This window comes from Flavonifractor sp. An9, assembly GCF_002161245.1.
GTDB classification, from domain to species: Bacteria; Bacillota; Clostridia; order Oscillospirales; family Oscillospiraceae; genus Flavonifractor; species Flavonifractor avicola.
In genome coordinates, this window is sequence record NZ_NFHC01000025.1 from 1 (window position 1) to 51069 (window position 51069).

Annotated in this window: 44 protein-coding genes and 1 pseudogene; 24 read left to right on the forward strand and 21 right to left on the reverse strand. The window is 61.7% G+C overall.

The annotated features are described in order from the left end of the window. Positions 1-141 precede the first annotated feature (141 nt). From B5G40_RS13760 to B5G40_RS13775, 4 genes are all read left to right on the forward strand, one after another. Positions 142-1305 carry a 6-phosphofructokinase gene (locus B5G40_RS13760; RefSeq protein ID WP_242959443.1) on the forward strand — a complete coding sequence of 388 codons (1164 nt, stop codon included), beginning with the start codon at positions 142-144 and terminating at the stop codon, positions 1303-1305. A gap of 6 nt (positions 1306-1311) precedes the next feature. Continuing rightward, a complete protein-coding gene (locus B5G40_RS13765; protein ID WP_087400091.1) occupies positions 1312-2091 on the forward strand; it encodes a sulfite exporter TauE/SafE family protein in 780 nt (259 codons plus the stop codon). Positions 2092-2303: 212 nt separating this feature from the next. Then, positions 2304-4688, forward strand: coding sequence for an S-layer homology domain-containing protein (locus B5G40_RS13770; RefSeq protein WP_158099549.1), 2385 nt, complete (start codon positions 2304-2306; stop codon positions 4686-4688). 51 nt (positions 4689-4739) lie between these two features. Further along, positions 4740-5060 (forward strand): hypothetical protein, encoded by a 321-nt coding sequence (locus B5G40_RS13775; protein ID WP_087268921.1) that lies wholly within the window; start codon positions 4740-4742, stop codon positions 5058-5060. Between the two features lie 45 nt (positions 5061-5105). On the opposite strand, the gene B5G40_RS13780 is transcribed toward B5G40_RS13775, so the two are convergent. The 3 genes from B5G40_RS13780 to B5G40_RS13790 are packed head-to-tail and all read right to left on the reverse strand — an operon-like array spanning position 5106 to position 7171. Continuing rightward, positions 5106-5525: a PaaI family thioesterase gene (locus B5G40_RS13780; RefSeq protein WP_087268924.1), complete on the reverse strand. Its 420-nt coding sequence runs from the start codon at positions 5523-5525 to the stop codon at positions 5106-5108. Beyond that, positions 5509-6432: a SufB/SufD family protein gene (locus B5G40_RS13785; protein ID WP_087268927.1), complete on the reverse strand. Its 924-nt coding sequence runs from the start codon at positions 6430-6432 to the stop codon at positions 5509-5511. The genes B5G40_RS13780 and B5G40_RS13785 overlap by 17 nt, the downstream gene beginning before the upstream one ends. A 1-nt stretch (position 6433) precedes the next feature. Continuing rightward, positions 6434-7171, reverse strand: coding sequence for an ABC transporter ATP-binding protein (locus tag B5G40_RS13790; RefSeq protein ID WP_087268930.1), 738 nt, complete (start codon positions 7169-7171; stop codon positions 6434-6436). A 144-nt stretch (positions 7172-7315) separates the two neighbouring features. On the opposite strand from B5G40_RS13790, the gene B5G40_RS13795 reads away from it, so the two are divergent. Continuing rightward, a complete protein-coding gene (locus tag B5G40_RS13795) occupies positions 7316-7909 on the forward strand; it encodes a rubrerythrin (protein ID WP_087400093.1) in 594 nt (197 codons plus the stop codon). A gap of 3 nt (positions 7910-7912) precedes the next feature. Here B5G40_RS13795 and B5G40_RS13800 read toward each other — a convergent pair whose 3' ends face one another. Together B5G40_RS13800 and B5G40_RS13805 are read right to left on the reverse strand one after the other, a co-directional pair. Continuing rightward, positions 7913-8740, reverse strand: a complete 828-nt coding sequence (locus tag B5G40_RS13800; RefSeq protein WP_087400095.1) for a putative RNA methyltransferase — start codon at positions 8738-8740, stop codon at positions 7913-7915. A gap of 93 nt (positions 8741-8833) precedes the next feature. Continuing rightward, positions 8834-9280, reverse strand: a complete 447-nt coding sequence (locus tag B5G40_RS13805; protein ID WP_087400097.1) for a hypothetical protein — start codon at positions 9278-9280, stop codon at positions 8834-8836. A gap of 173 nt (positions 9281-9453) precedes the next feature. Here B5G40_RS13805 and B5G40_RS13810 point away from each other — a divergent pair, with 173 nt between their 5' ends. Next, positions 9454-9834, forward strand: coding sequence for a helix-turn-helix domain-containing protein (locus B5G40_RS13810; RefSeq protein ID WP_242955455.1), 381 nt, complete (start codon positions 9454-9456; stop codon positions 9832-9834). Positions 9835-9882: 48 nt separating this feature from the next. Here B5G40_RS13810 and B5G40_RS13815 read toward each other — a convergent pair whose 3' ends face one another. Continuing rightward, entirely contained in the window at positions 9883-12048 is a 2166-nt protein-coding gene (locus B5G40_RS13815) for a bifunctional metallophosphatase/5'-nucleotidase (protein WP_087400099.1), read from the reverse strand. Positions 12049-12282: 234 nt separating this feature from the next. On the opposite strand from B5G40_RS13815, the gene B5G40_RS13820 reads away from it, so the two are divergent. Continuing rightward, on the forward strand, positions 12283-13881 hold the full coding sequence (locus B5G40_RS13820) for an ABC-F family ATP-binding cassette domain-containing protein (RefSeq protein ID WP_087188995.1): 1599 nt from the start codon (positions 12283-12285) through the stop codon (positions 13879-13881). 38 nt (positions 13882-13919) lie between these two features. On the opposite strand, the pseudogene B5G40_RS13825 reads toward B5G40_RS13820, so the two are convergent. Continuing rightward, positions 13920-14216: pseudogene (locus B5G40_RS13825) on the reverse strand (MATE family efflux transporter); the annotation flags it as partial. Between the two features lie 331 nt (positions 14217-14547). On the opposite strand from B5G40_RS13825, the gene B5G40_RS13830 reads away from it, so the two are divergent. From B5G40_RS13830 to B5G40_RS13840, 3 genes are all read left to right on the forward strand, one after another. Further along, positions 14548-15366, forward strand: a complete 819-nt coding sequence (locus B5G40_RS13830) for a hypothetical protein (RefSeq protein ID WP_087400101.1) — start codon at positions 14548-14550, stop codon at positions 15364-15366. Continuing rightward, positions 15359-17401 (forward strand): methionine--tRNA ligase, encoded by a 2043-nt coding sequence (gene metG, locus B5G40_RS13835; RefSeq protein WP_087400103.1) that lies wholly within the window; start codon positions 15359-15361, stop codon positions 17399-17401. The genes B5G40_RS13830 and metG overlap by 8 nt, the downstream gene beginning before the upstream one ends. Positions 17402-17568: 167 nt before the next feature. Continuing rightward, positions 17569-17925, forward strand: a complete 357-nt coding sequence (locus B5G40_RS13840; protein ID WP_087400105.1) for a hypothetical protein — start codon at positions 17569-17571, stop codon at positions 17923-17925. A 64-nt stretch (positions 17926-17989) separates the two neighbouring features. Here B5G40_RS13840 and B5G40_RS13845 read toward each other — a convergent pair whose 3' ends face one another. After that, positions 17990-19357 (reverse strand): citrate/2-methylcitrate synthase, encoded by a 1368-nt coding sequence (locus B5G40_RS13845; protein WP_087400107.1) that lies wholly within the window; start codon positions 19355-19357, stop codon positions 17990-17992. Positions 19358-19496: 139 nt separating this feature from the next. Between B5G40_RS13845 and spoIID the strand changes: the two genes are divergently transcribed. Continuing rightward, positions 19497-20504: a stage II sporulation protein D gene (gene spoIID, locus B5G40_RS13850; RefSeq protein WP_087400109.1), complete on the forward strand. Its 1008-nt coding sequence runs from the start codon at positions 19497-19499 to the stop codon at positions 20502-20504. Positions 20505-20525: 21 nt separating this feature from the next. Here the strand turns inward: spoIID and B5G40_RS13855 are convergent, their stop codons facing one another. Both B5G40_RS13855 and B5G40_RS13860 read right to left on the reverse strand, forming a co-directional pair. Next, the gene (locus B5G40_RS13855) at positions 20526-22619 is read right to left on the reverse strand and encodes a M56 family metallopeptidase (RefSeq protein ID WP_087400111.1); all 2094 of its coding nucleotides are present in this window, start codon (positions 22617-22619) and stop codon (positions 20526-20528) included. Further along, positions 22616-22990, reverse strand: coding sequence for a BlaI/MecI/CopY family transcriptional regulator (locus B5G40_RS13860; RefSeq protein ID WP_087189002.1), 375 nt, complete (start codon positions 22988-22990; stop codon positions 22616-22618). The genes B5G40_RS13855 and B5G40_RS13860 overlap by 4 nt, the downstream gene beginning before the upstream one ends. Positions 22991-23219: 229 nt before the next feature. On the opposite strand from B5G40_RS13860, the gene B5G40_RS13865 reads away from it, so the two are divergent. Further along, on the forward strand, positions 23220-24614 hold the full coding sequence (locus tag B5G40_RS13865; RefSeq protein ID WP_087268971.1) for an NAD(P)/FAD-dependent oxidoreductase: 1395 nt from the start codon (positions 23220-23222) through the stop codon (positions 24612-24614). 53 nt (positions 24615-24667) lie between these two features. On the opposite strand, the gene B5G40_RS13870 is transcribed toward B5G40_RS13865, so the two are convergent. Further along, positions 24668-25348 carry a YczE/YyaS/YitT family protein gene (locus tag B5G40_RS13870; RefSeq protein WP_087400113.1) on the reverse strand — a complete coding sequence of 227 codons (681 nt, stop codon included), beginning with the start codon at positions 25346-25348 and terminating at the stop codon, positions 24668-24670. Positions 25349-25530: 182 nt separating this feature from the next. After that, positions 25531-26892 (reverse strand): hemolysin family protein, encoded by a 1362-nt coding sequence (locus tag B5G40_RS13875; protein ID WP_242959444.1) that lies wholly within the window; start codon positions 26890-26892, stop codon positions 25531-25533. 193 nt (positions 26893-27085) lie between these two features. On the opposite strand from B5G40_RS13875, the gene B5G40_RS13880 reads away from it, so the two are divergent. From B5G40_RS13880 to pyk, 7 genes are all read left to right on the forward strand, one after another. After that, a complete protein-coding gene (locus B5G40_RS13880) occupies positions 27086-28384 on the forward strand; it encodes a chloride channel protein (protein WP_087400117.1) in 1299 nt (432 codons plus the stop codon). A gap of 30 nt (positions 28385-28414) precedes the next feature. Then, entirely contained in the window at positions 28415-28783 is a 369-nt protein-coding gene (locus tag B5G40_RS13885) for a VOC family protein (protein ID WP_087329104.1), read from the forward strand. Positions 28784-28787: 4 nt separating this feature from the next. Next, on the forward strand, positions 28788-29852 hold the full coding sequence (locus B5G40_RS13890) for an acyltransferase (protein WP_087400119.1): 1065 nt from the start codon (positions 28788-28790) through the stop codon (positions 29850-29852). 13 nt (positions 29853-29865) lie between these two features. Next, positions 29866-31272, forward strand: coding sequence for an MBOAT family O-acyltransferase (locus B5G40_RS13895; protein ID WP_087400121.1), 1407 nt, complete (start codon positions 29866-29868; stop codon positions 31270-31272). A gap of 14 nt (positions 31273-31286) precedes the next feature. After that, complete coding sequence (locus B5G40_RS13900; RefSeq protein ID WP_087400123.1) at positions 31287-32495, forward strand: DHHW family protein; 1209 nt, start codon at positions 31287-31289, stop codon at positions 32493-32495. 5 nt (positions 32496-32500) lie between these two features. Continuing rightward, on the forward strand, positions 32501-33718 hold the full coding sequence (locus B5G40_RS13905; RefSeq protein ID WP_242959445.1) for an MFS transporter: 1218 nt from the start codon (positions 32501-32503) through the stop codon (positions 33716-33718). A 234-nt stretch (positions 33719-33952) separates the two neighbouring features. Continuing rightward, positions 33953-35386, forward strand: a complete 1434-nt coding sequence (gene pyk, locus B5G40_RS13910) for a pyruvate kinase (protein WP_087189011.1) — start codon at positions 33953-33955, stop codon at positions 35384-35386. Between the two features lie 74 nt (positions 35387-35460). On the opposite strand, the gene B5G40_RS13915 is transcribed toward pyk, so the two are convergent. Next, positions 35461-36927 carry a M15 family metallopeptidase gene (locus B5G40_RS13915; protein WP_242959446.1) on the reverse strand — a complete coding sequence of 489 codons (1467 nt, stop codon included), beginning with the start codon at positions 36925-36927 and terminating at the stop codon, positions 35461-35463. Between the two features lie 345 nt (positions 36928-37272). Here B5G40_RS13915 and B5G40_RS13920 point away from each other — a divergent pair, with 345 nt between their 5' ends. From B5G40_RS13920 to hydF, 4 genes are all read left to right on the forward strand, one after another. After that, positions 37273-37530, forward strand: a complete 258-nt coding sequence (locus B5G40_RS13920; RefSeq protein WP_087189012.1) for a TM1266 family iron-only hydrogenase system putative regulator — start codon at positions 37273-37275, stop codon at positions 37528-37530. After that, positions 37523-38560: a [FeFe] hydrogenase H-cluster radical SAM maturase HydE gene (gene hydE, locus B5G40_RS13925; RefSeq protein WP_087400124.1), complete on the forward strand. Its 1038-nt coding sequence runs from the start codon at positions 37523-37525 to the stop codon at positions 38558-38560. Before B5G40_RS13920 ends, hydE begins: the two co-directional genes overlap by 8 nt. Positions 38561-38621: 61 nt before the next feature. After that, positions 38622-40040, forward strand: a complete 1419-nt coding sequence (gene hydG / locus B5G40_RS13930; protein WP_087400126.1) for a [FeFe] hydrogenase H-cluster radical SAM maturase HydG — start codon at positions 38622-38624, stop codon at positions 40038-40040. 76 nt (positions 40041-40116) lie between these two features. Next, on the forward strand, positions 40117-41310 hold the full coding sequence (gene hydF, locus B5G40_RS13935) for a [FeFe] hydrogenase H-cluster maturation GTPase HydF (protein ID WP_087400128.1): 1194 nt from the start codon (positions 40117-40119) through the stop codon (positions 41308-41310). A 40-nt stretch (positions 41311-41350) separates the two neighbouring features. Here hydF and B5G40_RS13940 read toward each other — a convergent pair whose 3' ends face one another. The 7 genes from B5G40_RS13940 to B5G40_RS13970 all read right to left on the reverse strand — a co-directional run bounded on the left by B5G40_RS13940 (position 41351) and on the right by B5G40_RS13970 (position 49368). Continuing rightward, positions 41351-43735, reverse strand: coding sequence for a homocysteine S-methyltransferase family protein (locus tag B5G40_RS13940; RefSeq protein WP_087400130.1), 2385 nt, complete (start codon positions 43733-43735; stop codon positions 41351-41353). Between the two features lie 4 nt (positions 43736-43739). Beyond that, the gene (locus B5G40_RS13945) at positions 43740-44375 is read right to left on the reverse strand and encodes a hypothetical protein (protein WP_087400132.1); all 636 of its coding nucleotides are present in this window, start codon (positions 44373-44375) and stop codon (positions 43740-43742) included. Next, positions 44372-45232: a methylenetetrahydrofolate reductase [NAD(P)H] gene (gene metF, locus B5G40_RS13950; protein ID WP_087400134.1), complete on the reverse strand. Its 861-nt coding sequence runs from the start codon at positions 45230-45232 to the stop codon at positions 44372-44374. Before metF ends, B5G40_RS13945 begins: the two co-directional genes overlap by 4 nt. Before the next feature lie 117 nt (positions 45233-45349). Then, complete coding sequence (locus tag B5G40_RS13955) at positions 45350-45655, reverse strand: cysteine-rich small domain-containing protein (RefSeq protein WP_087269020.1); 306 nt, start codon at positions 45653-45655, stop codon at positions 45350-45352. Positions 45656-45724: 69 nt separating this feature from the next. Beyond that, complete coding sequence (locus B5G40_RS13960) at positions 45725-48010, reverse strand: xanthine dehydrogenase family protein molybdopterin-binding subunit (RefSeq protein ID WP_242959447.1); 2286 nt, start codon at positions 48008-48010, stop codon at positions 45725-45727. A 5-nt stretch (positions 48011-48015) separates the two neighbouring features. After that, the gene (locus B5G40_RS13965; RefSeq protein ID WP_087329078.1) at positions 48016-48489 is read right to left on the reverse strand and encodes a (2Fe-2S)-binding protein; all 474 of its coding nucleotides are present in this window, start codon (positions 48487-48489) and stop codon (positions 48016-48018) included. Between the two features lie 18 nt (positions 48490-48507). Further along, the gene (locus tag B5G40_RS13970) at positions 48508-49368 is read right to left on the reverse strand and encodes an FAD binding domain-containing protein (RefSeq protein ID WP_087400138.1); all 861 of its coding nucleotides are present in this window, start codon (positions 49366-49368) and stop codon (positions 48508-48510) included. Between the two features lie 331 nt (positions 49369-49699). On the opposite strand from B5G40_RS13970, the gene B5G40_RS13975 reads away from it, so the two are divergent. Continuing rightward, positions 49700-50041 (forward strand): winged helix-turn-helix domain-containing protein, encoded by a 342-nt coding sequence (locus B5G40_RS13975; protein ID WP_087400140.1) that lies wholly within the window; start codon positions 49700-49702, stop codon positions 50039-50041. A 67-nt stretch (positions 50042-50108) separates the two neighbouring features. On the opposite strand, the gene B5G40_RS13980 is transcribed toward B5G40_RS13975, so the two are convergent. Next, positions 50109-50774, reverse strand: a complete 666-nt coding sequence (locus tag B5G40_RS13980; RefSeq protein WP_087400147.1) for a UDP-N-acetylglucosamine pyrophosphorylase — start codon at positions 50772-50774, stop codon at positions 50109-50111. Positions 50775-51069: the final 295 nt, after the last annotated feature.

Consider the following 51069-nt stretch of genomic DNA (forward strand, 5'->3'; position numbering starts at 1 on the left):
AGGAGGCCCTGGAGGACGCCAAGAAAAAGTTTGTGGGCCCCAACCCCAACATCCTGGCTCTGCCCCAGACCTTCAAGCTGAGCGCCGTCCATCTGTGCATGAAGGACGACGATCTGAGCAACGTGTAAGGAGGGCATTGTCATGCTGAAAGGAAATATGCTTATCGCCCACGGCGGCGGCCCCACCCCGGTCATCAACAGCTCTCTGCTGGGCGCTGTCCGGGAGGCCAAGCTCCACGGCGAGATCGAAACCATCTACGGCGCCCGCTTCGGCGCTGAGGGCATCCTGGCCGGGGACCTGATCGACCTGGGCAAGTTTGCCGACGAGGATCTGGCCCTGCTGGCCAAGACCCCCGCTTCCGCTCTGGGCTCCTGCCGCCGCAAGCTCACCGACGCCGACTATCCCGCCGTGCTGGAGTGCTTCAAGAAGTTCAACATCCGTTACTTCTTCTACAACGGCGGCAACGACTCCATGGACACCTGCAACAAGATCTATAACCTGTCTGTGGAGACCGGCTACGAGCTGCGGGTCATCGGCATCCCCAAGACCATCGACAACGATCTGGATGTCACCGACCACTGCCCCGGCTTCGGCTCCGCTGCCAAGTACGCCGCTGTCTCCGCTCTGGAGCTGGCGCAGGACGCCTCCGCTCTGCCCATCCACGTGGTGGTGATGGAGATGATGGGCCGCAACGCCGGCTGGATTACCGCCGCTTCCGCCCTGTATGCCGACCTGATGCCCTGCGAGCATCTGGTGTACCTGCCCGAGGTGGCCTTCGACAAGGAGAAATTCCTTGCCGCTGTCAAGGAGAAGTGGGCCAAGGGCCGCGGTCTTCTGGTGACCATCTCCGAGGGTATCCACTATGCCGACGGCTCCCCCGTGGCCGACTCCGGCGTGGTGGACGGCTTCGGCCACAAGGTGCCCGGCGGCGCCGCCCAGGCGCTCAGCGACATGATTATGCAGGAGACCGGCCTGAAGTCCCGGTCCGAGAAGCCCGGCCTGCTGGGCCGTGTGAGCGTGAGCCTCATGTCCGAGATCGACCAGAAGGAGGCCGAGGAGGCCGGCGCCTGCGCCGTCCGCTCCGCCGTGGAGGGCAAGACCGGCTTCATGGTGGGCTTTGAGACCACTCGGAACCCCTACTCCTCCAAGACCTGCCTGATCCCCCTGGAGAAGGTGGCCAACGCCGAGAAGAAGTTCCCCCTGGAATGGATCGGCGAGGACGGCGCCAGCATCAAGCCCGAGTTCAAGGCCTATTGCGAGCCCCTGCTGGGCGCTTACGACAGCCGGTTTATCTCCCTGCGGTAAGCCGCCATGCAGATCCTCTTTAACTTCCTGGTCTGTATCCTGGCAACTACCATTGGAGGCATCAGCGGGGTAGGAGGCGGCGTCATCATCAAGCCGGTGCTGGACGCTGTGTCCGGCCTGCCGGTGGCTACCATCAGCTTTCTGTCCGGCTGCACCGTGCTGGCCATGACCATCACCTCCATGCTGCGCAGCATCGGCGGCGAGGTGAAGGTGGAGCCCCGCCGGGGTACCCTGCTGGCCATCGGCGCCGCCGTGGGCGGTATCGTGGGCAAGCAGCTCTTCGACATCATCAAGGACGCCGGCGGCTCCGCCGTATCGGTGGCCCAGCAGGTGCTGATGATTATCCTCACCCTGGGTGTGCTGGCCTATACCCTGAACCGTCCCCGCATCCGCACCCTGGATGTGAAGAACGGAGCGGCCTGTGTGCTCATCGGCCTGGCCCTGGGTGTGCTGTCCTCCTTCCTGGGCATTGGCGGCGGCCCCATCAACCTGGCGGTGCTCTACTACTTCTTTTCCATGGATTCCAAGACGGCGGCCCTCAACTCCCTGTATGTCATTCTATTTTCCCAGGGAGCCAGCTTCCTCAACACCGTGATCGGTCAGAACGTGCCTGTCTTTGAGTGGCCCGTCCTCATCGCCATGGTGGTGGGCGGCGTGGTGGGCGGCACCATGGGCCGCAGCTTCAGCCGCCGTATGGACAACAAGGCCGTGGACAAGCTGTTCTTCTGGCTGCTGCTGGTCATCACCGGCATCAGCGTGTACAACCTGATCCGCTGCTTTGTGTGACTTCACGTTCTTCTCCTCTTTTCCTCAGGACCCGTTCCGGCAGTGATGCCGGGATGGGTCCCCTTTTTATGCCTGTATGGGTGGAAACATTTGGCCTGCCCCAATTCCTTGACACTGGAGCATGACATGGTATAATACCAAACCAGTATGGAATTTTTGCGGAGCAAATGCGCCATATTTTATCAATAACTGCAACTTGGAGGAATTTACCCATGCAAGCAAAGAAACCGCTGGCCCTGCTGCTGTCCCTGTCCATGGGGCTGTCCATGGGCACCCCCGCCCTGGCTGCCGCCAGAGAGACCAGCCTGCCCGACGTGGGCCAGAGCTGGGCGGCTGACTCCATTCACCGCTGGTTGGAGGCCGGCCTGGTGGAGGGAGACGACCAGGGCCTGTTCCGGCCCGCCGCCAACCTGACCCGCGGCGAGCTGGCCACCATTTTTGTGCGGCTGCTGGGCCTGAGCGAGAAGGTGCCCAACCGCTATGCCGACCTGAAGGGGGACGAGTGGTACGCCGACGCCATTCTGAAGTGTACTGCCGCCGGCATCATGGAGGGCGACGGCACCAACTGCAACGCCACCCAGACCATCACCCGGCAGGAGACCATGGTGATGTTTGCACGGGCTATGGGTATCCGGGAGGAGAAGGAGCCCAACCTGGGCCAGTTTGTGGACGGCACCGACGCCGCCGGCTGGGCCGCCGGGTATCTGGCTCCCCTGGCTCAGCTGGGCATCCTGTCCGGCGTGGAGGACGGTTCCCACCTGGCTCCCATGGCCAACATTGACCGGGCGTCCACCATGGCGCTGCTGGACAAGGCCGTCAGCGATTACATCACCGGCTCCGCCCAGGTGGAGGCGGAGGACGAGGGCCGCTTTGTGGTGATCAACACCGGTTCCGCTGCCCGCAGCGGCGCCCAGGTTGAGGTGTCCGGCCGGGCCGCCGGTCTGGTGGTGGCTCCCGGCAGCGCCGGGGCCAAGGTCACCGCTCAGGACCTGACCGCCGCCACCGTGAAGGTGGACGCTCCCGTGGAGCTGACCCTCTCCGGCAGCACTTCCGCCGACTACCTGAGCGTCAACGCCGAGGCCCAGCTGGCGGTGGAGAAGGATGCCTCCGTGGAGGAACTGTCCCTCAACGCCGCCGCCCAGGTGGACAACCAGGGCACCATCGGCAAGGCCGCCGTCAACGCCGACGGCGTGGTGCTGGACGGCAAGCTGCCCGGCAGCCTGGAGGTGACCGACGGCGTGGATCAGCCCACCGACAGCGAAGGCAACCAGGTGGGCGGCGACAATAACAACGGCGGCAGCAATGGCGGCGGCTCCGGCTCCGGCGGCTCCGGTGGTTCCGGCGGTGGCAACGGCGGCGGTTCCGGCGGCTCTGACGGTGACGGCGATGGTGACGGCGACGGCGGCCAGGTGCCTCCTGTCCAGGCCGGTCCTGCCGTGACTCAGGTGTCCGAGGAGGAGGGTAAGGTCACCATTCAGTTTGACCAGGCCCTGTACACCATGGAGGAGGACGTGCTGACCAAGATCGGCAGCTCCTCCACTCCCGAGGGTGACGTGGTGAACAACGAGGCCCTCCAGGCCGCGGGCTACGCCATCTCCGGCGACGTCCAGATCACCAACCTGTATGTGGACAACGAGACCGGGTTTGTCTGGACCTTCGACTTCAACAGCGCCAAGCTGGGCGACGGTATGCGCTACAACAAGGCCATCTACGACGCCGAGGGCAACAGCGCCGGCTACCTCACCGCCCGCCGCCATGTGGCCCTGAAGGACGACGAGGGCCGCACCCCCTACTACGTCTGGACCGTGGCCTTTGAGCAGGAGGCCGAGGCCGACATCACCGCCCCCGTGCTGGAGAAGGAGAGCGTCACCCTGCTGGGCGACGACGACACCCTGACCCTCACCGTACCCGTATCCGACCAGGGCGAGCTGGCCTATCTGGAGATCGACCACAGCCTGGAGGCCAGCTTCCCCGAGTTCACCGTGGAGGCCAAGAGCTATGACTTCCTGGACGAGGAGAGCGGCCTGGGCTACACCAGCGTGTACACCGACACCCAGGGCGAGCAGAAGTGGGAGATCACGCTGAATCCCGTGGCCACCGCCCTGCTGCGTCAGGCCGCCGACGGCAGCCCCATGACCTTTTACTTCTCCGTGAAGGACAAGGCGGGCAACCAGTTTGGTTCCATGTACTTTGTGGACGAGGAGATGACCGTCTCCGACGTGTCTGTGCCTCTGGACACCACCGCCCCCACCGTGGTGAGCTTTGCCATTGACGATCAGGTGGTGGAGGACGGCGATACCGTCAACTTTGACGAGGGCCAGGAGTTCACCAGCCTCACCGTCACCCTCAGCGAGGCGGTGGTTGCCGGGGATCAGACCCAGCACATCACCATTGACGGCCATGAGTTCGGCACCTTCGTCATTGACGAGGCCGATCCCACCAAGCTCCACATCACCGTTACCAACCACAACGGCAACAAGTATGTGGAGGGTACCTTCCAGTTCGATCTGGCCGCCGGCGCTCTGAAGGACGCCTCCGGCAACGAGAACGAGGAGCTGTCCTACACCATCCACTTTACCCAGAATCCCGGCGTGTAAGCGTCACAAAGCCCCCCTTTTACCGATAAACTGGTGAGAGGGGGGCTTTTTATGCAAAGTAAGGCGTTACAGGAACAGATCAAAACGGCTGACAAATCTCTGCTTTTTCTCAGTACCCTGCTGGGGTCCATCTGTCTGTCCTGGCTGGCCCTGGACAAACGGCGGCGGGGGCTGTGCTGCAACGGAAAGGCTCCCGATGTGACGGGGCTGCGGCAGGTCAGCTCTGTGTTGGTGGTGCTGGCACTGGGGTACTTCTTCTGCCTGGGTGTGAAGGGCAGGGAAGAGCAGGGAGGCCAGGTCAACTTCTGGGCCTCCCTGCTGGTGCTGCTGGCCGCCCTGCTGCGACTGGGGGAGCTGCTGAAGGATGGGTAAAGAAAAGCGGTGGTGCTGCCACAGGCAGCACCACCGCTTGGCGCGTTAAAAGGGGGCGTCCTCCACCCGGGTTTCCTTGGCGAAAAAGGTGTAGGTGCCGGTAGCCACTGTCTGGCCCTGGTCGTTGGTCAGAACGGCGTCGTAGACCAGAATGGTCTTGCCCAGCTTTTTGGGGGTGGCCAGGCAGTGGATCTGGCTGCCGGTACCGGGGGCCAGGTACTGCATGGTGCAGTCCAGGGTGACGCACACCTTGCCGCAGGTAAAGGCGGCACAGCCCGCCACCGTGTCCGCCAGGGCCACCAGGGCGCCGCCGTGGACGATGCCCATGGGGTTCAGGCTCTCGGGGCGGACCTCCAGAGTGCCCTCCGCCTCCCGGCCCTCGATGCGGGTGACGGTAATATGGTTGTAGGGAGCGAAGTGGCCCTCGCCGTTGACCACCCGCTGAATATCACTGAAGGAAGCCATCCAGAATCTTCTCCTCCGCTTCCTGCTCGGTCAGACCCAGGGTCATCAATTTCAGGATCTGGTCTCCGGCGATGCGCCCGATAGCGGCCTCGTGGATGAGCTGAGCGTCCACATGGTTGGCCACAATGGCGGGGATGGAGGAGATCTTGGCGTTGCCCATAATGATGGAGTCGCACTGAACATGGCCGAAGCACTTGGTATTGCCGGTCATTTTGGGGTAGAACACCTGGACCGAGTTGTCCTGGGCCACGGACCGGGAGATGACCCGTCCGGTGGCGTCCTCGCCGTCCAGAATGATTTCCATGTCGCTCTCGGCGGTCTGCTGACCGTGGGTGAGCAGCTTCTCGGTGATGACGGCCTCGGCGCCCTTGCCCACCACAATGCGGGTCTCCCGCTTGGTGGAGTCCACGCCCCGGATCTGGGTGGACTCCATGTTGATGGAGGCCCCCTCGTCCAGATAGACGATGGTCTGGGGATTCATAATCCGCTGGCCGGTGCCCTCGCCGTCGCCGTAGTGGCGCTCCACATAGCGGACCTTGGAGTTTTTGCCGATGTGGAAGGTGTGGACGCCGTCGTGCTGGCTGGTCTCGCAGCCGGTGTTGTGGATGCCGCAGCCGGCCACGATGTCCACGTCGCAGTCGTCGCCGATGAAGAAGTCGTTGTACACCATTTCACTCAGGCCGGTCTGGCTGATGATAACGGGGATGTGGACCGACTCGTGCTGGGTGCCGCTCTTGACGGTGATGTTGATGCCTGACTTGCCCGGCTCCTCCTTGGTGGTGATCTCAATATTGGCGGTGTTGTTCCGGGAATCCAGCTGTCCGTTGCGCCGGATGTTGTAGGCCCCCTGGGGGGTCTTCTCCAGGTCCGCGATCTCCTTGAGGAGCTTCCATTCCGCTTGATCCATCTTACTTCGCTCCTTCCGACAGATAACTGCAAGAGGTCCTGGTGTTGGCCAGGATCTGGGGGAAGATCTCATCCTTGGGGCCCTGCTTCTGCACCTTGCCATCGGCGATCATGACGATCTCATCGGCCAGGTCGATGATGCGCTCCTGGTGGGAGATGACGATAAGGGTGGCCTCCCGCTTCTGGTGGATGAGCTTGAAGGTCTCGGTGAGCTTGGCAAAGGACCACAGGTCGATGCCGGCCTCCGGCTCGTCAAAGATCATCAGGCCGGTCTTGCGGGCCAGGATGGTGGCGATCTCAATGCGCTTGACCTCGCCGCCGGACAGGGAGGCGTCCACCTCACGGTCGATATAGTCCCCGGCGCACAGGCCCACTTTGGTCAGGTACTGGCAGCCCTCTTCCCGGGTCAGCTTCTCGCTGCCGGCGGCCAGGGCCAGCAGGTCCTTCACCTTCAGACCCTTGAAGCGGGGGGGCTGCTGAAAGCCGTAGCTGATGCCCAGACGGGCACGGCCGGTGATGTCCAGATCGGTGATATCGGTGCCGTTCCAGCGGATGGAGCCGCCGGTGGGCTTGACCAGGCCCATGATGGCCTTGGCAAGGGTGGTCTTGCCGCCGCCGTTGGGGCCGGTGATGACCACAAACTGGTGGTCCTTGACAGAGAGGGAGACGTCGTTGAGGATGCCCAGCTCCTGGCCTTCCTCTCCCTCCACCTGATAGCTGAGATGGCTGATCTCCAGCATAATCGGTCTCTCCTTTGTAAATGGTTCATTCCATGAGCAATTATTTTATCACGAAAGGCAGGAAAATACAACCCTGAGCGGGGCAAATCTTGCCAGGACGGCATAGGATGGTGGGAATCTACACAGAATGGGGAGGCAATGCGTATGGAACAGGAGTTGCTGCCCGGCTGCGACCGGGAGGTTTTCGAGCGGGTATGGAAGCGGGTCATGCCCAACGAGCGGGGGGACTGCCCCTTTGAGGTGGTGGAGGCGGCGGCCCAACGGCCTCTGCCGGCGGTGGTGGTACACGACACGCCGGCGGCGGAAGAGGAGGAGACCGTCACCTGCCTTGGACCCGCCTCGGCAGTCCACGGACCTCAGATGCAACAGTACATAGACCAGGAACTGGCCGCCCACCGGTGCTGCCAGGCGCTGGCCCGTCGGGTGCCGGGGGCCGGGGGCAGGATGCTCTCCAACCTGGCCGCCGAAAAGCGGCGGCGGGCCAAGCGGCTGAGCACCGCCTATTTCCTCATCTCCGGGGTGCGCTACTGGCCCGCCGACCGGGGAGGGGCTCCCTCGCCCCAGCCGGTGCAGGCCGCCCTGCGGGAGCAGTTCCAGGCCCAGCAGCGGGGGGCGGCCTGCTACCGGGCAGCCGCCGCCGGTACCGCCGATCCCTGCCTGGAGGCCCTCTTCCATGAGTCGGCGGAGGAGGCTGAGGCCCACGCCTGGATTATCAGGAGTGTGCTGGAGCAGATGTAACTCTCAGTCCCGGCGGAATACATGGATGCGGAAGGAGGCCTGTACCTTCAGTCCGTCCAACGCCGCCAGCCGGGCGGCTCCCTCCTTGGGGGTCTTCCAGTAGTAGGGGGTCATCTGGAACAGGTTAGGCAGGTCCTCGCCTGCCACCTCCATGGTGGTATCCACCGGAATCACGCTGACATAGGAGAAGCCCTCATAGGGGATATCCTGCTCCTGGTTGGGGTAGGGCTTGTCGTAGAGCACCTGCTTGAGCTCCCACAGGTGTTTGGCGGCGGGAACCACATAGAGGAACAGACCTCCGGGGCGGAGCACCCGGCGGAACTCCTCCAGAGCCAGGGGGGAGAAGCAGTTGAGGAGCAGGTCCACGCGCTGATCCGCCACCGGCAGGTGGTAAGCCGAGGCCACGGCAAACTCCCCCTGGGGCAAGCGCTTGGCGGCCAACCGCACCGAGGGCTTGGATAGGTCGATGCCTGCCAGGGCCACCTGTCTGCCCGCCCCGGTGAGGGCGGCGTGGATGCCGGCGGTGTAGTAGCCCTCCCCGCAGCCCGAGTCCAGCACCGATACCTGCCCGCCGGTGTGCTCCAGTGCCAGGGCGCACAGAGCCTCCCGGAGGGGGGCGTAGTAGTCCCTGGACAGGAACTGGTTGCGGGCGGTCACCATGCCCTTGTCGTCCCCGGGGGATTTGGAGTGCTTTTGGTTGGCGGGGAGCAGGTGGACATAGCCCTCCTTGGCGATGTCAAAGCAGTGGCCGTTGGGGCAGGTGTAGCGGTGGGCCTCCCGGCCCAGGGGGGAGGCGCAGAGGGGACAGCGAAACAGGCTCAAAAGGGCCATCTCCTTCCAAAGTGTCTGAGGGTATCATACCAGTTTGGAGGACATAACACAAGGGCCGCGCCAATGGCGCAGCCCTTGTGTTGCACAGGCGTATTATTTGATTTTTTCAAAAATGGTATAGCTGCCACCATCATAATTGAATGTAATGGTGTCATCATCAACCGTTCCGGTCCAAGGGCTACCGGGGAAGGAGATGGTGATTTCATTCCCTTTTATTTCCCATGTGCCGGAACCGCTCTCAGTTCCCAATGAGGCAGTGCGCTTTAATATGGCAAGGTCTTGTGCGGACATTTGCTTTTCTGCTTCTGGGCTTATTGTCCGGGTAAACGTAAGCGTTGCGCTTCCGTCAGATTTTATTTCCAGTGCATTAGAAATTTCAAAAAGGCCGTTTTGTTCGGCATCATCCATGCTATATTCTCCGCTGGAATCACCCATCTTCGTGGCCTCATAGGTGCCCACAGGATCGCCTCCTCCTGAGCAGGCGGTCAGTGCGGCCATCATAGCAACGGCCAGAGCTAGTGACAGAATTGTTTTTCTCATAAAAATCTTCCTCTCTTGTCTTTTTGGTTAATAAAGCGGCTAGGGTGTAGGTTAAAACGAGATGTCCACTATTAGTATAACATGAGTATGCGCATATGTCTACTAATAGGGCAATATAAGTACACCAAAACAGGACGATTTTTTTATACACTGTGCCAAAGAGGTGATTTGTTGTGAATGCCGTCGGCGAAAGGATCAAGGAACTGCGAAAGGCCAGAAGGATGACGCAGAATGAGTTTGCAGAACGGATCAATGTGACAAAATCAACGGTTTCGGCATATGAAAATGGGAGCAGGCTGCCTTCTTACGACGTGCTGATCAGAATCGCCCGATTATTTAAAGTAAGTACGGATCATCTGCTTGGATACAGCGAAAAAACGGAAATCGATGTTACGGGTCTGACCAGAAAACAGATCAATGTGATCCAGGATATGATTGCAACTTATCAACGCCATAACCGTTTTTATCAAGCTATACAGGAGGATAACTGCATCAAGGACAGGCTGATTGCCGCAGGATTGCTCCATGAAGATGATGGAGAGTGGATGAAATAGACATGAAAAGGGCCGCGCCTATGGCGCGGCCCTTTGCTGCGGCGGGATTTACTTGGTGGTGATGTTGAGGGTGCCGTCGGTGACGGTGCAGGTGATGCCCAGGGCCTCCAGAGCGGAGGAGGCCACATAGTAGTTGCCGTTGGAGAGGACCGCGCTCATGCTCTGAGCGGCGCCGTCCACCTTTACGGTCAGGGTCTCGGCGGTAAGACCGGCGGGAGCCTGGGTGGGCATGGTCAGAGCGGGATCGGCATAGGTGGCGCCGGTGGTAATCTCCACACCGGCGTTCCACAGCACATTGAACTGCTTGCCGGTGCCGTTGAGGGCGGCGGCCAGATCACGCAGGCGGTAGTAGGTGTTGCCGGCGGCGTCGGTGGCGGTGGACACCACCTTGGGAGTACCGTCCACCAGCACGGCGGCGTTGGCCTTGGCCTGGGCCACCAGGGCGTCATAGTCGGCCAGGTTGTAGCTCTCGGCGTAGGGGGTGGGCAGCAGGCCGTCGTTGATGTAGCCGATGAGCTCGGCACGGCGGGCATCGTCCTCATTCAGGTCCACGCCCACGATCTTCCAGTTGTTGTCCACCTCGGGAGCCACGGGGGAGTGCTCGGCGAAGTAGGCCACGATCATGTCCCGGATGGAGTTGGAGGACTCCCACTCCTTGGTGCCGGAGATCAGGTTCTGGCCCTTCAGGGCGGAGGAGTAGCGGTAGTTGTTCACCGCCAAGGTGAGGGTCTGGTCGTCCTGGAGAGGCTCGCCCTTGAACATCACGTTCTTGATGCGCTCGCCCTTGGGCTGAGACAGGTCGATCTCATACTCCACACCGGCGAACATATCGTAGAGGTAGTCGGGGTACTCGGGATCGAAGGAGATATTGATGTCCCCTTCCTTCCACTGGTTGTAGCACTCGGCGGACCACTCCATGTAGGCCTTGAGCTCCGCGCCGGTGACCTTCACCCGGTAGAGGGTGTTGTCGAACTTGTAGATGTCGAAGATATTGCCGTAGTTGATGTCACCGGCGGGCAGGTCGCTGGTGTTCTTGAACAGGGCGGCGGCGGACACATCGGCGCCGGAGTTCTCCAGTTGGATCTTGTTGATGAGATCCATAACCGCGGTATCCTCCAGCTTGCCCTGGGGCAGGCCGGCGATCTCATTCTCCGGCTGGAACTTGGCGGTGGTGGAGCCCAGCGGGGGGAGAGGTTCGCCGCTCTCGTCGGTGCCGCCGGCAATGAAGTCGATGGTCTTCTGGTGAGCCTCGGCTACCAGAGGAATGGAGCGGATCTCCTGGCTGGGAGTCACGTCGGTCATGTCCACGATCTCCACGGAGGAGGCGGTGACGTTGTTGTCGGCATCCAGAGTCAGGTCAAAGCGGGCGATGTCCCGGCCGCCGTTGCGCACGCCGCCGATGACCACGTCGCCCTGCTTCTCATTGACCACCACATGGTTGTGGGCCACCTGGAGCACGTCGATCTCCGGGTTGTCGTCCAGGATCTTCTGGGCGGAGTCGGAGCCGCCTTCTTCGTCAAACTCGGCGTACATACCCATGTGGGCGGATACCACGATCACGTCGGCCTGGTCGCCGATCTCGTCGATGGCCTTGCCCACGGCCACGTTGGCGGCCTCATAGGTGGCATCCTCGATGCCCTCCTTGCCGCCGTCCCAGATGGGTACGTCGGGGGTGACCACGCCGATGATGGCCACATTCACGCCGTCCTTCTCCACGATGGTCCAGCCGGCGCCGGTGACGCTCTTGCCGTCGGTGCCGGTGACATTGGCGGCCAGTACGGGGAAGTCGGCCTGACCCAGGATGGTCTGCATGGTGGGGATGCCCCAGTTGAACTCGTGGTTGCCCAGGGTCATGGCGTCATAGCCCATGTAGTTCATGGCGGTGATGACGGGGTGGGGCTGGTCGGGGGTCTTGTTGTAGATATCGTCGGTCATGATAGTGCCCTGGATATCGTCGCCCGCGTCGATGAGGATGGTGTTGGGATTCTCAGCCCGGACCTGCTGGATGTAGGTGTACAGCCGGGCCATGCCGTTGTTGTCAGTCTCTTTGTTGTCCTCATAGGAGTAGCCCCAGATGTTGCCGTGCATATCCGAGGTGCCCAGAATGGTGATGTGCTTCTCATTGCCGGCGGCGAAGGCGGCGGGCATCAGAGATGTCAGCAACGCCCCGGTGGCCAGCAGAGAGAGCAGCCGGCGGGAACGGTGTTTCTTCATGTGTGATCCTTCCTTCCAACCCAAATTTTACCGAGCGGTTTACTCGGTTTTCGCCACCATAGTAGCACGGTGGGACAGGGAAGTCACCTCTTTTTTCAGCTTTTTTACAGAACATTTTCAGTAAGCAGGTTTTCTGTCTGTTTATGGTTTGTTTTTTTCTTTTTCTATGGTATACTGTACACTTGCGAAGATTTTCCCGGCCTAGGGCCGGGCTGAACAAAAAAGGAGTACGACATGATCACTGTTTCCGACCTGACCCTGGCCTACAGCGGCCAGCCCCTGTTTTCCCATGTGGACCTGCAGTTCACCAAGGGCAACTGCTACGGCATCATCGGCGCCAACGGCGCCGGCAAGTCCACCTTTCTGAAGATCCTCTCCGGCGATCTGGAGCCCACCTCCGGCGAGGTGTCCATCCTGCCCAAGACCCGTATGTCCGTTCTCAAGCAGGACCAGAACGCCTACAATGCCTACACCGTCATGGATACCGTCATCATGGGCAACAAGCGCCTGTATGACATCGGCAAGGAGAAGGACGCCCTTTACGAGAAGGAGGAAATGACCGAGGAGGACGGCATCCGTGCCTGCGAGCTGGAGGAGGAGTTTGCCGAGCTGGGCGGCTGGGAAGCCGAGAGCGACGCCTCCCGCATCCTTCAGGGTCTGGGTGTGGGCACCGAGTTCCACCAGACCTCCATGGAGACTCTGGACGCCCGTCTCAAGGTGAAGGTGCTGCTGGCTCAGGCCCTGTTCGGCAATCCCGACATCCTGCTGCTGGACGAGCCCACCAACAACCTGGACATCAACGCCGTCAACTGGCTGGAGGACTTCCTGCTGGACTTTGAGGGTACCGTCATCGTGGTCAGCCATGACCGCCACTTCCTCAACACCATCTGCACCCACATCGTGGACATCGACTACAACAAGATCAAGCTCTATGTGGGTAACTACGACTTCTGGTACGACGCTTCTCAGCTGATGCAGAACCTGATGAAGAACCAGAACAAGAAGAACGAGGAGAAGGCCCAGGAGCTGAAGGAGTTCATCTCCCGCTTCTCGGCCAACAAGTCCAAGTCCAAGCAGGCCACCGCCCGCCGGAAGCTGCTGGAAAAGATTACTCTGGAGGAGATCCCCGCCTCCTCCCGCCGCTACCCCTGGGTGGCCTTCTCCCCCGACCGGGAGGTGGGCAAGGACATCCTCTTCGTCACCGACGTATCCAAGACCATCGACGGGGTGAAGGTGCTGGACAAGGTGTCCTTCATCGTGGGCCACGGCGACAAGATCGCCTTCGTGGGCGACAACGAGAACGCCCAGACCGCCCTCTTCAAGATCCTTACCGGCGAGATGGAACCCGACGAGGGCACCGTGAAGTGGGGCCAGACTGCTACCTTCTCCTATTTCCCCAAGGACAACACCGAGTTCTTCAAGGACTGCGACGACAACCTGGTGGAGTGGCTGCGCCAGTGGTCCTCCGACCCCCACGAGGCCTACCTCCGGGGCTTCCTGGGCCGGATGCTCTTCTCCGGCGACGAGGTGTATAAGCCCGTCAAGGTCCTCTCCGGCGGTGAAAAGGTGCGCTGTATGCTCTCCCGCATGATGCTGTCCGGGGCTAACGTGCTGCTGCTGGACCAGCCCACCAACCACCTGGATCTGGAGTCCATCGCCGCCCTGAACAACGGCCTGGAGGCCGTCAAGTGCAACGTGTTGGTGGCCTCCCACGACCATCAGCTCATCCAGACCGTGTGTAACCGGGTGTTCGATTTCACCGCCGACGGTCAGCTCATCGACCGCAAGATGACCTACGACGAGTACCTGGAGAGCCAGAAGGCGGACGCATAACAAGCAAAACAGCGGGACGGCTTGCCGTCCCGCTGTTTTTATGGATTTCCGCCCCCTATAGGGCGGCGGAGATAGAAGAGCAGCCCCGCCAGATCGGCCAGTCCCCACCCGATGGGTACCGCCCACCAGATGCCCTTCAGGCCGATGGCCGGAATGGGAGCCAGAAGGTAGGCCAGAGCCACCCGGGTACCCAGGGAGACCACCGTCAACACCACCGATACCCCGGGCCGCCCCAGCCCCCGGAAGAGGCCGTAGAGCAGGAAGAGGATGCCGATGCCGCAGTAGCATAGCCCCTCGATACGCAGATACTCCACCCCGATGGCGATGCTCTCAGTGAGGCTTCTTCGACAAGCTGGGAAAATACAAGAGCGGCCTTGCCTTTTTATCGTAAAACCGGTAAGATAAAGACTGCTGAGCGGCGCAGGAAAGAAGAGACCGGGGTGTTTTTAAGCGGCCTGTGCCACATGAACGGCAGCTGGTGGAACTGCTGATCCGCAACGCCGGAATGTCCTGTTCCGATCTGGGGCAGGCGGTAGATCTGTCCCGGGCGGCGGCAAAGGTCCGCGCTCGTGAAAGGCCTGCGGCTGTGAGAAAATTCGTGCACTTTTTGCCGGACTGTGCTATACTATAGATTCAAACAAATTCCATCCGGAAAGGATGCTGACCATGCGAAAAGAGATCCTTTTGCCCGCCATCGCGGTGGTGGGCGGCGGGGCCGGCTTCGCCCTGCGGCGCTGGGAACTGGCCACCGCTTTTGAGGCGGACACCGGCCTTCCCATCTCCGGCGCTCCCGCCACCATGGCCCTCATCGCCCTGTCGGTGGTGGTGGCCGCCGTGCTGCTGATCCTCAGCTTTATGGGGAAGTATCCCCGCTTCAGCGGCTATGACCAGGCCTTTTCCGCCAAGAATAATACCCTGTATGCCATGGCGGGAATACTCTCCGGCTTTCTGCTTATTGGCGCGGGCGGCCTGATGGCCTATGATTTTGCCACCGGGGCCAATCCCATCTACACCCGCCTCATCGTGGCGGCGCTGGCGGTGGCCTCCGGCCTGTGCGTCATGTCCACGGTGCAGAACAATTTTAAGGGGGAGAACAAGGGCAAGTACAGCGTGCCTCTGCTCATCCCGGCCTTTGCCTTCTGCGTGTGGCTCATCGCCGCCTACCAGGTGCGGGCGGGGGACCCGGTGCAGCTGGACTATGTGTACGAGCTCTTCGCCATCATCGCCGGCCTGCTGGGGCTCTACTTCATCGCCGGTTTCTCCTTTGACAAGGGTAAGTGCGTCCCCGCGGTGTTCTTCTGCCTGATGGGTGTGTATTTCTCCCTGGTCACCCTGGCCGATGAGCACGACTGGGCCACCCTGGCGCTCTATGGCTTTACCATTCTCTATCTGCTGACTTCCAGCGCTTTGCTGCTGTACAATGCCGCCCGGCCTCTGCCAGAGGAGCCGGTCGAGAACGATACGGAGGGATCCTCTGATGTCTGAGAAAAAGAAATTCTATATTACCACCCCCATTTACTACCCCTCGGACAAGCTCCACATCGGCCATGCCTACTGCACTGTGGCCACCGATGCTATGGCCCGGTATAAGCGGCTGTGCGGCTATGATGTGATGTTCCTCACCGGCACCGACGAGCACGGCCAGAAGATCGAGGACAAGGCCAAGGCCGCCGGCGTCTCCCCCAAGGAGTATGTGGACAACATCGTGGAGGGCCCCCAGGGCGTCAAGGACCTGTGGAAGCTGATGAACATTTCCAACGACCGGTTCATCCGCACCACCGACGACTACCATGTGGCCGCCATCCAGAAGATCTTTAAGAAGATGTATGAGAAGGGCGACATCTACAAGGGCAAGTATGTGGGCAAGTACTGCAAGCCCTGCGAGTCCTTCTGGACCGAGAGCCAGCTGGTGGACGGCAAGTGCCCCGACTGCGGCCGTGAGGTCCAGGACGCCGAGGAGGAGGCCTACTTCTTCCGGCTGAGCAAGTACGCCGACCGCATCCAGGACCTGCTGGAGAACACCGACTTCCTGGAGCCCCGCAGCCGTGTCAACGAGATGGTGAACAACTTCATCAAGCCCGGCCTGGAGGACCTGTGCGTCTCCCGTACCTCCTTCCAGTGGGGCATTCCCGTGGACTTCGACCCCGGCCATGTAGTGTATGTGTGGATCGACGCCCTCTTCAACTACACCACCGCCCTGGGCTTCATGAACGACAAGTACGACGACTTTGAGAAGTACTGGCCTGCCGACGTCCACTTCATCGGCAAGGAGATCGTCCGCTTCCACTCCATCATCTGGCCCGCCATGCTCATGAGCATGGAGATGCCCCTGCCCAAGAAGGTGTTCGGCCACGGCTGGCTGCTGCTGGACGGCGGCAAGATGAGCAAGTCCAAGGGCAACGTGGTGGACCCCTATCTGCTGGCCCAGCGCTACGGCGTGGATTCCCTGCGCTACTTCCTGCTGCGGGAGTTCCCCTTCGGCACCGACGGCAACTTCTCCAACGAGACACTCATCAGCCGCATCAACACCGACCTGGCCAACGACCTGGGCAATCTGGTGAGCCGTACCACCGCCATGGTGGGCAAGTACTTCGGCGCGCACCTGCCTGCCGGCTGCGGTGCCACCGGAGACGAGGCGGATCTGGCCAATCTGGTGGCTCAGTCCATGGGCAATGTGGGCCTGTCCATGCAGTTCCCTGAGGACGATCCCCAGAAGTTCGACGTGGAACTCATCGCCATGGCCGCCCAGCTGCGCAACACCTATGAGGACAAGATGGAGCAGTATGCCTTCCAGGACGCCCTGATGGAGGTATTCAAGCTCATCGGCCGGGCCAACAAGTATATCGACGAGAACAAGCCCTGGGCTCTGGCCAAGGACGAGACCCAGCAGGACCGTCTGGCCCATGTGCTGTACAACCTGCTGGAATGCGTGCGCATTTCCGCCGTGCTTCTCACCCCCTTCATGCCCGAGACCTGCGCGAAGATCTTTGCCCAGATCGGCGCCGACGACAGCCAGTGCACCTGGGAGTCCGCCGGTGTGTGGGGCGCGCTGTCCGACCAGGCTCCCGTGAGCAAGGGTGAGAACCTCTTCCCCCGCATCGACGCTGCCAAGGAGCTGGAGGAGCTGGCCGCTCTGGAGGAGGCCGCCAAGGCGGAAGCCGCTGCCAAGGCTGAGCCCAAGTATATTACCATCGACGACTTCGCCAAGGTGAAGTTCGTTACCGCCAAGGTGCTTTCCTGCGAGGCGGTGAAGAAGAGCAAGAAGCTGCTCCGCTTCACCCTGGACTGCGGCGAGGGACAGCCCCGTCAGATTCTCTCCGGCATCCATGAGTATTACGAGCCCGAGGACCTGATCGGCAAGACCGTGGTGGCCTGCGTCAACCTGGCCCCCCGGAAGATGATGGGCCTGGAGTCCAACGGTATGCTCATCTCCGCCGTGAAGGAGGGGGCTGAGGGCCACGAGGAACTCCACCTGCTCATGCTGGACGACAAGGTGCCCGCCGGCTGCACCCTGGGTTAATTGAAAGAAAAAAAGGAGACGCTGCACAAGCAGCGTCTCCTTTTTTATAAACACTATGCAGCCAGCTCATTGTGCCGGTGGGAAGAATTCTTTATACTTTAAGAAACGGTTCAGGTTTTACAGGTCTGTTCAAGCCTGTGCCATTTCGAGAGGAAAGAAGGATCGCTATGAAAAAGGTTGTTTCCCTTGCGCTGGCCCTGGTCATGATGCTGGGCCTGTGTGCCTGCGGCGGCGGTTCCGCTGCGCCGGAAGAGGAGGACCACTCCGACGCCATCCGTCTGGCGGTACAGTCCGAGGCGGCTGTGGAGTGTATGTTCAGCTATGCCAACGTGAAGAACGTCCTGGCCTCTGTGACCAACACCGATGACAACGGCGACGGCACCTATGAGGTCAATGGCTACATCACCGTGATCGACGACTACGGCGACCACTACAAGGCCAAGTTTGATGCCACCGTCTCTGTGGACGAGGATGGCGACGCCGACTGCGACAGCTTCAGCATGGAGACCCCCACCCGGGAGTGATACTTCCAATCCCTTCAAAACAAAGACGTGCTGCTATGCAGCACGTCTTTGTTTTTTTGTTCTGTTATCGCTGGTCCAGGGGCACGAAGGGCCGCATGGGAGCCACCGCCTTGTAGGCGGGACGGATGATGCGGTTGCCCGGCTGGCAGACCTCCTCGATGCGGTGGGCGCACCAGCCCACGATGCGGGCCACGGCGAACAGGGGGGTGTACAGCTCCTGAGGAATGCCCATCATCTTGTACACCATGCCGGAGAACAGGTCTACGTTGGCGCACACCACCTTGTCCTCCCCCTTGACCGAGAGGAGTACCTCGGGGGTGAGACGCTCCACCGTCTCGTATAGTTCGAACTCGTCCAGCATCCCTTTGGTCTCAGCCAGTTTTTTGGCGAACTTTTTGAGAATGACGGCGCGGGGGTCGGAGATGGTGTAGATGGCGTGGCCCATGCCGTAGATCAGGCCGGACTTGTCACCGGCCTCCTTCCGCAGCAGCTTGCCCAGGAAGGCGCGCACTTCGTCCTCGTCCTTCCAGTCTTTCACCGCGTCCTCAATGTAGCCGAACATCTCCATGACCTTCTTGTTGGCGCCGCCGTGGCGGGGGCCCTTCAGAGAGCCCACGGCAGCGGCGATGGAGGAGTAGAAGTCGGTACCGGAGGAGGAGAGTACCCGGCAGGCGAAGGCGGAGTTGTTGCCGCCGCCGTGCTCGGCGTGGAGTACCAGGCACAGGTCCAGCAGCCGGGCCTCCTGCTCGGTGAACTGGTTGTCGTGGCGGACGGAGTAGAGAAAGTTCTCCGCCACGCTGAGTCCGGCCTGAGGCCGGTGGAGGTAGAGGGACTCGTCGTCATAGTAGTGGCGCTTCACGGCAAAGGCGTGGGCCACAATGACGGGCACCCGGGCGATGAGCTGGATGGCCTGCCGCAGCTGATTGGACAGGGACATATCGTCGGGGTTGTCGTCATAGGAGTACAGAGCCAGCACCGAGCGGGCCAGCTTGTTCATCACGTCGGGACTGGGGGCCTTGATGATCATGTCCTCGGTGAACATATGGGGCAGGGTGTGGTTGTCGGTGAGCATCTGCTGGAAGGCGGTGAGCTGCTCCCGGGTGGGCAGGGTGCCGAACAGCAGCAGATAGGCGGTCTCCTCAAAGCCGAACCGGCTCTCCCGCACGAAGCCGTCCACCAGCTCCTCCACATCGATGCCCCGGTAGATCAGCTTGCCGGGGGCGGGAAAGCGCTCGCCGTCCTGGAGGTAATAGCCCAGCACGTTGCCGATCTGGGTGACGCCTGCCATGACGCCGGTGCCGTCGGCGTTGCGGAGGCCCCGCTTGACCCGATAGCGCTCGTAATCTGCCGGGTCGATCTGGTTATGTTTGCGATATTCCTGACATAGACTCTCTATGAAGTCCATGGATGTTCCCTTCTCGGCGTTTTGCATTTCCAGCCTCTCCTTTGCCCAAATTCTTTTACACGGTATTGTACAACCATTTTGCGGCACAGTCAATATGGAAAGTAGACGAAGTAAAAATTGAAATGGAATGAATAATAACTTGCAAAATGAGAGGATGGTGTTTCCAATGAGACAGGTGGCGGCGGTTGCCCTGGCCCTGCTGCTGGCCCTTTTCCTGCTGCCGCTGCTGCTGGTGCCCCAGGGGGAGGGGGCTCTGCCGGTGGAGAGCGGCAGTCTGCCCATTGACCGCACGGTGGTCACGCCGGAGCCGGCCCTGGACAGCGCCCAGCAGGTAACGGTAAAGCGGTCCGACGGCACGGTGGAAACCATGGCCCTGGACGACTACCTGTGGGGGGTGGTGGCCGCCGAGATGCCTGCCGCCTTTGAAAGCGAAGCCCTGAAGGCCCAGGCGGTGGCCGCCCGCACTTATACCTATTCCAAAATGGAGCGGGAGACCTCCGGTCACCCGGAGGCCGACCTGTGTACCGACGTGAACTGCTGCCAGGCCTACCGCACCCGGGAGGATGCCGCCGCCAGCTGGGGAACCAACGCCCAGATGTACACCGACAAGATTGCCGCCGCCGTGGCGGACACCGACGGGGTGGCGGTACTCTATGAGGGCAAGCCCATCCAGGCCGTCTTTTTCTCCTCCGCCGATGGGCGGACGGTGGACGCGGTGGAGGTGTGGGGCAATTCCGTACCCTACCTCACCGGAGTGGACAGCCCCGAGGGGGAGGAGGTACCCAACTACCACTCCACCGTCACCCTGACGGCGGAGGAGTTCAAGACCGCCATTCTGGCCAAGTACCCCGGGGCGGACCTGTCGGGGGACCCCTCCGGGTGGTTTTCCAACACCGTGTCCAACTCCGCCGGAGGCGTGAGCAGCATGGACGTGGGGGGCGTCACCATCAGCGGACAGGACCTGCGTACCCTGTTCTCCCTGCGGTCCACCAGCTTCACCGTCTCCGCCGGGGCGGACGGGGTGACCTTTTCCGTCACCGGCTACGGACACGGGGTGGGCATGAGCCAGTACGGGGCCAACGCCCTGGCCCAGGAGGGCGAAAGCTATGAGGAAATTTTGAAGTGGTACTATACCGGCGTGGAGGTGGAACAGTATACGCCTGGACAACCCTGAAAGGGTTGTCCAGGCGTATTTCTATGCCGTCAGTTGTTGGATGTTGGTCTCGTTCAGCTCATACCATACCGCGTCCGCTTTTTGGTCCTGGGCCGAACAGGCGGCCTCATACTCGGTCTGGGAGACGGGCCGGCCATCCACTTCAAAGGCTTTGGGCTCCCAAGCCTCCATCTCACAGCGGATGTGCTTTTCTAGGGTAAGGCCGTCTTCCCCGAAGCGGGCGGAAGCAATGCCGTCCTCCGTGCCGGCGGTATAAGAGTAAGTAAACGTACCGTCGGTTTTCAGATACCAGAAGGTGCGCCAGTGGCTGGGATAGCCCATGATCTCGTCCCCCTCCTGGCGTAAGACCACGTAGCCGCCCATGTCATTGGCCACGTCGGTGACCCGGAGGACTACCTCCTGGCTTCCGTCACCGTCAAGGTCCAGAATGGCAAACTCCGTTACAGAGGCATAGGAGCTGTAGGGACTGAAGGCAAGTGGGATGTCGGGGAGAAGGGTGGGAACTTCCTGGCCGGAGCCGTCCACACAGAGGAAAGGTGCCTGTCCCAGCAGAACGTCCTGATAGGCACGCACCCCGCTGCCTGCAAAGGGGATGTAGGGGAGGGAGACGCCGGATTCCATCCAGCCTTCCCCAATGGCAATGGCCCCTTCGCCGTCCTCCGGCTGGGACACCTGATCCAGGGTCACCAAAAAGCCCTCCGCCGACGGGTCGAACCGGTATTGCTTCCACTCGGTCCGCCCCGCGCCGCTGGAGCCGCAGTGGCAGAGGATATTGTCCTCGCTCACTACATAGAGACTCCGTTCCCAGCCCTCCACCGCCAGGACGGGCTGGCCGTCCACCAGGGTGTAGATGGCAAAGACATAGCCCTGATCCAGATTCCAGAACTCGTTGCCCACCCAGCCCAGCAGCAGCTCCTCCGAGCTGTCTCCGTCCAGGTCCCGGCGGACATAGCCCAGCTGATGGTCCTGCCCCCAGTAGGGGGCGATGACAGCGGATACCAGATCGGGATAAGCGTCAGGCTGCTGTTGGAGAAAGGCCAGCTCATACTCAATCAGAAGGGGCTGATACGGGTCGGATTCCCCGGCAGCAGCCCTGGGCTGAGGATTCATATCGACTACTGTGCAGGCGCAGCAGGCCACCGCCAGCCCCAGAACCAGAGTGAGGCAGATTGCGGCCTTGCCGGGCCTGCGGTACCCTTTGATCCCCAGGAGGCGGGCTTTCAGCCGCTTCCCCTTCTGACAGAGGGGGGCGGCCATCCAGGGGGAGGGTCTTCCGGGCCGGGCGGCCAGCAGCAACAGCATATCCCCGTAGGCCATCCGCTGCTCCGGCTCCAGGGCGCGGAGTACCGCCTCATCGCAGGACAGCTCGCAGTCCAGTGCGATGCGCCGCCCCATCCAGTGGACCAGGGGATTGAACCAGTGGAGGCTGGCCACCAGCACTACCAGCCACTTGTAGCAGATGTCCCACCGCCGGGCATGGGTGAGCTCATGGCGGAGGGCGGCGGCCAGAGCCTGAGGAGGAAGGGACGGCCCGCCCTGGGGCAGGACGATCACTGGCCGAAAGACCCCCAGCAGCATGGGGGCGTCCACCTGGCCGCTTTGGGCCAGCCTCACCCGGCTGCCGTGGCCCAGCTCTTCAAACAGGGCCAGGGCCTCCGCCGTTGGCGGGGCGAGAGAGGTACGGACCCGGCGGGAAAAGCGGGCATAAGCGGCGATATGCCAGAAGAAGAAACCAGCCCCAACCGCCAGCCACAGGAAAACCAGCACGCCGGGGAGGGAAATTGCCGGGGCGGAGGGCTGGGTTATCTCCGGTTGCTCCACCGTGACCGGCTCCGACGGCGGAGTAATGGGAGCGGTCTGTGTGTCCGTCTGGTCCTGCCGTTCGGGAAGGATGGTTTCCTGCTGGACCATCTCCTGGGTAGGCTGAGGGAGCTGGGGCAGGGTGATGCCGTAGCCGAAGGGGATCAGAAAGCGGAGCAGCACCGCCAGCCAGAGATAATAGGAGACGGCCCTGGGCACCCTGTTTCCCGTCACGGGGCGCAGTAGCAGTACAAGCACACACAGCAGGGAACCGGACAGGGTGAGGGAGAGCAGGGTAAGCAGTACCTCTTTCATGTGGATTCCTCCTGATGGAACAGGGCGGACAGCTCGGCGATCTCTGCTTGGCTCAGCTGGCCGTCGGACAGCAGGGAGGCCACCAGCTTTTTGGCACTGCCGTTGAACACCTGGTCCACCAGGTGGCGGGCGGACCAGCGGCCATATTGGGCCTGGGTGATGACCGCCCGGTACATTCCCCGGCGCTCCAGCTGAACGGCCCCCTTTTCGCACAGACGGCGCAGCAGGGTCTTGACGGTGGAGTCCTCCCAGCCGCACCGGGCGGACAGAATGCGGCGCAGCTCCGACAGCGGCGCCGGCTGGGGCAGGCTCCACAGGGCCTTCATAACCTCCAGCTCGGCATCCTGGATCTTTTCAGCACCAATACACATAGCAGCCTCCTTAAAAGTTTACTATTGTAGCCTGAATAAAGATTACAACAGTAAACTTTATTTGTCAAGGCGTTTCCGAACTGTAGGGAAAAATTTGATGGGCTGCCTAAAAATTTTTCAGCCTGGATGGGTCAACGGCGTTGTCAAAAATAAGACCTTTTGGTATAATATCAAATTGGAAAGGTGGGTTACACCCCTTCCAAATATGACGTAAAGTGAGAGATCGCACATGAACACACGGTATGACGTTGCCATTCTGGGCTGCGGCGAAGCCGGTATTTTCGCCGGGTACGAGCTGATGCACCGCAACCCCGGCCTCAAGGTGGTGGCCCTGGATCAGGGGGCCGATATCTATACCCGCAGCTGCCCCATTGTGGCGGGCAAGGTGAAGGAGTGCGTCCACTGCAAGGTGTGCGGCACCATGTGCGGTTTTGGCGGCGCCGGCGCCTTTTCCGACGGCAAATATAACTTCACCACCGCGTTCGGCGGCTGGCTCACCGACTTCATGCCCAAGGAAGAGGTCATGAGCCTCATCGACTATGTGGACTCCATCAACATGAAGCACGGAGCCACCGACAAAGTGTTCTCCACCGATACCCCGGCGGCCCGTGCCCTGGAGAAGCGGGCCCTGGAGCACGACCTCCACCTGCTCCAGGCCCGGTGTAAGCACCTGGGCACCGAGAACAACCTGAAGATCCTGCAGAGCATCTATGAGGAGTGCCGCAAGGGTGTGGAGTTCCATTTCAACACCGCTGTCACCAAGATCATGGATCTGAAGGGGGAGGGCTACCGCCTCATCACCGAGAAGGGCGACGAGATCGACTGCACCTGGCTCATTGCCGGTCCCGGCCGCTCCGGTGCCGAGTGGTTCTCCAACCAGTGCAAGGACCTGGGCATCCAGCTCATCAACAACCAGGTGGACATCGGCGTGCGGGTGGAGCTGCCCGCCAAGGTCTTTGAGCACATCACCGACGTGGTGTACGAGTCCAAGCTGGTCTACCGCACCAAGCAGTATGGCGATCAGGTGCGTACCTTCTGCATGAATCCCTACGGCCATGTGGTGGCCGAGAGCGTGGAGGGCATCAACACCGTCAACGGCCATTCCTATTCCGACCCCGCCCTCCAGAGCGAGAACACCAACTTCGCCCTGCTGGTGTCCAACCGGTTCACCCAGCCCTTCAACGAGCCCTACCGCTACGGCAAACACATTGCCTCCCTGTCCAATATGCTGGCCGGCGGCGTGCTGGTCCAGCGCTTCGGCGATCTGGTCAGCGGCATCCGCACCAATGAGCACCGGATGAGCAAGTCCTTTGTCCGGCCCACCCTCACCGCTGCTGTCCCCGGCGATCTGTCCCTGGCCCTGCCCAAGCGGCAGCTGGACGATATCATCGAGATGATCTACCAGCTGGATAAGATTGCCCCCGGTACTGCAAACTATGACACCCTGCTCTATGGCGCTGAGGTGAAGTTCTACTCCGCCCGGCTGGCCCTGTCCGGCGAGCTGGAGACCTCTCTGCCCGGCTTCTTTGCCGTAGGCGACGGCGCGGGCGTCACCCGCGGCCTGGCTCAGGCAGGCGCCTCCGGCGTGAAGGCGGCCCAGGTGATTCTGAACCGGCTGAAATAAGCGGAACAAAAAAACAGCTGCAAGCCATTGGCTTGCAGCTGTTTTTTAATTTGTTATGCAGCAGAGACGCCGGTGTCGGGCAGATGGTTTTCCTCCGGCTTCTTTACCAGGAAGGCCAGCCGCTTACAGAAGAACCGGGAGATGTAGCCCACCGTCAGGGCGCACACTACGGTGCCCTCCCGCAGGCCGTACACAGCCCCCAGATCCAGCAGGGACAGCAGGGTGGCGGCGGCCACCATGGTCAGGTCGAAGCCGGTCTTGGTTTTGCCGAAGTCCCAGTGGAATTCCTGGCTGCACACCCGGACGAAACCCTCGCAGGGGAGGATGAGTACGTTGGGGATGACCTCCAGGGCCACACCCAGTCCCAGACAGGCGCAGCCCATCAGCAGTATCACCCAGTGGCTGGCGTAGGACTGGGGCACCAGACCGCCCAGCAGCCCCATCCACAGGTCGATGCAGCAGGAGAAGAGGAAAGTAAAGGGAACCTGGAGCAGCTGGATGGGCCGGAACTTTTTACGAAGAATGAGGATCTGGCCGCCCAGCATGACGCAGTTCACCACAAAGGTGAAGGTACCCAGAGAAATGCCGGGGAACACATAGGTGAGTACATAGGCCAGGCTGGATACCGCAGAGGTGCCCATTCCGGCCAGGGTGATCAGAGAGATGCCAAGGGCCGAGCACAGGACGCCTGCCAGAAAGATCAGATAGCGCCGGAGCAGACCGGAATGAGACATTGCACACGCCTCCAAAAAACTATTTTTTAGTACTAAAAATAGTTTATCACCATAGACGGCGGAGTTCAAGAGACATCCTTACTAAATAAAAAAGGAAATTTTTTGTGGAATTAACAAAAGGATAGCGCAAAACAGCAACAATAATTCAGGCGTGCCGCCCAAATCAGCGGCACGCCTGAATTTCAGGATTCTTTTTTGTGGCCGGTGTGTTCCTCTTCCTCCTCCGGCGGGGGAGAGAGTTTGGTCACGGTGGCCCACTCTACCCGGCGTTCTGACAGCTCCTCCACCCGGATGTGCAGGCCGTAGATGTTCACCTCAGGGTGGCTGCCGTCCTCGGGAATGACGGAGAGCTGGGCGTACACCAGCCCGCCCAGAGTTTCCGATTCCTCCTCTTCCGGCATTTCCATGCCCAGAGCGTCGAAGAGCTCTTCCAGCTCGGCGGAGCCGGCCACCCGCCAGCGGTCCTCCCCCAGGGGGATGATCTCCAGGTCCTCCTGAGGATCGAATTCGTCGTAGATGTTGCCCACGATTTCCTCCAGCAGGTCCTCCATGGTGACCAGTCCGGCGGTGCCGCCGTACTCGTCCACCACAATGGACAGGTGGACCTTTTTGCTCTGCATATCCCGGAACAGCAGGTCGGTACGCACCGACTGGGGCACGAAGTAGGGGCGGCGGAGCAGCTCCCGCAGAGGCTTGGGCTGGGGCTTGCGGGCGTTGATGAGCCACTCCCGGGTGGAGAGGATGCCGATGATGTCGTCGGCGTCCTCCTCGTAGACGGGGAAGCGGGACAGGCCGGATTCCTCAATGGTCTTTTCGATCTTCTCCGGGGTATCCTCCGCCCGCAGCATGACCATGTCGGTGCGGTGGACCATCACGTCGGCGGCGGTCATATTGTTAAACTCGAAAATATTTTCGATCATTTCCTTCTCTTCGGTCTCAATAGCACCCTTCTCCTCACTCAGGTCGATAAGTATACGCAGCCCCTCCTCGGATACCTCCTTATCCTCATCATTGGGATTGATGCGGAAGAGCCACAGGACGGCGTTGGTGGAGATGGTAAGCAGCCAGATCAGCGGGCGCATGACGGTGGCCAGCAGACTGACCACACCGCAGGAAAAACGGGCCACCGCTTCGCTCTTTTTCATGGCCACCCGCTTGGGTACCAGTTCGCCAAAGACCAGAGTAAAGAAGGAGAGGATCACAGTGACCACGATCACAGACAGGGTACGAACCGTGGCCACCACAGGCCCGGTCAGCGCGAACGTGGATACCGCCCACTGGGTAAGGGGTCCGGCCAGATTGTCGGCGGCAAAGGCAGACCCCAGGAAACCGGCCAGGGTGATGCCGATCTGGATGGTGGAGAGAAAGCCGGTGGGCATCTCTACGATCCGGAGCAGCTTGGCTGCCTTGCGGTCGCCGCCTTCGGCCTGCTTGCGGATAAGTGCCTCGTTTAATGAGATTACTGCGATCTCAGTGGCAGCAAAGTAGGCGTTGATGGCAATGAGTATGACCTGAAGAAGTAGTTGAGGCCATATGGATGACAAAATAAATTCCTCCTTAAATATATTGATCATGGAACCAGTATAACACACCTCTGAAAAAAATCCATAAGATTGCGGAAAAAAGTTGGTATCCATGTTATAATAATCACGTGTGTCGTACCTGGGGATAGGATAGTTCCTCAGCCCCAGAAAGAGCAAGGCCCCCTGTGCCGGGGACCGATGGAGTGTGAAAGAGATGGAGACAAAGAAGGTACCGGCCTGGCTGGAGCATCCGGCCGCCTTTGTAAAATGGCTGATCTTCGCGGGGATCAGCGGCCTGCTGTGCGGCGGGGTGGCCACCGCCTTTTACTATGCCTTTTCCTCGGTCACAGACCTGCGCCATGCCAATCCCTGGCTGATCTGGCTGCTGCCGGTGGGCGGTCTGGCGATTGTGCTGCTCTACCGGGTGTGCGGCATGGAGGGGGACCGGGGCACCAACTTCGTGCTGGCGGCGGTGCGGGAAAACCAGCCCCTCCGGCTGCGTACCGCCCCCCTGGTCTTTGTGTCCACCGTTATCACCCATTTGGTGGGTGGTTCCTCCGGCCGGGAGGGAGCCATCCTCCAGATTGGCGGATCTATCTCCTCCAAAGTAGGCCGGTGGATGCGCCTGGACGACAAGGACAGCCGTATCATCACCATGTGCGGAATGTCGGCGGCTTTTTCCGCCCTCTTCGGCACCCCTCTGACTGCCGCCATGTTTTCTATGGAGGTCACCAGTGTGGGGGTGCTCTATTATGCCGCCATCGTGCCCTGTGTTCTCTCCTCCATCATCGGCCTGTGGATGGCCCAGCATTTCGGTGTGCCTCCCACCGCCTTTACCCTGGAGGGCATCCCCAACCTGAGCGCCGTCACCCTGCTGCAGGTCATCGGTATGGGCATCCTCTTTGCCCTGCTGTCCATTTTCTTCTGCCGGCTGATGCACGCCGCCCCCAAAATCTATGACAGAGTTCTGCCCAACCATCTGGTGCGGGCGGCGGTGGGAGGCGCGCTGGTCATTGCCCTCACCTATGTGATCTGGATCTGGAACCCCGGTACTTATGATTACAACGGAGCGGGAGAGGCTATCATCCATGCCGCCATCGGGGGAAACGCCCGGCCGGAGGCCTTCTTCTTTAAAATGCTCTTTACCACCGTCACCCTGGGGGCGGGGTTCAAGGGGGGCGAGATCGTGCCGGTGTTCTTCACCGGAGCCACCTTCGGCTGCACCGTGGCCCCCTTCCTGGGGCTCCATCCCTCCTTCGGGGCGGGGCTGGGGATGGTGTGTGTATTCTGCGGCGTTACCAACTGCCCCATCACCTCCTTGCTGCTCTCTCTGGAGCTCTTTGCCGGGGACAGCCTGGGGATGTTTACCGGCCAGAGCCTGTGCCTGTTCGCGGTGTGTCTGGCGGTGTCCTATATGCTGTCCGGCTATTATGGGCTGTACAGCGAGCAAAAAATCGTTTATAGTAAACTGCGGCCCGAATTCATCGACAAAAAGGCAAACCAGGACCACTGAGTCCAGGGACCCATACAAAGGAGAAAACATATGCTGCGATTTGATCATTTTAATTTCAATGTTCTGGACCTGAACCGGTCCCTGGACTTTTACCGTGAGGCTCTGGAGCTGGCGCCGGTGGCGGAAAAGGATGCCGAGGACGGCTCCTTCAAGCTGGTCTACCTGGGGGACGGGGAGACCGGCTTCCGGCTGGAGCTGACCTGGCTGCGAGACCGGAGGTCGCCCTATGACCTGGGGGAGCAGGAGTTCCATCTGGCCTTTGTCACCGACCGCTTTGACGAGCTTCTGGAGCGCCACAAGGCTATGGGTTGCGTGTGCTTTGAAAACCCGGCCATGGGCATCTATTTCATTGAAGATCCCGACGGCTACTGGATCGAGATCGTTCCTGGAAAGGAATAAGGACATGAGCAAGACCGTAACGGGAGGCCGCCTGGCCTATGCCGATCTGCTGCGGGCTGTGGCCATGCTGGCGGTCATCGTGGTCCACCTGGCAGGCTCCCAGCTGGGCAACGTGCCGGTGGGCTCAGCGGAATTCCATGTGCTCAACGCCTACGACGGGCTGACCCACTGGTGTGTGCCCGTCTTTATCATGCTGTCCGGGATGTTCCTGCTGGACCCCAAGCACAGCCTCTCCCCCTCCAAGCTGTTTTTCGGCCATATTCTGCGGATGCTGGTGGCCCTGGCGGTGTGGGGGACGGCCTATGCCCTGGTGACCCAGGTGTCGGCGGCGGGGCTGAGCTGGGCCAGCATCAAGGCTGCCCTGTGGCAGGTGCTCCAGGGTAAGACCCACTTCCACCTGTGGTTTTTGTATATGATCGTGGGCCTGTACCTCATCACCCCCATTCTCCGCGCCTTTGTGCGGGGGGCCAGCCGGGCGGACTTCCACTGGTTCTTCCTGCTGTGCTTTGTGTTTGCCAACCTGCTGCCCACCCTGCTGCGGCTGCGGCCCAGTCAGACGGTGAGCCTGTGGGTGAACAACCTGAATCTCCACCTGGTGCTGGGCTATGTGGGTTACTATGTGCTGGGTTACTATCTGAAAACCTACACCCTCAGCCGGGCGGCGGAGTATCTCATCTACATCCTGGGCATCCTGGGGGCGGTGGTCACCGTGGGCGGTACCGCCTGGCTGTCCCAGCAGCGGGGCGTCTTTGCCCAGACCCTCTACAACTATGACAGCCCCAATATCGCGCTGATGAGCGTGGCTGTCTTTGTATTCTTCCGTTATGTACTGGGCGTCAGCGAGGAGCGCTCCCGTCGCCAGCGGATGAGTTCGGTGGCGCAGGTGTCCTTTGGGGTGTACCTGATCCATGTCTTTTTCCTCATCCTGCTGGACCGGCTGAACATCACCGTTCTCGCCATTCCGCCGGTGCTGGCGGTGCCCGCCCTGACGGCGGCGGTATTCCTGTGTTCCTTCGCCGTGGCCTGGCTCATCTCCAAGATCCCCCTGGTGGGGCGCTACCTGACTTAAAGGAGGCAACTGAGTGCTCTTTTCCAGTTCCGTATTTCTTTTTCTGTTCCTGCCCCTGGTGCTCATCATCTACTATGTGCCCCTGCGCCGGTTCCGGCAGGCACAGAATGTATTCCTGCTGTTGGTCTCCCTGGGCTTCTATGCCTGGGGCGAGCCCTGGTTTGTGCTGGTGATGATAGGCTCCATTGTGATTAACTACTTCTTCGGCCTGTGGGTAGATTACAACAAGCGGCGGGAAAGATCCTGCAGGGTCCCCATTTTGCTGGCCCTGCTGATCAACTTTGGTATTCTGTTTGTATTTAAATACCTGATGTTTACTCTGGGTATTCTAAATGGCCTGGGGGCCAGCTTTGTGATCCCGGTAATCGAACTGCCCATCGGCATTTCCTTCTTTACCTTCCAGGCCCTCAGCTATGTGCTGGACGTCCATCGGGACCGGGGAAAGGTGCAGCGTTCCCCTCTGAAGGTGGGACTGTACATCTCTTTCTTTCCCCAGCTTATTGCCGGCCCCATCGTCAAATATGAGACGGTGGCCGACCAGATCGACAACCGGAAGGAGAGCTGGGAGGACTTCTCCGCCGGCTGCGCCCGGTTTGTTGTAGGCCTGGGCAAGAAGGTGCTGCTGTCCAATCAGCTGGCCATCATCGCCGACCGGGCCTACGGTATGGCGGGAGACGGACTGACCACCTCCTTTGCCTGGCTGGGAGCGGTGGCTTACATCCTCCAGCTGTACAACGACTTCTCCGGCTATTCCGACATGGCCATCGGTCTGGGCAGGATGTTTGGATTTCACTTCCTGGAGAACTTCAATTATCCCTTTGCCGCCAACTCTCTGGCCGACCTGTGGCGGCGGTGGCACATCTCCCTGGCCACCTGGTTTCGGGACTATGTATATATCCCTCTTGGGGGCAGCCGGGTGGACAGCAAGGCCAAACTGATCCGCAACATCTTTATGGTGTGGCTGTGTACCGGCATCTGGCACGGAGCCAACTGGACCTATCTGGCCTGGGGCATGGTCAACTTTGCCATGCTCATGCTGGAGAAATACGGCGGCCTGGGCCGTGGATGGCCCAAGTTCTTCCAGTGGCTCTACCCTCTGGCGGTCTTTCTGCTCACCTGTGTGTTCTTTCGTTCGGACAGCATTGGCGCGGCCCTGCAGTATTTCCAGGCCATGTTCGGCTTCGGGGCCGGGCTGGGGGACGGGCTGACCGTGCTCTATCTCACGGAGTGCTGGCTGCCCCTGCTGGCTGCCGTGGTCTTTGCGGCCCCGGTGGCGCCCAGGCTGCGGGACTGGGTCGGCAAGCGCAACTGTGTGGCGCTGGATCTTGGCTACGCCCTGCTCATTGCCGGGGTGTTCCTGGTGTCGGCCAGCTTTATCATTAAGGGCACCTATAATCCCTTCATCTACTTCAATTTCTGACAAGGAGCGGCCCAATGAAACGACGCAATACCATAACCGCCTGCCTGTTCCTGCTGCTGATGGCGGGGGGCTTCGTGCTGCTGCTCACCTCTTTTTTGGGGCGGGAGGGCAGCTTTGAAGCCCTGCTCAAGACCTTTGCCAAGGACAAGGATGTGACTGCCTTCCTGGCCCAGGCGGAGACCGCCGTCAATCAGGATCTGGACCGGGACCATCTGTTCATCCAGCTCTACGGCGGCATCCAGCGTATCACCGGCCGCAGGATGGTGGAGGATGCGGTGGATGAAAACACCGTGGTCAAGCTGTCCACCGGAGCACTGAACTTCGTCAAGCCGGACAGCACCGCCCAGCCTGCGGAGAGCGTGGAGGCCAACGCTGCCGCTACGGCCGATCTGGCCCAGGCGCTGGAGGAACAGGGCATTCCCTATCTCTTCGTGATGGCGCCCCAGAAGATCCAGCGGGGGCAGGACCTGCTGCCTGTAGGCATGGCGGAGAACGGAAACTCCACTGCCGATGCCTTCCTGGAGGAACTGGATCAGTCGGGCACCAGCTATTTCGATCTGCGGCCCTTCTTTGAGAGCAATGGTATCTATTCCGGCTGGTTCTTCAATACCGACCACCACTGGAAGCCGGAGGCCGCCTTCTTTGCCTGGCAGAACCTGGCCCAGCTGCTGGACCACAACTACGGGTTCGTCACCCCGTCCTATCTTACCGACCCCTCCAACTGGTCCACCGCGGTGCTGGAGGATTTCTTCCTGGGCAGCCAGGGCAAGCGGGTGGGGTCCCTCTACGCCGGGGTGGACGATTTCACCATCTATACCCCCAAATTTGAGACCAATCTTACCTATGCCAGCACCGACGGCGGCTTTGAGCGCACCGGCCCCTTCAACCAGTCGGTGTGCTTCCCCGAGCGGGTGGAGCAGATGGACTGGTTCAACGGCAACCCCTACACCTACTACTCCGGCGGCGACTACGGCATGGCCACCATGACCAACCACAACAACCCCAACGGACCCAGGATCGTGCTGCTGCGGGAGTCCTTCTCCTGCGCTCTGGCCCCCTTCCTGGCCCTGTCCTGTTCGGAGCTGACCACCATCGACCTGCGCTACTACCAGGGGGATCTGATGGAGACCCTTGAGGCGCTGGAGCCCGATCTGGTGATGACCATGTATGCCGCCAGCTCTACCGGCCTGGAGAATATGTTTGCTTTTGAAGGAACGGAGTGAACCAAGTGGAACTGAGTGAGCGCAGGCCCTCCCTGCGGCGGCTGGACTATCACTATATTGCCATGCAGGCGGGCTTCTGGGCTATGTTTGCCGCCATTGTGGCCTACCAGACCGCCCTGCTGCTGGAGCGGGGCTTCTCCAACAGCGAGGCGGGACTGATGACGGCGGTGCGCTGTCTGGCGGGCATCGTATTCCAGCCCCTGCTGGGAGGCTTTGCCGACCGGCATCCCCGCATTCCCCTGAAGTATATCGTGGGCCTGTCCCTGCTCATCTCGGTGGCGGCGGGGGCCTGGTACTGGCTGTCCCCCGGCATGGGCCTGTGGGAGACCACCCTGGTGTGGGTGGTCATCGGCGGCCTGGAGGTGTCCTCCTATCCCCTAATGGACGCCATGGCGGTGCAGTTTATCAATGAAGGTATGCCCATCCGCTACAGCCTGGGCCGTGGCATCGGGTCCCTGGCCTACGCGGTGGTGTGCGTGGTGCTGGGCTTTCAGGCGGGCCGGATGGGCATGGAGAGCACCTTGCTCACCCATCTGGCCCTGGTGGTGCTGGAGATCCTGCTGGTGGTCACCTACCCGGCTTACCGGGGCAAGGGTGGACAGGCCGGGGAGGAGGGCCCCAAGCCCCAGTCCGCTCTGTCCCTGCTGCGGAGCAATCCCTGCTTTACCCTGATGCTGGTGGGGGTGTTCCTGGGCCTTACCGGCATCATGCCTCTGTCCAACTTCCTGGTGAACATCGTCAACAGCCGGGGAGGCACCGACTCCGACCTGGGTATTGCCCTCTTCCTGATGGGAGCCTCCGAACTGCCCACCGCCTTCTTCTTCCAGAAGCTGCTGCGGCGGCTGGGCAGCGGAAAGCTGCTGATGCTGAGTATGATCTTCGGCACTCTGAAAGGTGTGCTGCTGCTGTGTACCTTTAACTGCCTGGGTGTACTGGCGGTTCAGCCCATTCAGGTGCTGGGCTACGGCCTGTTTACCCCGGCCTCGGTGTACTTCGTCAACGAGTCGGTGCCCGCCGCCGACCGGGTGCGGGGGCAGACCGTGATGATGGTGGCCTCCAATGGTCTGGGCGGTATGATGGGCGGCGTGCTGGCCGGCTGGACTCTGGATCTGGGGGGCGTCAATCTGATGCTGGCGGCCTGCATTGCCTCGGGCTGCCTGGGTGTGCTCTTCTGTCTGGCGGCCCTGCGGCTGTCTCGCGGAAAGAGAAACCAGTTAGTATAGCTTTAGGTGCCGCTAAAATGGTAAGCAAACACAAAATAGTGGAAAAAAAGGCTGTTCCTGAGTGAAGGGACAGTCTTTTTTTATGCTTAGCGCGTATCAACTGTAAATATTTCTGATAAAAACCTCCGAAAGTTGGTTAAAATGAAAATTACCTCTATGCAAAACGGAAAGATTGGTGTATGATAGTCCCGGATTTTTTTTAGAGTCATATTTGCATACCTATGGAGGTAGGAAATGAGAAAGACAAAAATCATCTGCACCCTGGGTCCCGCTGTGGACAATGAGGAGACCATCCGTCAGCTGATTCTGGCTGGTATGGACGCCGCCCGCTTCAACTTCTCTCACGGCAGCCACGCCGAGCAGCTGGCCCGGCTGACCATGTTGAAGTCCGTCCGGGACACCCTGGGCCGCCCCGTGGCCACCATCCTGGATACCAAGGGCCCTGAGATCCGCATCAAGTCCTTTGTGAACGGTCCTGTGATCCTGGAGAAGGATCAGGAGTTTGTCCTGAGCACCGATGAGGTGGAGGGCAACGAGAAGCAGGTGTCCGTGACTTATCTGAATCTGCATGAAGAAGTGGGCCCCGGCTGCCGCATCCTGGTGGATGACGGTCTGATCGAGCTGCTGGTGGAGAAGGTGGAAGGCCACAACATCCACTGCACCGTGGAGAACGGCGGCCCCCTGTCCAATAACAAGTCCATCAACATCCCCGATGTGAGCATCATGCTCCCCTCCCTCACCGAGAAGGACAAGGATGACCTGAAGTTTGCTGCCGAGAACGACTTCGACTTTATTGCCGCTTCCTTCGTTCGGAAGGCCAGCGACGTGGAGGATATCCGCGCCGAGCTGAACAAGCATGAGGGCGGCGAGAACATCCGCATCATTGCCAAGATTGAGAACCGGGAAGGCGTGGACAACCTGGAGTCCATCCTCGAGGCCGCTGACGGCGTCATGGTGGCCCGCGGCGACCTGGGCGTGGAGATCCCCGCCCATGAGGTGCCCATCCTCCAGAAGAAGATGATCAAGGCCACCATCCGGCAGGGCAAGCCCGTTATCACCGCCACCCAGATGCTGGACTCCATGATCCGCAATCCCCGTCCCACCCGTGCCGAGGTGTCCGACGTGGCCAACGCCGTGTTTGACGGCACTTCCTGCGTGATGCTGTCCGGCGAGACCGCCTCCGGCAAGTACCCCGTGGAGGCTCTTCAGACCATGGTGGACGTGGTCACCTCCGCCGAGAACTCCATCCGCTACTGGAACCGTTTCCGTGAGCGCAACCTGCTGCCTGAGATCGGCGGCATCAACGACGCCATCACCCACTCCTGCTGCCTGACCGCTATGGACCTGAACGCCACCGCTATCCTGGCGGCCACCAAGTCCGGCTACACCGCCAAGGTGATCTCCCGTTTCCGTCCCGCCTGCCCCATCGTGGCTCTGTGCCAGAACGAGTCTACCCGCCGTCAGCTGGCCATCTCCTGGGGCGTGAAGCCCCTGCTGTCCGGCGAGGTGGATTCCACCGACCGGATGTTCTCCATGGCCGTGGACGTGGCCCGCAAGGAGGGCATCGTGAAGCCCGGCGAGACCGTGGTCATCACCGCCGGCGTGCCTCTGGGCAAGTCCGGTACCACCAACCTCATCAAGGCTGAAGTGGTGGCTGAGCCTGTGTAACAGGCTTCTGAGCCCGCTTGACCGAAATAAAAAAGGACCCGCTGCAACAGCAGCGGGTCCTTTTTTATTTCAGCTCAGCCGCCCATGTAGGAGAAGTGCATATAGTCGTGGTAGCCGGTGGCGTCGTCGCTGTCGGCGGCCCAGGCGTCGCCGCCCCAGCTCCAGCCGTGGGCCTCGAAGATACGGACCACCGAGCTGTCCGGAGCGATGGAGTAGGGGTTGGTCCCCGGCTCCCAGCAGCTGCCCACCAGCACCTGACCGTCCCGGATCTGGTAGTTCTCATTGGCGTTCAGGTCAATGGCGGTGCCGCAGTTGTGCTCGCCGGTGGTACCCTCCACATAGCGGAAGCTGCTGGTGCCGTTGATGGGGAACTGCTCCGGGTCATTGTAGATCTCGGTAAAGATGGCCTTTACATCGTCGGCAATGGCGGCGTGGACCTGGAGGGTGGTGGTAGAGGCCTTTTTCACCCCGTTGGACAGCGTCCAGATGGGTACCGTAATGGTGGTCATAGCGGCCTGGGCCTCCGCCTGGCTGTCAAAGCGGCGCTTTTCCGTAGAGCCGAAGAGCAGGTTGTGCTTGGCTTCGTTCTCGCCCTGCATGGACAGCCAGAAGGGCTGGGTCCAGTAGTCGTCCGCGCTGGCCAGTCCCTGGTCCACCTTGTCCCAGAAGTCGGCTTCCTCCCGCTCTGCCTGGGTCATGGGCCGGTACTGGGCACAGTAGCTGGCGCAGGCGGAGGTCACGGTGCCGCCCCCCTGAAATCCGTCAAAGACATAGTATTGGGGGGCGTCCTCCAGCAGGCCGTATAGGTAGGCACCGACCTCTGTTGTATACTCCTGGCGGAACAGCTCCTGACCGCTCTCACTGTCCACTCCGCGCAGCGTGATGGTGACGATCTCGCCGGTCCGGGCCCGGTCCACCACATTCAGGGTTCGCATCAGCAGCACCGTGCCGTCGCACCGCTGGATGGGATCGGTTCGGCCAAAGGAGCCGTCGGGCTTGCCGGTGGACACCTGGGTGTCGGCCAGAGCGGATACCGCCGCCTGATGGACCTCATCCATCTGGTCAAAGTCGGTGAAGAGGGCCTCATTTTCCGGATGGGCGTATTTCTTCTGGATCTCCTCCGGCATGGCGCGATAGAGCAGCACCGCCGCGTCCTCCCGGGTAATGCTCTCCCCCAGTTGCTCGGGGCTGACAGACAGGGCGTCTTCCTCCCGCAGAATGCCGGCGGATGCTGCCGCCAAATAGCCCGCCTCATCCCAGGCTGCCCCCTGGTCCAGGGCACTCTGGTAGTCCTCAGAGGCGAAGGTCCGGGTGACCAGAGCCAGGAACTGGCCCCAGCTCATGGTGAGGGCAGGGGCCAGCTGGTTGTTTCCCACCCCCTGAAGGATGCCCAGCTCCACCGCTCGGGTCATCTCCTCGTAGGCCCAGTGGTCCTGACCCAGATCGGCGTACTCCGCCGCCTGGGCGGGCAGGACGGACAGGGACATGACCCCGGCCAGAGCCAGGGCGCTTACTTTCACACACCAGTTGCGTACCATCATAATCAGACTTCCTTTCTCTCTTTTGATCCGTAGAACGGATGGTGGCTTTCTCTTGTTAGTGATGCCGGGGAAAGGGGCGGTTTTATCTTCAGCAAAATTTTTTGAAAAATGTCGATGTCGGTCGAGGACTTAGCAAACCATATCCTACCGTATTTTGGTGCAAAATACAATGGCGCCAAAAAGGACTTTACAAAAACTAAAATGTGCAGTATAATTTAACAACCGACACTGACGCGAAAGGGGTAACAGCCTGACGGGAAAGGGTCGCCGGACAGAACGAACGTATGCTGTGGCGCACCCTTTTTGGGTGCGCCATTTGTCATTTTTTGCAAGGAGGAAATTGCTATGGAAGAGACCCGCGTGGCCCTGCTGGGCGTGGTGGTGGAGAACCCTGACTCCGTGGAGGAGCTCAACGCCCTGCTCCACGAATACAAGGACTATATCATCGGCCGGATGGGCATCCCCTACCGGGAGCGGAAGGTGAACATCATCTCCATCGTGCTGGACGCCCCCGCCGACGCCATCAGCGCCCTGTCCGGCAAAGCCGGTATGCTGCCCGGAGTGAGCTGCAAGGCGGTGTACTCCAAGCTGCCCAATGAATGAGCTGCTGGACAAGCTGTGCCGTCAGCGGCGGCTGGACCGGGACGAGTGGCGAACCCTGCTGGCCGGTCGGCACAGCCTGGATCAGCAGGACCTCTTTGCCCGGGGACTGGAGGAGCGCCGCCGGTGGTACGGGGACCAGATCTACGTCCGGGGGTTAATTGAGTGTAGTAATATCTGCAAAAATAACTGTCTGTATTGTGGTATCCGGCGGGATAACCGCCATGCGACCCGTTACCGGCTGGACCGGGACACCATTCTGGCCTGCTGCGAAAAGGGCTACGGCTGGGGCTTTTGCACCTTCGTGCTCCAGGGAGGCGAGGACCCGGGGCTCACCCCGGACTGGGTGGCGGAGACGGTGGCGGCCATCAAGGAACGCTTTCCGGACTGCGCCATTACCCTCTCCCTGGGGGAGTTCGAGCGGGAAGTGTACCAGCTGTGGTTTGACGCCGGAGCCGACCGCTACCTCCTCCGCCACGAGACCGCCGACCCCGTCCACTATGGAAAACTCCACCCGCCGGAGCTGACCCTGGAGCACCGGCTGAACTGCCTGCGTACCCTGAAGGACATCGGCTACCAGGTGGGGGCCGGGTTCATGGTGGGCTCTCCGGGCCAAACGGCGGACACTCTGGCGGAAGATTTCTGCTTCCTCCAGGACTTCCAGCCCCACATGGTGGGCCTGGGGCCCTTCATCCCTCAAAAGGACACCCCCTTTGCCGGGGAGAAGGCGGGCACCCTGGAGGACACCCTGATTTTGCTCTCTCTGGTGCGGCTCACCTTACCCAAGGTGCTGCTGCCCGCCACTACCGCCCTAGGCACCATCCATCCCCAGGGCCGGGAGCTGGGCATTCTGGCAGGGGCCAACGTGGTGATGCCCAATCTGTCGCCCCCTGCCGCCCGGGACAAGTACACCCTTTATGACAACAAGCTCTGCACGGGCGACGAGGCCGCCGAGCACCTGGCGGGCCTGAAACAGCGCCTGGCCGCCATCGGCTGCACCGTGGCCGTCCACCGTGGAGACTTTCCTGATTAGAAAGAGAAAAAACTGACGGGGAAGGGTTTTGCCCTGACCCAAAAGAAAGGAAGTAATCCCAATGTACGATCCCAAATCCAGAAAAGCAGAGGACTTCATCAACCACCAGGAGATCCTGGACTCCCTGGCCTACGCCGACGCCCATAAGAACGATGTGGCCGTCATTGACGCCATCCTGGAGAAGGCCAGACTTCGCAAGGGCCTGACCCACCGGGAGGCCTCGGTGCTGCTGGCCTGTGAGCTGGAGGACAAGAACCAGGAGATCTATGAGCTGGCCCGCCAGATCAAGAAGGACTTCTACGGGGACCGCATCGTCATGTTCGCCCCCCTGTACCTGTCCAACTACTGCGTCAACGGCTGCCTCTACTGCCCCTACCACGCCAAGAACAAGCACATCCCCCGCAAGAAGCTGACCCAGGAGGAGATCAAGGCTGAGGTTATTGCTCTGCAGGACATGGGCCACAAGCGGCTGGCGCTGGAGGCGGGCGAGGACCCGGTGAACAATCCTCTGGAGTACATTCTGGAGTCCATCAAGACCATCTACTCCATCAAGCACAAGAACGGCGCCATCCGCCGGGTGAACGTGAACATCGCCGCCACCACGGTGGAGGACTACCGCAAGCTGAAGGAGGCCGGGATCGGCACCTATATCCTGTTCCAGGAGACCTACCACAAGGAGAGCTATGAGAAGCTCCACCCCACCGGACCCAAGAGCAACTATGCCTATCACACCGAGGCCCACGACCGGGCTATGGAGGGGGGCATCGACGATGTGGGTCTGGGGGTACTGTTTGGCCTGGAGCTGTACCGCTACGAGTTTGCCGGCCTGCTCATGCACGCCGAGCACCTGGAGGCGGTGTTCGGGGTAGGCCCCCACACCATCAGCGTGCCCCGTGTGTGCCCCGCCGACGACATCGACCCCGGCGCCTTTGACAACGGCATCTCCGACGAGATCTTTGAGAAGATCGTGGCCTGCATCCGGGTGGCAGTACCCTACACCGGCATGATTATCTCCACCCGTGAGTCCCGGAAGGTGCGCCAGCGGGTGCTGGAGCTGGGCATCTCCCAGATCTCCGGCGGGTCCCGCACCAGCGTGGGCGGCTATGTGGAGCAGGAGCCGGAGGAGGAGTCCTCCGCCCAGTTCGACGTGTCCGACACCCGTACCCTGGACGAGGTGGTGCGCTGGCTGATGGAGCTGGGCTATGTGCCCTCCTTCTGTACCGCCTGCTACCGGGAGGGCCGCACCGGCGACCGGTTCATGTCTCTGTGCAAGGCGGGCCAGATCCAGAACTGCTGCCTGCCCAACGCCCTCATGACCTTGAAGGAGTACCTGATGGACTACGCCGCCCCCGAGACCCGCGCGGTGGGCGAGCAGGTCATCGCCCGGCAGCAGGCCTACATCACCAACCCCAAGGTGAAGGAGATCGTGGCTGAACGGCTGGTGAAGATCACCCAGGGCGAGCGGGATTTCCGGTTCTGATTCTATGACTTGAATGTTCGCAACGGGGCGGCCTCCGGGCCGCCCTGTCTGCTATCCAAATAAGGAGGTCTTTCCTATGAGCCTGAATGCCACCCCCGCCGGCGAGCGGGTCCATATCGCCTTTTTCGGCCGGCGCAACGCCGGCAAGTCCAGCCTGGTCAACGCCTTCACCGGCCAGGACCTGGCCATTGTGTCCGACGTGAAGGGCACCACCACCGACCCGGTGTACAAGGCCATGGAGCTGCTGCCCCTGGGCCCGGTGCAGATCATCGACACCCCCGGCATCGACGACGAGGGCGAACTGGGGGAACTGCGGGTGAAAAAGACCCGGCAGGTCCTGAATAAAACCGACCTTGCCATTCTGGTGGCCGACGCCACCCAGCCTCTGGGCAAGGCGGAGGAGGAGCTACTTGCCCTCATTAAGGATAAGGACATCCCCTATCTGCTGGCCTGGAACAAGTCTGATCTGCTGGACAGCGTGCCCGAGGAGGGGGAGAATGCCCTGTGGGTCAGCGCTCTCACCGGCCTGCACATCCATGAGCTGAAGGAGAAGGCTGCCCGGCTGGCGGGGCAGGAGGGCCCCAAGCGGCCCCTCATCGCCGATCTTCTTCAGCCTGGCGACACGGTGGTGCTGGTGGTGCCCATCGACAAGGCGGCCCCCAAGGGGCGGCTGATTCTCCCCCAGCAGCAGACCATCCGGGATGTGCTGGAGGCGGGGGCCTCCGCCCTGGTGTGCCGGGACACCGAGCTGGCCCTCACCCTGGCGGGGCTGCCCAAGCCGCCCCGGCTGGTGGTCACCGACAGCCAGGTGTTCGGCAAGGTGGCCCAGATCGTGCCCCGTGAGGTGCCCCTCACCTCCTTCTCCATCCTTATGGCCCGGTACAAGGGCGATCTGGCCCTCACGGTGGAGGGGGCCCGGGCGGTAAAGGAGCTGAAGCCCGGGGACAAGGTGCTGATCGCTGAGGGCTGCACCCACCACCGCCAGTGCGAGGACATCGGCACGGTGAAGCTGCCCCGCTGGATTCACGAGGCCACGGGGGTAGAGCCGGACTACACCTTCTGCTCCGGCCGGGAGTACCCGGAGGACTTGACGCCCTACAAGCTGGTGATCCACTGCGGGGGCTGTACTTTGGGGGAGCGGGAGATGAAGTACCGCCAGCGCACCGCCGCCGATCAGGGCATTCCCATCACCAACTACGGCATCCTCATTGCCTCCCTCAACGGCATTTTGGAGCGCACCCTGGAGCCCTTCCCGGAATTTCAAGCATGAAAAAAGGACCGCTGCACCGCAGCGGTCCTTTTTCTATGGATCAGTTTTGATAGATCTCCTTGGCGTACCGGACGGTGGCCATGGCGTCCTTGGCGTAGCAGTCCGCCCCGATCTGGTCGGCGTAGGCGGGGGTCAGCACCGCACCGCCCACCACGATCTTCACCTGAGGGCAGGCTTCCCGCAGCTGGCGGATGGTCTCCTCCATGCTCACCACCGTGGTGGTCATCAGGGCGCTGAGACCCACCAGACGCACGCCGGGCTGTCCGGCGGCCTCCACGATGCGCTCCGGGGCCACGTCCCGGCCCAGATCGATGACGGTGAAGCTGTAGTTTTCCAGCAGAACCTTGACGATGTTCTTGCCGATGTCGTGGATGTCCCCCTTGACGGTGGCCAGCACCACGGCCCCCTGGCTGGGCCGGTCCTCGCCGGACATGGCGTTCTGCACCACCTCAAAGGCGGCCTTGGCGGCCTCGGCGCTCATGAGCAGCTGGGGCAGGAAGAGGGTGCCCTTCTCAAAGCCCTGACCCACCTGATCCAGGGCGGGGATGAGCACGCTGTCCACGATATCCAGGGGGGCCTTGCCGCTGTCCAGAGCGGCCTGGGCGGCCTGGGCCGCCCCCTCCTTGCTGCCCCGCAGAACGCAGTCGGTGAGAGAGGGGCCGTCGGTAGAAGAAACAGGGGCGGCGGGGGCTTCCTGCCCGCCGTAGGCGGCGATGTAGAGGCCGCATTGGGGGTCCAGCCCCATGAGGGCCTGATAGCCCCGCCAGGCCCCCATCATGGCGGCGTTATTGGGGTTGATAATGGCGCAGTCCAGCCCCTGCTGGAGGGCCATGGTGAAGAAAGCGGTGTTTGCCAGCTCCCGCTTGGGGAGACCGAAGGACACGTTGGACACGCCCAGGATGGTGGATACCCCCAGCTCCTGCTTAATGCGGCCCACCGCCTCCAGGGTGACTTTGGCGGCCTCAGGCTCGGAGGAGATGGTGAGGGTCAGGGGATCGATGACGATCTCCTTTCTGGGGATGCCGTACTGGGCGGCGGTGTCGCAGATCTTTTTGGCAATGGCCAGCCGGCCCTCCGCCGTGGGAGGGATGCCGTTCTCGTCCAGGGCCAGGCCCACCACCACGCCGCCGTACTTCTTCACCAGGGGGAAGAGGGCGGCCATGCTCTCGGCCTTGCCGGACACCGAGTTGAGCATGGGCTTGCCGTTGTAGCGGCGCATGGCCCGCTCCATGGCCTCCGGGTCGGAGGTGTCCAGCTGGAGGGGGAGGGGGAGGACAGCCTGGAGGGACTCCATCACCTCCACCAGCAGGGCGGGCTCGTTGATCTCGGGCAGGCCCACATTCACGTCCAGCACCTGGGCCCCCGCCTCCTCCTGGGCAAAGGCCTCGTTGAGGAGGTATTCAATGTTGTGGTCCCGCAGGGCCTGCTGGAACTTCTTCTTGCCGGTGGGATTGATGCGCTCGCCGATGACCACGGGGGCGGGGCCGATCTCCACCGCCTGGGCGTAAGAGGACACCAGAGTGCGGCCGCGGTCTACGGCAGGAGTGTAGGGCTTGTCCCGGCATACCTCCACGGCTGCCCTGATGTGGTCGGGGGTGGTGCCGCAGCAGCCGCCCAGGATCTGGACCCCCAGGTCGGCGATGGCTCCCATGTGGACGGCAAACTCCGCCGGGCCCACATCGAAGACGGTGCAGCCGTCGCAGGCGTGGGGCAGACCGGCGTTGGGGTTGACGATAAGGGGCACCGAGGCATATTCCACCAGCTGCTTGACGATGGGCAGCATCTGAGCGGGGCCCAGGCCGCAGTTGACGCCCAGGGCGTCTACCCCCAGGCCCTCCAGCAGGGCCACGGTGGAGGCGGGGGTGCCGCCGGTGAGCAGCTTGCCGTTCTCCCCGTACACGGTGGTCACCACTACCGGCAGGTCGCAGTTCTCCTTGGCGGCCAGCACGGCGGCCTTGGCCTCGTAGGAGTCGCTCATGGTTTCGATAAGTACCAGGTCGGCCCCGGCGGCGGCCCCCGCTTTTACCACCTGGGCGTACAGGGCCACCGCGTCCTCAAAGTCCAGGTCGCCCATGGGCTTCAAGAGCTTGCCGGTGGGGCCCATGTCCAGGGCCACGAACACATCGGGCCGGGGGTCGGCGTCCCTGGCCTCACAGGCCAGACGTACACCGGCGGTCACCAGATCCTCCAGATCAAACTCCCCGCCGGCGGGGAACTTCAGGGCGTTGGCCCCGAAGGTGTTGGTGCACAGGATGTTGCTTCCCGCCTTCAGATAGGCCTGGTGGAGGGCGGAAATGCGGTCCGGGTGGAGCAGGTTCCAGGTCTCGGGCAGTTCGCCGCCCTTCAGGCCCTGAGCCTGGAGCAGGGTGCCGGTGCCGCCGTCAAAAAACAGGCGCTGGCTGTGCAGCGCGTCCAAAAAGGTCATGGGATCATCTCCTAAAGGCGCAGTTGGTTTTGGAACAGGTGGCGCAGCCCCCGGCGTGGCATTTGCCGGGGGTATTTGCCAGGCCGATCACCGCCGTCACCGACTTGATGGGGGCCAGCAGGCAGGTGTCGGTGGCGGTGAGGCCGATCTTCCGGGGACTGTCCAACCGCCGCAGCAGTTCGGGCTGGGCGGTGAGGGGAAAGTCCCCGTAGCCGGGGCTGAACCGGGGGCGCAGGTATTTGCCGGGATAGCGCTGGGCCAGCTGATCGCAGGCGTGGTCGCATACCGCCTCGATGAGGGCGGCGGCTACCGCCTGGTCCAAGGCGGCCCGGGCCACCTGGCCCGCCGCCGAGCGGGCGATGAGCCGGTCCACCCCCACTCCCAGGGTGGCCCCGAAGAGGATGGCGGCGGTGCAGCCGTCCAGGTGGGAGCGTAGCTTTTCGCTGTCAATGGACCAGTCCCCCAGCTCCACTCCGCCGGGGCGGAGGGTGAGGGGGACCTCCAGAGAAGTCCACCGGGGGTCGGCGGCCTCCTCCACCGCCTGGATGCGCTCTTCCAGCAGGGCGGCGGTGGCCTCGTCGGGCTGTGCGCCCCGGTAGCCCAGATAGCGCAGGGCCTCGGACCGGGGGGTGTGGATCATTTCAGAACCTCCGACAGGCTGGACTGGATGGAGGCGGCGATCTCGGGCTTGTTCATGGAGTAGATGTGGATGTGCTCCACGCCGTTGGCGATGAGGTCGATGATCTGCTCGGCGGCGTAGGCCACACCGGCCTGGCGCATGGCGGCGGGATTGTCCCCAAACTTGTCCACAATGGCCTTGAACCGCTCGGGCAGGTAGGTGCCGGACAGCTTGCAGATGCGGGCGATCTGCTTGCCGTTGGTTACCGGCATGATGCCCGCCACCACCGGCACGGTGATCCCCTTTTCCCGGATGCGGTAGAGGAAGTTGTAGAGGATGTTGTTGTCAAAAAACATCTGGGTGGTGAGGAACTGGCAGCCCGCCTCCACCTTGGCTTTCAGGTGGTCGATGTCGGCGTTCTTGGTGGGGGACTCGGGGTGCCCCTCGGGGTAGCAGGCTCCGCCGATGCAGAAGTCGCCGTGGGCCTTGATGTCGCGCACCAGCTGGGCGGCGTACTGGTAGTCGTGGGCGGGAGCGCCCCCCTCGGGGATGTCGCCCCGGAGGGCCAGCACGTTCTGGATGCCCTTCTCCTTCAGGTGCTCCAGCACCTGGGCCACATGGTCTCGGGTGGAGGAGGCGCAGGTCAGGTGGGCCAGCACGTCCACGCCGTACTGCTGCTGGATACCGGCGGCAATGCCCACGGTGTAGTCGCTGGTGCCGCCGCCGGCGCCGTAGGTCACGCTCATAAAGTCGGGCCGCAGAGCGGCGATCTCCTGGGTGGCCTTGGCAACCGAGTCATAGGTGTCGCTGGTCTTGGGGGGGAAAACCTCAAAGGACAGCGTGGGGCGGTCCTGGTTCAAAATGTCAATAATCTTCATGGAAGCAGCTCCTTTGCTTGGGGAATTGGAAAACATTATATCACAGATGGGGGGAAAATCCTATCGCTTACCAAAAAGAAAGGGCCAGCTGTTTGACAGCTGACCCTTTTGCGCGTGTTACTTCTGTTCGGCTTCCCGCTCCCGGTCGGCCATGGCCTTGGCGATCTCCTGGAATTTGGCGGCGATGTAGCCGTAGTTCTCCCGCTTGTGGGGGAGGGTACAGTTGCTGCAATCCTTGATCCCGCTGTCCAGGTACTTGAAGTTGCCGCCGCAGTCCCGGCCCAGCATATACAGCGGGCAGTAGCAGAACAGGCAGTTGAAATCCTGGCCCTCGGGGACCTTGTGGCAGGGATAATACTCGCACTCCTTGTTGGTGTAGAAGGAGAAGTGCTTGCCTTCCCAGTAGGGTTTGTTCTCTTCCATGACCGCGCCCCTTTCCGTGTCATTCTGTTCTTCCATGATACACGGAGAGGACGGGGTCTGTCAAGGAACTTAGGCCTTGCCCGCCGCCTTCAGGCCCGCCAGCACACGGCCGGGGGTCAGGGGGAACTCGTGGAAGCGCACACCGGTGGCGTCGGCCACTGCATTGCCGATGGCAGCCAGGGTGGGGTTGACGCCGCACTCGCCGATGCCGATGATGCCGAATACGCCGGAGGGGTCCGGATTCTCCACCAGGATGGACTCGATCTCCGGCCGGTCGTCGGCGGTGGGCAGCATATAGGAGTGGAAGCCCTTGTTGTAGAAGCCCTTGCCCTCCACATAGGTCATCTCCTCCCGGACAGCGTAGCCCACGCCCTGGAGCACGCCGCCCTCGATCTGGCCCCGGCACAGGGGCGGGTTGACCGCCTTGCCCACGTCGTGGGCGGCGGCTACCTTGATGACCTTCACCATGCCGGTCTCCATGTCCACCTCCACCTCGGCGGCCTGGGCGTAGAAGGGGAGACAGTTGGGGGGCACCTGGCAGGAGGAGGCCAGGAACTGCTTGCCCTCCAGATGGGCCTGGGAGGCCATGTCGGCCAGGGTGGCCACCTGCTTGCCGTCGCAGGTGATGATGCCGTCGGTCATATCCAGGTTTTCCGGATCGATGCCCAGCTTGGGCCCCACCCAGTCAAAAATGTCCTTCCGCAGCTTTTTACCGGCGTCGGCCATGACATAGCTGACGGTGTACAGAGTGCGGGTGGCGTGGGAGCCGATGTCGAAGGGGGCGGCGTCGGTGTCGCCGAACTTCATGACGGCGTCCTTGTAGGGTACCCCGATGAGGTCGGCGGCCACCTGGAGGCAGGCGGTGGTTGAGCCGGGGCCGATCTCCGGGATGGAGGAGTTGACGAAGAGGGTGCCGTCCCGCTCGATGCGGAGAATGACGGTGTTGTAGTCCACGCAGAAGGGGGCGGCGTTGCTGACGTGGGTACCGGCGGAGATGCCCACGCCCCGGCGGATGCGGCCGGTCTGCTCACCGGCCTTGCCGTGCTTGTCATACCAGCCGATGGCGGCGGCCGCCTTGTCCAGACACTCGTTGGTGCCGCAGGAGCCAGGCGGGAAGGGGAACCAGTTCTTGGTGTCCTCCCGGGTGGAGTTCTTTTTCCGCAGCTCGATGGGGTCCATACCCAGCTTTTCCGCCATCAGCTCAATGGCGGGCTCCACCACAGCGTTGCCCTGGGGGGTGCCGAAGCCGCGCATGGCGCCGGCGGTCATCTGGTTGGTGTACACCGGCCAGCCGGTATAGCGGAAGTTGGGGATGGCGTAGGCCCCGGCGGTGCCGCAGGCGCCGCACACACCCACCAGGTCGGTGCCGAAGGTGGCGTAGGCGCCGGTGTTCAGCCAGGCCTGGGTGTCGATGGCCACAAAGGTGCCGTCGGCCTTGGCGCCCAGCTTGCACTTGAGGTAGCCGCCGTGGCGGGAGTCGGAGCAGGTGAAGTCCTCCTCACGGGTGTAGATCAGCTTGACGGGGCGGAAGCACTGCATGGACAGGGCAGCCGCCAGAATCTCCGCCTTGCCGGACAGGCCGATGCGCACGCCGAAGCCGCCGCCCACATAGGGGGCGTTCTTCACGGTGACCTTACTCACCGGAAGGTCCAGGGCCTCGGCCAAAATCATCTTGGTGGGGTAGAGGGACTGGGTGGTACAGATGACCTCCAGCCGTCCGTCGGGGTTGTAGGTGGCCACCGCGCCGTGGGGCTCCATCTGGGCCTGCTTCACCCGGGGCAGGGTCACGTCGTACTCCACCACCGCGTCGCACTGGTCAAAGGTGGAGGTGGGATCGCCGCCGAACTCCAGCACGATGGGCCCGCCGCAGATGTTATGAAAATCGGGGTTGGCAAACTTGGGCTGGACCTCGGGGGACTCGGGCTTGACGGCCTCCAGGGGGTCGTAGACGGCGGGCAGCTCCTGCCACTCTACCTTGATGAGCTTCACCGCCTGCTCGGCAATGGCCTCGGTGTCGGCGGCCACGGCGGCCACCTCGTCGCCGATGTACTTGGGCTCGTCGGTGAAGATGGTCTGATCCAGCACCGGCTTGTGGGGCAGGGGGGTAATGAACATGGGGGCCGCCCCGTTCCACACCTTGTTGGTGGTATTTTTAAAGGTACACACCGCCCGCACGCCGGGCAGGGCCTCGGCCTCAGTGGTGTCGATGCTCAGCACCTTGGCGTGGGCGTAGGGGCTGCGCAGCACTTTGCCGTATACCATCCGGGGCAGGGTCACGTCGAAGGTGAACAGGCCCCGACCGGTAACCTTGTCAAAGCCGTCGTTACGGGGAATGCTTTGTCCTACATATTTCATGCTCCTCACTCCCCCTTCTGGATGCGCTGGGCGGCGGCCTCCACCGCCCGCTCGATGTTGACGTATCCGGTGCAGCGGCAGATGTTGCCGCCCAGAGCCTCCCGGATCTCCTCCTTTTTAGGCTCCGGGTTCTCATCCAGCAGGGCCTTGGCCGACATAATCATGCCGGGGGTGCAGAAGCCGCACTGGACGGCCCCCTGGTTGATAAACTCCTCCTGCAGGGGGTGGAGCTTGCCGTTTTTGGCCACACCCTCGATGGTCTGGATGACGGCCCCCTCCGCCCGCAGTACGGGGATGATGCAGGAGGTCACCGATTTGCCGTCCATGATGATGGTGCAGGCGCCGCACTCCCCCTTGCCGCAGCCGATCTTGGTGCCGGTGAGGTAGAGATTGTCCCGCAGGAACTGGGCCAGGGAGATGGAGGGGTCCACCTCCGCCGTAATGGCCTCGCCGTTGATGGTGGTATGTAAAACAGCCATGTCAATTCCGCCTTTCTCTCAATGTGCCAGCTGATCCCGGCAGGCCTCCAGGGCCCGGCGGATGATCACCGGCAGGGTGTCCAGCCGGTACTCCCGGCTGCCCCGCAGGGGGTTGCTTCTGGGGTTGGCGTTTTCCAGGGCCAGCTGTCCGGCCTGGGCCATGTTCTCGTCGGTGAGAGGCTTGCCTGCCAGGAAGGCCTCGGCTGCCTGGGCCCGCACGGGGCCCACGCCCACGGGGGCCATGGTGATCCGGGCCCAGGTGACCAGGCCGTCCTCCACATGGACCATGGCGGCGCAGTTGAGCATGGGCAGGGACAGGGATTTCCGCAGCTCCAGTCGCACAAAGGAAGCGGCCTCCCCCGGCTGGGGCAGAGGAATGGAGATCTTGGTCACCAGCTCCCGGCTGTGGTCGATGGTGCTGCGGGCAAAGCCGGCGTACATCTCGCCCATGGACAGCTGCCGCTCCCCCTGGGCGGACAGGACGGTGAAGGTGGGGTCCAGAGGGGCCAGGGACATGGCGCCGTCACCGGCGGGCTGGGCGCTGACCACGTTGCCCACCAGGGTGGCCGAGTTGCGGATCTGGAGGGACCCTACCGTGCCGCAGCCCTGGGCCAGGGAGGGGAAGTATTGGCGGACCAGCGGCGAGCGGGCGATGGTGGTCAGGGTGACGGCGGCGCCGATGACCAGCTTGCCGTCCTCCACGGTGATGCCGCACAGCTCGGGCACCCGGGTCACATCCACCCACACCTGGGGCTGTACCTTTCCGGCCTTGAAATCCACCATCAGGTCGGTGCCGCCGGCCAGGACCACGGCTCCGCCATCGGCCTGAGCCAGCGTGTCCAGCACTTGCTGGACGGACGATGCGTTCACATATTCCATGGTATACTCCTCTCCTTTGAAACAGAATTATGAGGATTAAAACTAAACTATAATTATATTTAAACCTTTTGGTACAGGAAAGTCAAATGGATGGTTCGGACGCGAACAAAGATTGGAAAAATCCGAAAGAGTGCCGACAAAGGGAGAATGAGAAAAGTGAAACAGACAAAATGAATATAAAAAGTGCTAAGTTTTCCGGGATTACCTGGTGGTAATGGGGTAAATTGATAAAGAAAATTTACGTTGTGTTTTTGAAAACACAACGATATAATGGCCATAGAAGCAAAAACCGCCCGGCATAGCAGCCGGACGGCAGAGAAGGGAGCGGGCTATGCGGGGGGAAGGAAAATTCTATCTGACCGATGAGACGGGGCGGCGGATCTTCGGGCCGGGACCGGCGGAGCTGCTGGAGCAGGTGGAGCGGACCGGCTCCCTGCGGGCGGCCGCCCAGAAAATGGGACTGTCTTACTCTAAAGCCCTGAAAATCCTCCACACGGCGGAGCGTGGGCTGGCTATGCCCCTGGTGAGTACCGAGGCGGGGGGCCTGGGGGGCGGCGGCAGCACCATCACGCCTCAGGCCCAGGCCCTGCTGGCCTGGTTCCGGCAGGCCCGGCAGGCGGTGCAGGAGACCGCCCAGGCTCAGCTGGACCGCCTGCCCCAGGATGGCCAATAGGATAGAAAAGAACAGCGCCCCGTTGGAGAAAAGCTCTCCAACGGGGCGCTGTTTACAGGTGAAATGGTTACTGCTCCTCCCGCAGGACGATGTGATCCTTGTCCTTATAAATGCTGTGGGCGGGAATAACGCCCCGGACGCAGGAGGTGGGGTAGACGCTGCTGTGGCGGCCCAGAATAGTACCGGGGTTGAGGACCGAGTTGCAGCCTACTTCCACAAAGTCGCCCAGGATAGCGCCCATCTTCTTCCGGCCGGTGGGGATGGGGGTCTCCCCCTTTACCACCACTAGAGTCTTGTCGGACTTGACGTTGGAGGTGATGGAGCCGGCGCCCATGTGGCTCTTGTAGCCCAGGATGGAGTCGCCCACATAGTTGTAGTGGGGGGTCTGGACGTTGTCGAAGAGAATGACGTTTTTCAGCTCCACCGAGTTGCCCACCACGCAGTGGGCTCCCACCAGAGCGGAGCCCCGGATAAAGGCGCAGTGACGCACCTCGGTCTCAGGGCCGATGATGCAGGGGGCGCCCAGGTAGGCGGTGGGGGCCACCACGGCGGTTTTGTGGACCCAGACGTGCTCCTGGGACTGGCTGTACTCCTCGGCGGGGAGCTGGCTGCCCAGGGAGAGGATCAGGTCCTTGATGCCGTCCAGGGCCTCCCAGGGGTACTGAAACTGCCGGAGATAATCCCCGGCCAGGGTGTGGGACAGATCGAGCAGATCGGAAATGGTGATGTTCATAGGATACAGGACCTCCTGTTTCATTGAAATCTCAAATTCTTGCCGCAGGGACCTCCTGGGGCAAAGCCATATCCGGGCTGTATTATAGCACAAAGACTGCGCCTTGTCACCAAAACGGCCGTGCTGTGAATCAACCTTCACAGCACGGCCGCTTGTACAGTGCAGAATTACACGCGGCTCAGATCGTCGTCCTTCATGCACAGATGGACGGCGCTCAGCTTGAAGGTCTGGGGCAGAGCCAGGATGTTGGGGTTGGGGCCCACAAACTTTTTCTTGGCGTCCTCCAGGGCCTCCT

Bases quoted from the DNA above. Each gene is read 5' to 3' on its own strand.
- B5G40_RS13760 (WP_242959443.1), top strand. From the start codon at position 142: ATGCTGAAAGGAAATATGCTTATCGCCCACGGCGGCGGCCCCACCCCG.
- B5G40_RS13765 (WP_087400091.1), top strand. From the start codon at position 1,312: ATGCAGATCCTCTTTAACTTCCTGGTCTGTATCCTGGCAACTACCATT.
- B5G40_RS13770 (WP_158099549.1), top strand. From the start codon at position 2,304: ATGCAAGCAAAGAAACCGCTGGCCCTGCTGCTGTCCCTGTCCATGGGG.
- B5G40_RS13775 (WP_087268921.1), top strand. From the start codon at position 4,740: ATGCAAAGTAAGGCGTTACAGGAACAGATCAAAACGGCTGACAAATCT.
- B5G40_RS13780 (WP_087268924.1), bottom strand. From the start codon at position 5,525: ATGGCTTCCTTCAGTGATATTCAGCGGGTGGTCAACGGCGAGGGCCAC.
- B5G40_RS13785 (WP_087268927.1), bottom strand. From the start codon at position 6,432: ATGGATCAAGCGGAATGGAAGCTCCTCAAGGAGATCGCGGACCTGGAG.
- B5G40_RS13790 (WP_087268930.1), bottom strand. From the start codon at position 7,171: ATGCTGGAGATCAGCCATCTCAGCTATCAGGTGGAGGGAGAGGAAGGC.
- B5G40_RS13795 (WP_087400093.1), top strand. From the start codon at position 7,316: ATGGAACAGGAGTTGCTGCCCGGCTGCGACCGGGAGGTTTTCGAGCGG.
- B5G40_RS13800 (WP_087400095.1), bottom strand. From the start codon at position 8,740: ATGGCCCTTTTGAGCCTGTTTCGCTGTCCCCTCTGCGCCTCCCCCCTG.
- B5G40_RS13805 (WP_087400097.1), bottom strand. From the start codon at position 9,280: ATGAGAAAAACAATTCTGTCACTAGCTCTGGCCGTTGCTATGATGGCC.
- B5G40_RS13815 (WP_087400099.1), bottom strand. From the start codon at position 12,048: ATGAAGAAACACCGTTCCCGCCGGCTGCTCTCTCTGCTGGCCACCGGG.
- B5G40_RS13820 (WP_087188995.1), top strand. From the start codon at position 12,283: ATGATCACTGTTTCCGACCTGACCCTGGCCTACAGCGGCCAGCCCCTG.
- B5G40_RS13830 (WP_087400101.1), top strand. From the start codon at position 14,548: ATGCGAAAAGAGATCCTTTTGCCCGCCATCGCGGTGGTGGGCGGCGGG.
- metG (WP_087400103.1), top strand. From the start codon at position 15,359: ATGTCTGAGAAAAAGAAATTCTATATTACCACCCCCATTTACTACCCC.
- B5G40_RS13840 (WP_087400105.1), top strand. From the start codon at position 17,569: ATGAAAAAGGTTGTTTCCCTTGCGCTGGCCCTGGTCATGATGCTGGGC.
- B5G40_RS13845 (WP_087400107.1), bottom strand. From the start codon at position 19,357: ATGCAAAACGCCGAGAAGGGAACATCCATGGACTTCATAGAGAGTCTA.
- spoIID (WP_087400109.1), top strand. From the start codon at position 19,497: ATGAGACAGGTGGCGGCGGTTGCCCTGGCCCTGCTGCTGGCCCTTTTC.
- B5G40_RS13855 (WP_087400111.1), bottom strand. From the start codon at position 22,619: ATGAAAGAGGTACTGCTTACCCTGCTCTCCCTCACCCTGTCCGGTTCC.
- B5G40_RS13860 (WP_087189002.1), bottom strand. From the start codon at position 22,990: ATGTGTATTGGTGCTGAAAAGATCCAGGATGCCGAGCTGGAGGTTATG.
- B5G40_RS13865 (WP_087268971.1), top strand. From the start codon at position 23,220: ATGAACACACGGTATGACGTTGCCATTCTGGGCTGCGGCGAAGCCGGT.
- B5G40_RS13870 (WP_087400113.1), bottom strand. From the start codon at position 25,348: ATGTCTCATTCCGGTCTGCTCCGGCGCTATCTGATCTTTCTGGCAGGC.
- B5G40_RS13880 (WP_087400117.1), top strand. From the start codon at position 27,086: ATGGAGACAAAGAAGGTACCGGCCTGGCTGGAGCATCCGGCCGCCTTT.
- B5G40_RS13885 (WP_087329104.1), top strand. From the start codon at position 28,415: ATGCTGCGATTTGATCATTTTAATTTCAATGTTCTGGACCTGAACCGG.
- B5G40_RS13890 (WP_087400119.1), top strand. From the start codon at position 28,788: ATGAGCAAGACCGTAACGGGAGGCCGCCTGGCCTATGCCGATCTGCTG.
- B5G40_RS13900 (WP_087400123.1), top strand. From the start codon at position 31,287: ATGAAACGACGCAATACCATAACCGCCTGCCTGTTCCTGCTGCTGATG.
- pyk (WP_087189011.1), top strand. From the start codon at position 33,953: ATGAGAAAGACAAAAATCATCTGCACCCTGGGTCCCGCTGTGGACAAT.
- B5G40_RS13915 (WP_242959446.1), bottom strand. From the start codon at position 36,927: ATGATGGTACGCAACTGGTGTGTGAAAGTAAGCGCCCTGGCTCTGGCC.
- B5G40_RS13920 (WP_087189012.1), top strand. From the start codon at position 37,273: ATGGAAGAGACCCGCGTGGCCCTGCTGGGCGTGGTGGTGGAGAACCCT.
- hydE (WP_087400124.1), top strand. From the start codon at position 37,523: ATGAATGAGCTGCTGGACAAGCTGTGCCGTCAGCGGCGGCTGGACCGG.
- hydG (WP_087400126.1), top strand. From the start codon at position 38,622: ATGTACGATCCCAAATCCAGAAAAGCAGAGGACTTCATCAACCACCAG.
- hydF (WP_087400128.1), top strand. From the start codon at position 40,117: ATGAGCCTGAATGCCACCCCCGCCGGCGAGCGGGTCCATATCGCCTTT.
- B5G40_RS13940 (WP_087400130.1), bottom strand. From the start codon at position 43,735: ATGACCTTTTTGGACGCGCTGCACAGCCAGCGCCTGTTTTTTGACGGC.
- B5G40_RS13945 (WP_087400132.1), bottom strand. From the start codon at position 44,375: ATGATCCACACCCCCCGGTCCGAGGCCCTGCGCTATCTGGGCTACCGG.
- metF (WP_087400134.1), bottom strand. From the start codon at position 45,232: ATGAAGATTATTGACATTTTGAACCAGGACCGCCCCACGCTGTCCTTT.
- B5G40_RS13955 (WP_087269020.1), bottom strand. From the start codon at position 45,655: ATGGAAGAGAACAAACCCTACTGGGAAGGCAAGCACTTCTCCTTCTAC.
- B5G40_RS13960 (WP_242959447.1), bottom strand. From the start codon at position 48,010: ATGAAATATGTAGGACAAAGCATTCCCCGTAACGACGGCTTTGACAAG.
- B5G40_RS13965 (WP_087329078.1), bottom strand. From the start codon at position 48,489: ATGGCTGTTTTACATACCACCATCAACGGCGAGGCCATTACGGCGGAG.
- B5G40_RS13970 (WP_087400138.1), bottom strand. From the start codon at position 49,368: ATGGAATATGTGAACGCATCGTCCGTCCAGCAAGTGCTGGACACGCTG.
- B5G40_RS13975 (WP_087400140.1), top strand. From the start codon at position 49,700: ATGCGGGGGGAAGGAAAATTCTATCTGACCGATGAGACGGGGCGGCGG.
- B5G40_RS13980 (WP_087400147.1), bottom strand. From the start codon at position 50,774: ATGAACATCACCATTTCCGATCTGCTCGATCTGTCCCACACCCTGGCC.